The 57671-nt window shown below is 41.3% G+C and carries 57 protein-coding genes, 1 pseudogene and 1 riboswitch (1 of these 59 only partly in view); of the genes and pseudogenes, 28 read left to right on the top strand and 30 right to left on the bottom strand.

The genetic code is table 11. From position 1 onward, the window contains the following. The first annotated feature begins 105 nt into the window (after positions 1–105). From G6053_RS09350 to G6053_RS09325, 6 genes are all read left to right on the top strand, one after another. Complete coding sequence (locus G6053_RS09350; RefSeq protein WP_165306279.1) at positions 106–987, top strand: DUF5668 domain-containing protein; 882 nt, start codon at positions 106–108, stop codon at positions 985–987. A 3-nt stretch (positions 988–990) separates the two neighbouring features. Continuing rightward, complete coding sequence (locus tag G6053_RS09345) at positions 991–2037, top strand: histidine kinase (RefSeq protein WP_108632346.1); 1047 nt, start codon at positions 991–993, stop codon at positions 2035–2037. Beyond that, the gene (locus G6053_RS09340; RefSeq protein ID WP_108632347.1) at positions 2030–2770 is read left to right on the top strand and encodes a LytTR family transcriptional regulator DNA-binding domain-containing protein; all 741 of its coding nucleotides are present in this window, start codon (positions 2030–2032) and stop codon (positions 2768–2770) included. Before G6053_RS09345 ends, G6053_RS09340 begins: the two co-directional genes overlap by 8 nt. Positions 2771–2801: 31 nt before the next feature. Then, positions 2802–4244: a serine hydrolase domain-containing protein gene (locus tag G6053_RS09335; protein ID WP_165306278.1), complete on the top strand. Its 1443-nt coding sequence runs from the start codon at positions 2802–2804 to the stop codon at positions 4242–4244. A 287-nt stretch (positions 4245–4531) separates the two neighbouring features. Continuing rightward, on the top strand, positions 4532–5596 hold the full coding sequence (locus G6053_RS09330; RefSeq protein ID WP_108634995.1) for an IS110 family transposase: 1065 nt from the start codon (positions 4532–4534) through the stop codon (positions 5594–5596). Between the two features lie 183 nt (positions 5597–5779). After that, entirely contained in the window at positions 5780–6754 is a 975-nt protein-coding gene (locus tag G6053_RS09325) for a D-glycerate dehydrogenase (protein WP_165306277.1), read from the top strand. A 145-nt stretch (positions 6755–6899) separates the two neighbouring features. Here G6053_RS09325 and G6053_RS09320 read toward each other — a convergent pair whose 3' ends face one another. Continuing rightward, positions 6900–7766, bottom strand: a complete 867-nt coding sequence (locus G6053_RS09320) for a mechanosensitive ion channel family protein (RefSeq protein ID WP_165306276.1) — start codon at positions 7764–7766, stop codon at positions 6900–6902. A 147-nt stretch (positions 7767–7913) separates the two neighbouring features. Between G6053_RS09320 and G6053_RS09315 the strand changes: the two genes are divergently transcribed. The 6 genes from G6053_RS09315 (at position 7914) to G6053_RS09290 (ending at position 13560) form a co-directional block, all read left to right on the top strand. Then, a complete protein-coding gene (locus tag G6053_RS09315) occupies positions 7914–8780 on the top strand; it encodes a helix-turn-helix transcriptional regulator (protein WP_165306275.1) in 867 nt (288 codons plus the stop codon). Positions 8781–8782: 2 nt separating this feature from the next. After that, positions 8783–9208, top strand: coding sequence for a DUF983 domain-containing protein (locus G6053_RS09310; protein ID WP_108632352.1), 426 nt, complete (start codon positions 8783–8785; stop codon positions 9206–9208). Between the two features lie 26 nt (positions 9209–9234). Beyond that, the gene (locus tag G6053_RS09305) at positions 9235–10413 is read left to right on the top strand and encodes a cysteine desulfurase family protein (RefSeq protein ID WP_165306274.1); all 1179 of its coding nucleotides are present in this window, start codon (positions 9235–9237) and stop codon (positions 10411–10413) included. An 80-nt stretch (positions 10414–10493) separates the two neighbouring features. Further along, positions 10494–10820 (top strand): iron-sulfur cluster assembly accessory protein, encoded by a 327-nt coding sequence (locus G6053_RS09300; RefSeq protein WP_108632354.1) that lies wholly within the window; start codon positions 10494–10496, stop codon positions 10818–10820. A 250-nt stretch (positions 10821–11070) separates the two neighbouring features. Further along, on the top strand, positions 11071–12117 hold the full coding sequence (gene asnA / locus G6053_RS09295; protein ID WP_241254966.1) for an aspartate--ammonia ligase: 1047 nt from the start codon (positions 11071–11073) through the stop codon (positions 12115–12117). A gap of 99 nt (positions 12118–12216) precedes the next feature. Further along, positions 12217–13560, top strand: a complete 1344-nt coding sequence (locus G6053_RS09290) for a DEAD/DEAH box helicase (RefSeq protein ID WP_241254965.1) — start codon at positions 12217–12219, stop codon at positions 13558–13560. Between the two features lie 86 nt (positions 13561–13646). Here G6053_RS09290 and G6053_RS09285 read toward each other — a convergent pair whose 3' ends face one another. The 4 genes from G6053_RS09285 to G6053_RS09270 form a co-directional block, all read right to left on the bottom strand. Further along, the gene (locus G6053_RS09285) at positions 13647–14375 is read right to left on the bottom strand and encodes a menaquinone biosynthesis protein (protein WP_165306271.1); all 729 of its coding nucleotides are present in this window, start codon (positions 14373–14375) and stop codon (positions 13647–13649) included. Continuing rightward, positions 14368–14994, bottom strand: coding sequence for a histidine phosphatase family protein (locus tag G6053_RS09280; RefSeq protein ID WP_165306270.1), 627 nt, complete (start codon positions 14992–14994; stop codon positions 14368–14370). Before G6053_RS09280 ends, G6053_RS09285 begins: the two co-directional genes overlap by 8 nt. 17 nt (positions 14995–15011) lie before the next feature. After that, entirely contained in the window at positions 15012–16211 is a 1200-nt protein-coding gene (gene mqnE, locus G6053_RS09275; RefSeq protein ID WP_165306269.1) for an aminofutalosine synthase MqnE, read from the bottom strand. A 133-nt stretch (positions 16212–16344) separates the two neighbouring features. Next, positions 16345–18168, bottom strand: a complete 1824-nt coding sequence (locus G6053_RS09270; protein ID WP_165306268.1) for an ABC transporter ATP-binding protein — start codon at positions 18166–18168, stop codon at positions 16345–16347. A 270-nt stretch (positions 18169–18438) separates the two neighbouring features. On the opposite strand from G6053_RS09270, the gene G6053_RS09265 reads away from it, so the two are divergent. Then, positions 18439–19599: an aminotransferase class I/II-fold pyridoxal phosphate-dependent enzyme gene (locus G6053_RS09265; RefSeq protein WP_165306267.1), complete on the top strand. Its 1161-nt coding sequence runs from the start codon at positions 18439–18441 to the stop codon at positions 19597–19599. 148 nt (positions 19600–19747) lie between these two features. Next, positions 19748–20605 (top strand): prephenate dehydrogenase, encoded by an 858-nt coding sequence (locus G6053_RS09260; protein WP_262707654.1) that lies wholly within the window; start codon positions 19748–19750, stop codon positions 20603–20605. A gap of 205 nt (positions 20606–20810) precedes the next feature. On the opposite strand, the gene G6053_RS09255 is transcribed toward G6053_RS09260, so the two are convergent. From G6053_RS09255 to G6053_RS09245, 3 genes are all read right to left on the bottom strand, one after another. Next, positions 20811–22007, bottom strand: coding sequence for a tetratricopeptide repeat protein (locus G6053_RS09255; protein ID WP_165306266.1), 1197 nt, complete (start codon positions 22005–22007; stop codon positions 20811–20813). 71 nt (positions 22008–22078) lie between these two features. After that, positions 22079–22462, bottom strand: coding sequence for a hypothetical protein (locus G6053_RS09250; protein ID WP_165306265.1), 384 nt, complete (start codon positions 22460–22462; stop codon positions 22079–22081). Between the two features lie 103 nt (positions 22463–22565). Further along, positions 22566–25166 (bottom strand): TonB-dependent receptor, encoded by a 2601-nt coding sequence (locus G6053_RS09245; protein ID WP_165306264.1) that lies wholly within the window; start codon positions 25164–25166, stop codon positions 22566–22568. A 409-nt stretch (positions 25167–25575) separates the two neighbouring features. Between G6053_RS09245 and G6053_RS09240 the strand changes: the two genes are divergently transcribed. The 12 genes from G6053_RS09240 to G6053_RS09185 all read left to right on the top strand — a co-directional run bounded on the left by G6053_RS09240 (position 25576) and on the right by G6053_RS09185 (position 36649). Continuing rightward, on the top strand, positions 25576–26202 hold the full coding sequence (locus G6053_RS09240) for a Crp/Fnr family transcriptional regulator (protein WP_165306263.1): 627 nt from the start codon (positions 25576–25578) through the stop codon (positions 26200–26202). Between the two features lie 152 nt (positions 26203–26354). Beyond that, a complete protein-coding gene (locus G6053_RS09235; RefSeq protein ID WP_165306262.1) occupies positions 26355–27203 on the top strand; it encodes an NAD(P)-dependent oxidoreductase in 849 nt (282 codons plus the stop codon). A 169-nt stretch (positions 27204–27372) separates the two neighbouring features. Continuing rightward, positions 27373–28116: a dienelactone hydrolase family protein gene (locus G6053_RS09230; RefSeq protein ID WP_165306261.1), complete on the top strand. Its 744-nt coding sequence runs from the start codon at positions 27373–27375 to the stop codon at positions 28114–28116. 30 nt (positions 28117–28146) lie between these two features. Next, positions 28147–29412, top strand: coding sequence for a hypothetical protein (locus tag G6053_RS09225; RefSeq protein WP_165306260.1), 1266 nt, complete (start codon positions 28147–28149; stop codon positions 29410–29412). 53 nt (positions 29413–29465) lie between these two features. Beyond that, positions 29466–30308, top strand: coding sequence for a VanW family protein (locus G6053_RS09220; protein ID WP_165306259.1), 843 nt, complete (start codon positions 29466–29468; stop codon positions 30306–30308). A 229-nt stretch (positions 30309–30537) separates the two neighbouring features. Next, positions 30538–30630: riboswitch (TPP riboswitch) on the top strand. A 78-nt stretch (positions 30631–30708) separates the two neighbouring features. Then, a complete protein-coding gene (thiM, locus tag G6053_RS09215) occupies positions 30709–31512 on the top strand; it encodes a hydroxyethylthiazole kinase (protein ID WP_165306258.1) in 804 nt (267 codons plus the stop codon). Further along, complete coding sequence (thiE, locus tag G6053_RS09210; RefSeq protein ID WP_165306257.1) at positions 31502–32134, top strand: thiamine phosphate synthase; 633 nt, start codon at positions 31502–31504, stop codon at positions 32132–32134. Before thiM ends, thiE begins: the two co-directional genes overlap by 11 nt. Positions 32135–32154: 20 nt before the next feature. Beyond that, positions 32155–32973 (top strand): bifunctional hydroxymethylpyrimidine kinase/phosphomethylpyrimidine kinase, encoded by an 819-nt coding sequence (gene thiD / locus G6053_RS09205; RefSeq protein ID WP_241254964.1) that lies wholly within the window; start codon positions 32155–32157, stop codon positions 32971–32973. Further along, complete coding sequence (gene tenA / locus G6053_RS09200; protein ID WP_108632374.1) at positions 32957–33610, top strand: thiaminase II; 654 nt, start codon at positions 32957–32959, stop codon at positions 33608–33610. The genes thiD and tenA overlap by 17 nt, the downstream gene beginning before the upstream one ends. Positions 33611–33835: 225 nt before the next feature. Then, positions 33836–34579: a DUF2807 domain-containing protein gene (locus G6053_RS09195; protein ID WP_165306255.1), complete on the top strand. Its 744-nt coding sequence runs from the start codon at positions 33836–33838 to the stop codon at positions 34577–34579. Between the two features lie 226 nt (positions 34580–34805). Further along, positions 34806–35336, top strand: coding sequence for a DUF1572 domain-containing protein (locus tag G6053_RS09190; RefSeq protein WP_165306254.1), 531 nt, complete (start codon positions 34806–34808; stop codon positions 35334–35336). A 425-nt stretch (positions 35337–35761) separates the two neighbouring features. After that, a complete protein-coding gene (locus G6053_RS09185) occupies positions 35762–36649 on the top strand; it encodes a helix-turn-helix domain-containing protein (RefSeq protein ID WP_108632377.1) in 888 nt (295 codons plus the stop codon). Here G6053_RS09185 and G6053_RS09180 read toward each other — a convergent pair. From G6053_RS09180 to G6053_RS09085, 20 genes and pseudogenes are all read right to left on the bottom strand, one after another. Beyond that, positions 36646–37401, bottom strand: coding sequence for a DUF2490 domain-containing protein (locus tag G6053_RS09180; RefSeq protein ID WP_206531913.1), 756 nt, complete (start codon positions 37399–37401; stop codon positions 36646–36648). The genes G6053_RS09185 and G6053_RS09180 overlap by 4 nt on opposite strands. Positions 37402–37479: 78 nt before the next feature. Then, a complete protein-coding gene (locus G6053_RS09175) occupies positions 37480–38361 on the bottom strand; it encodes an urea transporter (protein WP_108632379.1) in 882 nt (293 codons plus the stop codon). A 42-nt stretch (positions 38362–38403) separates the two neighbouring features. Next, the gene (locus G6053_RS09170) at positions 38404–39195 is read right to left on the bottom strand and encodes an urease accessory protein UreD (protein WP_165306253.1); all 792 of its coding nucleotides are present in this window, start codon (positions 39193–39195) and stop codon (positions 38404–38406) included. Positions 39196–39197: 2 nt separating this feature from the next. After that, positions 39198–39836: an urease accessory protein UreG gene (ureG, locus tag G6053_RS09165; protein WP_165306252.1), complete on the bottom strand. Its 639-nt coding sequence runs from the start codon at positions 39834–39836 to the stop codon at positions 39198–39200. Between the two features lie 11 nt (positions 39837–39847). Then, the gene (locus G6053_RS09160) at positions 39848–40537 is read right to left on the bottom strand and encodes an urease accessory protein UreF (protein WP_108632382.1); all 690 of its coding nucleotides are present in this window, start codon (positions 40535–40537) and stop codon (positions 39848–39850) included. Positions 40538–40550: 13 nt separating this feature from the next. After that, positions 40551–41096 (bottom strand): urease accessory protein UreE, encoded by a 546-nt coding sequence (locus G6053_RS09155; protein ID WP_165306251.1) that lies wholly within the window; start codon positions 41094–41096, stop codon positions 40551–40553. Between the two features lie 9 nt (positions 41097–41105). Continuing rightward, the gene (locus G6053_RS09150; protein ID WP_165306250.1) at positions 41106–41690 is read right to left on the bottom strand and encodes a hypothetical protein; all 585 of its coding nucleotides are present in this window, start codon (positions 41688–41690) and stop codon (positions 41106–41108) included. Between the two features lie 156 nt (positions 41691–41846). Beyond that, positions 41847–43568: an urease subunit alpha gene (gene ureC, locus G6053_RS09145; protein ID WP_108632385.1), complete on the bottom strand. Its 1722-nt coding sequence runs from the start codon at positions 43566–43568 to the stop codon at positions 41847–41849. A gap of 71 nt (positions 43569–43639) precedes the next feature. Next, positions 43640–43939, bottom strand: a pseudogene (gene ureB / locus G6053_RS09140) (urease subunit beta); the annotation flags it as partial. A gap of 18 nt (positions 43940–43957) precedes the next feature. Next, positions 43958–44260: an urease subunit gamma gene (gene ureA, locus G6053_RS09135; protein WP_077435612.1), complete on the bottom strand. Its 303-nt coding sequence runs from the start codon at positions 44258–44260 to the stop codon at positions 43958–43960. A gap of 159 nt (positions 44261–44419) precedes the next feature. Further along, positions 44420–44785 carry a hypothetical protein gene (locus G6053_RS09130; protein WP_206531912.1) on the bottom strand — a complete coding sequence of 122 codons (366 nt, stop codon included), beginning with the start codon at positions 44783–44785 and terminating at the stop codon, positions 44420–44422. A 159-nt stretch (positions 44786–44944) separates the two neighbouring features. Then, complete coding sequence (locus G6053_RS09125) at positions 44945–47383, bottom strand: TonB-dependent receptor (protein ID WP_206531911.1); 2439 nt, start codon at positions 47381–47383, stop codon at positions 44945–44947. Between the two features lie 180 nt (positions 47384–47563). Next, positions 47564–48145 (bottom strand): GNAT family N-acetyltransferase, encoded by a 582-nt coding sequence (locus G6053_RS09120; RefSeq protein ID WP_241254963.1) that lies wholly within the window; start codon positions 48143–48145, stop codon positions 47564–47566. 71 nt (positions 48146–48216) lie between these two features. After that, positions 48217–49044 carry an ABC transporter ATP-binding protein gene (locus G6053_RS09115; protein ID WP_165306248.1) on the bottom strand — a complete coding sequence of 276 codons (828 nt, stop codon included), beginning with the start codon at positions 49042–49044 and terminating at the stop codon, positions 48217–48219. Further along, on the bottom strand, positions 49041–50057 hold the full coding sequence (locus tag G6053_RS09110) for an iron ABC transporter permease (protein WP_165306247.1): 1017 nt from the start codon (positions 50055–50057) through the stop codon (positions 49041–49043). The genes G6053_RS09115 and G6053_RS09110 overlap by 4 nt, the downstream gene beginning before the upstream one ends. Next, positions 50054–51055 (bottom strand): ABC transporter substrate-binding protein, encoded by a 1002-nt coding sequence (locus G6053_RS09105; protein WP_108632389.1) that lies wholly within the window; start codon positions 51053–51055, stop codon positions 50054–50056. The genes G6053_RS09110 and G6053_RS09105 overlap by 4 nt, the downstream gene beginning before the upstream one ends. After that, positions 51045–51524: an urease accessory protein UreE gene (locus tag G6053_RS09100; protein WP_165306246.1), complete on the bottom strand. Its 480-nt coding sequence runs from the start codon at positions 51522–51524 to the stop codon at positions 51045–51047. The genes G6053_RS09105 and G6053_RS09100 overlap by 11 nt, the downstream gene beginning before the upstream one ends. 76 nt (positions 51525–51600) lie before the next feature. Then, positions 51601–52329 carry a hydrogenase nickel incorporation protein HypB gene (gene hypB, locus G6053_RS09095; RefSeq protein ID WP_165306245.1) on the bottom strand — a complete coding sequence of 243 codons (729 nt, stop codon included), beginning with the start codon at positions 52327–52329 and terminating at the stop codon, positions 51601–51603. Between the two features lie 13 nt (positions 52330–52342). Beyond that, a complete protein-coding gene (locus tag G6053_RS09090; protein ID WP_165306244.1) occupies positions 52343–52687 on the bottom strand; it encodes a hydrogenase maturation nickel metallochaperone HypA in 345 nt (114 codons plus the stop codon). Positions 52688–52778: 91 nt separating this feature from the next. After that, positions 52779–53177: a hypothetical protein gene (locus tag G6053_RS09085; RefSeq protein ID WP_165306243.1), complete on the bottom strand. Its 399-nt coding sequence runs from the start codon at positions 53175–53177 to the stop codon at positions 52779–52781. Between the two features lie 204 nt (positions 53178–53381). Between G6053_RS09085 and G6053_RS09080 the strand changes: the two genes are divergently transcribed. Beyond that, complete coding sequence (locus tag G6053_RS09080; protein WP_206531910.1) at positions 53382–54122, top strand: DUF2071 domain-containing protein; 741 nt, start codon at positions 53382–53384, stop codon at positions 54120–54122. Positions 54123–54137: 15 nt separating this feature from the next. On the opposite strand, the gene G6053_RS09075 is transcribed toward G6053_RS09080, so the two are convergent. Together G6053_RS09075 and katG are read right to left on the bottom strand one after the other, a co-directional pair. After that, positions 54138–54653, bottom strand: a complete 516-nt coding sequence (locus G6053_RS09075; protein ID WP_165306242.1) for a hypothetical protein — start codon at positions 54651–54653, stop codon at positions 54138–54140. A gap of 265 nt (positions 54654–54918) precedes the next feature. Next, a complete protein-coding gene (katG, locus tag G6053_RS09070) occupies positions 54919–57198 on the bottom strand; it encodes a catalase/peroxidase HPI (protein WP_165309601.1) in 2280 nt (759 codons plus the stop codon). 266 nt (positions 57199–57464) lie between these two features. Here katG and G6053_RS09065 point away from each other — a divergent pair, with 266 nt between their 5' ends. Next, positions 57465–57671: the 5' end (the start) of a DUF4126 domain-containing protein gene (locus G6053_RS09065; protein WP_108632395.1), read on the top strand. The gene runs 375 nt beyond the window's last position; only the first 207 of its 582 coding nucleotides appear in the window; it begins with the start codon at positions 57465–57467; the stop codon falls past the right edge of the window.

Here is a 57671-nt window from a genome sequence, read left to right as displayed (position 1 = left end):
CGACGAAATCAGTACATTTACCGAAAATATAAGTTGTATTACCTAAAGCGAATATGTATAGTTTATTTGTGCCTCTATCTTTGAGTCATAAATAGTAAAAACATTATGGAAAAAGAACCTATCATACCAAACAGCAATAACAGCCGCAATATCGTGGGGGCCATTGTGATCATTGTAGGTATATTCTTATTATTGAATAACCTCAATCTAGGAAACTGGTTTCCGAACTGGTTATTTAGCTGGCCAACGATATTGATCATCATCGGCCTTGTTATCGGCGTCAATTCCCAATTTCAGAAAAAATCGGCAATCATCCTATTAATTATCGGCGGAGCCAGCCTTATTTCAAGGATGATGCGTACTGACTTTGGTTCCGTAACCGTCCCTATCATCATCATTTCGCTTGGGATTTATTTTATCATGAGTAAACGGAAACCTCCGATGGTGCCGCCTACCTTCCCCAATCCGCCGCAAAATCCATACGATTGGGATAAACGGGTCAATATATCGGCGGATAGTCCCGCTGATACAACGGCCCCGGATGCTGAAGCAAAACCTTTTAACGAACAATACGGATCAAGCCAACAAGCCTCGCCCAACGCGCAGGCTTTTGGCGACAAAGAGAACACTTCATTTCATCAGTCTTTTGAAGACAGCCTTAATCTGAACACGATTTTTGCAGGCCAAAAGAAAGTCATCTATTCCAAACATTTTAGAGGCGGCAATTTGACCAATGTCTTTGGCAGTATTGAACTGGATCTAACAAAAGCAGACATCCAGCAGGCAATCGTCATTGACACTTTTCAATTATTTGGCAGTGCGCGTATTATTATCCCACCGCATTGGACGGTATTCAGCAATGTGGCTTCTATCTTAGGATCTGTCGATGACCGAAGGTTCCAGACGATCTACAACCCGGACACAGATAAAAAGATCTACATCACCGGCACTTGTATTTTGGGTAACTTAACGATAAAAAATGCTTAATCGATGAAAAATAGGCTGACGCTCAGTATTAAAAGTCGTTTAATAGGCATTATTTGTATCTCCGTATTTATCGGATATCTTGCATTACAATATTTACTGATGCTACGCTCAGGCTTTGATTCGCAACTGGCGTTTAAAGATTCATTGATCAATAGTGCCGTGATGATGTTTTGCTGCTACGGTATGTCCTCCGCGTTAAACTTCTACACACCACAACCGCGGGAGATATGGAAAGTATTGATCATAGGCTTAATTATGGCCGCCATTAGTACTGGATTGAGTCGTTTTTTAATGAATTATTTTATCCAGCCAAATTTTATCACACTTTTGGATTTGACGCTACCTTTTCGGGGTATAGTTAACTTCCTTATCCTCACTTCGGTCGCTATTATTAATATCGTCTGGAATATTCAGGAAGATAATATTAATAATATCAAACGAAAACAAGAATCCGAAAACCTGCTTCGCGAAGCAGAACTTTATAATTTGCGGCAACAGCTGCAACCACACTTTTTATTTAACAGCTTGAATTCGATCATTGCCCTTATTGGTGCCAATCCGGATGAAGCCCGTAATATGACATTTCAACTGTCCGATTTTTTACGGGGTACGATGAGAAAGGAAAACAATCAGATTATTACACTGGAAGAAGAACTAGACCATCTGCAACTCTACCTTGACATTGAAAAAGTACGCTTTGGTCATCGTCTGAACACTTCCATTTCCTCCTCTGAGGAAATATTTACGAGTAAATTGCCCGCAATGATTATCCAGCCTTTGGTAGAAAATGCCATAAAGCATGGATTGTACAATATTACCGACCAAGTCGACATACAAATAAAATGCACCTCACATGAGGGCCAGCTTCACATCCAAATTACCAACCCTTTTGATGTAGAAGAACAATCAAAACCGAAAAAAGGAACCGGATTTGGGCTTTCCAGTATTCAACGTAGATTATATCTGCTATATGGCAGAAATGATCTTCTGGAAACTCAGATTCAGGACAATATATTTACTAGCACCCTAAAAATACCTCAATATGATTAAAGTCGTTATCATTGATGATGAACCCCTAGCACGCTCCATTATTGCGGGCTACTTAAAAAATGAAGCTGATGTGAGCGTTATGGCTGAGTGTGGAGATGGTTTTGAAGGCGTTAAAGCAATCCAGACATATGAACCGGATTTGGTTTTTTTGGATGTACAGATGCCAAAATTGACCGGTTTTGAAATGCTCGAACTGGTCGATAACCCCCCAGCTATTATTTTTACAACTGCATTTGATGAGTATGCCTTAAAAGCTTTTGAGAAGAATGCACTGGATTATCTGCTAAAACCTGTATCTCCAATGCGTTTCAAAAAAGCTTTGGAAAAGTTTAGGTCCAGCTATTCCGCTCCCGAGAAAAAGGTACAACCCAACTACGAGGTTCTCGCTGCGCAAGACGAAACAAAGATCGACCGTATCGTTGTCAAAACAGGTACACAGATCAAAATAATCCCTATTGATACAGTCAAATATTTGGAGTCTTATGATGACTACGTAAAGATTCATACCAAAGATGGCATGTACCTCAAGAATAAAACCATGGCATTTTTTGAAAAATCCCTAGACCCAAATCAGTTTGTACGTATCCATCGTTCGTTTATCATTAAGGTCGATCAGCTGGCTAAATTGGAGCCTTACGAAAAGGACTCTTATATCGCTGCATTGGTCTCCGGAGAGAAGCTCAATATCAGTAAATCAGGCTATGCCCGATTAAAACAATTGATTGGAATTTAAACATTCCGTAGATTTGTGCCTAACAATGGTTATGAAACATTTTTATACAGCAATATTGTTGGGCATCACTTCTTACTCCTTTGCCCAGACAAATCAAGCGGAACAGGTCAACAAAGGAGTTTATAACAAATTGGAATTTTTTATCAATTCCCAGATGACAGACTCTGCCTATAATCTAGCGAGCGACTCCTATAAACAGCAATACAGTCTTCCGAAATTCACACAGATGTTGCGGCAGATCTACCCTTTGGGTAGGGTAAAAAGTTCTGAAATCACTAGTTTTGAAAAAGGAGCGGCAACCTACCGCCTGGATTTTGACAGTCAGTCTTATGAGCTATTATTTGCCACAGATTCAACACTTAAGTTTAACACCTTACACTTTAGCCAGCTGAACCAACCTGCTTCAGATAAAAGCAGCCCAGAAAAAACGATAGAGACAGTCACTCCGTCAAAAACCGTGGACAAAGATGACTTTTTCATCGACTCTGTTGCAAATTCTTACCTAAAGCAACAAAATGCCCAGTCTCTTGCCATAGGCATTATTAAAAACGGGCAGTCCAAAACCTATTTCTACGGCGAGACAGCAAAAGGCAATCAAACATTACCAACAACAACCTCGCTTTACGAAATCGGCTCGCTCAGTAAAGTCTTTACAGCCATCTTATTGTCCAATCTCGTTGAAGAGGGCACAATAACGTTAGATCAACCCATATCCTTATTCCTTCCTGATACACTCCAAAAGAACGAAGATCTGGCTAAAATAACGTTTCAGATGCTAGCCAACCACACATCAGGATTTCCGAGGCTGCCAGACAACTTTGAAAAAGTAAAAGGATACAGCGGAAATGACCCTTACAAGGCATACGATAGAAAAGCACTCTATAACTATTTATCCGGTTTCAAAAATCAAAAGACACCGGGGCAGGAATACGAATACAGCAATCTTGGCTACGCGGTACTTGGGGATATCATCGCTAGCATCTACAAAAAATCGTATGATCAAATTGTCCGCGAAATAATCTGTAAACCACTTGAAATGAATAATACCTTTCAGGTATTAGATCCAAAAAGAAAAGATACTTTTAAAGTATACGATAAGAATGGGCAGGAAGTAACGGCCTGGTCTTTCGATGCTTTCAGTGCTGCCGGCGGGTTAAAATCCACCTTGGAAGATTTACTTAAATTTGCGAACGCACAGTTTAAGATGCCGCAGAGTCCACTGGAAAATGCAATGGCCAACACTAGATTGTTTACCTTCTTTCTTCCGCCCGACACTGATTTGGGGTTAGCATGGCACATGAACCTACTTGATGATCTTACTTTTTATTGGCATAACGGAGGGACAGCCGGAAGCAGTTCTTATCTGGCTTTATCTCCGGATAAAAAAAGTGCCGTAGTCGTCTTGTCCAATGTCGCACTTTCAGTCGATAACCAAGGAAAAAGCATTTTGGATTATTTGCTTCATACAAAATAAAAAAGCAAAATATCATTATCAAAGCTATATCGAAACAACGATATAGCTTTTATTTTTACTGAGAAATTAGAAAAGGTCATTATATTGTTGTTATACAAAATGTATTGGCTGTTCGTGTGAGACGAGATGTGGCTAGGTAAACAGATCGTTATACCGTAAAAAAGGAATTGTCCACACGATTTTATTCTCAGGAGTCTGAACAGTACTTAAGGCCGCTATTTCGAGCCTGGATAAAACAAAAGGATAGACGAAGGAGGATTAAGTCGATACGATTTAAATTCTTGACTATGGCTATTAGTAAACAATGCATTGGGATAGATATCTCAAAAGCGACATTCACAGCATGTCTGTGTCAGTGTTCAGATGATGGAGAATTAGTGTTCTCCAAGACAGTGGATTTCAGTAATGATAGCAAAGGGTTCAACCAGTTTCTGCGTTGGGCCAAAGGAGTCATTGCGAAAGATGCAGCACTTGTTTTTTTGATGGAGGCTACCGGTGTGTATTATGAGAACCTTGCCCACCATCTGCATAAGATTAAGAAAAGGGTTCATGTTGTTCTTCCCAATACGTCAAAGCACTATTTTTCGAGCCTCAATATCAAGACCAAAACGGATGCTGTTGATGCACGGATCCTGAGTCAATTCGGTGTAGAAAGGATCCATAAAGCATGGAGTCCTCCTCCACCAGTCTTATTGCAGCTGAGAAATCTGACCAGATACCATGTCCAGCTACAGGAGCAGAAAACGGCATTAGGTAACATCAAACATAGTAAGGACTGTTCGCATGCTATCCAGATCTTTATACTAAAAAGCAATAAAAAACTTATTTCTGAGATAGATAAGGAGATTGGCAGATGCATCGGGGAAATCAACAGGCTGGTAAAGTCAGATCTGGGGCTCCATAAAAAAATAGAGAAGCTTGCAACAATAAAAGGGATTGGAATGATCACCATGGTTACCATTCTTGCCGAAACAATGGGGTTTGAACAGTTCGGTAGCGCCAAACAACTTGTCAGCTATGCTGGATACGATGTTGTTCAGCGGGAATCTGGGACATCTGTAAAAGGAAAAACCAGGATCTCGAAAAAGGGGAACAGGTATATCAGGAATGCGCTGTATTTTCCGGCTATGGTAGCTTGTAGGCATAATTCTGTGCTAAAGGAAGCTTACACGAGAATCATCCAGAAAAAGCCGTCAAAAATGGTCGGACAGGTTGCCGTACAGAGAAAATTATTAATCTTAATGTATACACTTTGGAAAAATGATACCGTGTTTATAGAAAATTATAAAGTAAGTAGTCCCGATCCGAAAACCGAGACTACACTAGATAGTTCAGAAGCTGAACTTCTTTAGAATACAAAAATACTTTTTTGTCTAAATATTTGGAATTTAAAACAGTACCTTTTTTTGTTCTAATAAAAACGATTTGTTTTGTTGTGACCCAAATGATTAAGAGTTAACTTTGATTACAGGCCATATAAAACGGGCCCTCTTAATTTTGTTTTACAACAAGCTATAGGATAACACAACATTTACATGAAGATATTTATTACGAAACGAATTCCGCAAAAAGGTATAGATTTATTACAAGCTGCCGGACATCAGGTAACAATACATGACTCATCCATTCCGCTCTCTCCTAGCGAGCTTATTCAAGCCGGACAACAGTGCGACTATGTCCTGAATGGCGGTATGCAAAGGTTTGATGTGGATTTTTTCAAAAACTGTCCCAATCTTAAAGCGCTATCCCTAATGAGTGTTGGTTATGATAACGTTGACGTTTCTGCAGCAACTCAATACCGCATCCCCGTAAGCAACACTCCGGGCGTGCTGTCTGGAGCTACGGCCGATGTTGCCTTCCTGCTGATGCTAGCTGTTTCCAGAAAAGCTTTCTTTAACCATAACCAGATTCTTCGGGGACAATGGAAAGGCTTTGACCCAACTGCTCATTTAGGTATAGAACTTAACAATAAAACATTGGGTATCTATGGTCTCGGAAGAATTGGTTTCGAATTTGCCCGAAAAGCAAGAGCGGCGTATAACATGGAAATCATCTATTATAACCGTGGGCGCAACGCGGAAGCCGAGCAGGTCCTCGGGGCAAGATATGTCAACTTTGATGACCTGTTGACACAAAGTGACGTTCTTTCCATTCATGCCGCACTTACTGCGGAGACAGCCAATAGATTCAATCAGGAGACATTTAAACGCATGAAAAATACGGCGATTCTGGTCAACACTGCACGTGGAGGATTGGTGAAAGAAGAAGACTTAGCCAAGGCGCTGCTTGAGGGGGAGTTATGGGGAGCCGGACTCGATGTGACAAATCCCGAACCGATGGCAGCCGACAACCCTTTGTTGAATCTTGAAAATGTCTGTATTCTGCCCCATATCGGATCCGCAACCGTCGAAACCAGAGACAATATGGCCTTGATGGCGGCAAGCAATTTATTGGCAGCGATCAGAGGCGAAAAGATGCCACAAACAATTAATCCAGAAGTCTATACATGAAACGACATTTTTTTCAGTTCCTAAATAAGCTCAATAAAGCAATTCTTCCCAAATATGGGAAGAAGGATCCGCTTAAACTAAAAAAGTACCAGCAAGCCATAATAGCCTACCGGTACTTTATTCTTATTCGTGCTCTGGCAGATGATTAAACGTCGACCTTAACCGGACTTCCTTGGTCATTTGCATTAGGGACAATGCTAATCTGTGTAGGATTGGGTGCAACACTGATTTCATTCCGTTCCAGTTCCAGCATAATTTTTTCCTGCATCGAATTGCGTGCAGCCCAATAATGCTCACGCTTTGTCCATGCTCTTACCGTTAATATGATTGAATTATTTCCCAATTCTTTAACAAATACTGTTGGCTCAGGTGCAGTCAGCACAGTTTCATTAGAACGAAGCACCCTAAGAATAATGTCCTTTGCATCCTTCACATTCTTATCGTATGATATGCTCACCGTGTATTCAAACATCCGTTGAACTATTTTTGTATAGTTCTTGATCACCGAATTGGCTAACGGACCATTCGGGCTGAAGATTCGGACACCATCGTCGCCGATCAATGTCGAGTATAAAATATCAATGCGCTCTACTGTCCCCGAAGTACCGTTGGCACTTGATATATAATCCCCGACTTCAAATGGTCTAAACATCAGAATCAATACACCTCCGGCAAAATTGCTCAGGCTCCCTTGAAGTGCCATACCAACGGCCAAACCAAAAGCAGACAAGGCTGCAATAAATGAAGTGGTCTGTATGCCAATTTGGCTTGCCACGGTCAATAGCAACATTACCCACATTACGATCTTTACAATGCTGGAGATAAATGTGCGGATTGAGGGATCCACATTTCTCTTCTCAAAACGTTTGTGCAGCAATCGGTTGACCAAAGCTATAACATATTTACCGATAACCAATAAAACAATACCACCAATAATACCCGGTATCGAATCGATGACGATATCAGTCAATCGTCCAAATCTAGTTTCCAAACTATTTAAATTACTTTCCATATGAATTAAATATATTTCCACGCCTTTTGAAACAAGTATTGTTCCAACATCCTTGCCTGATGTTCAAAATATTAAAATCGTTGAAAAATACCATAAAACAACAAATTAACACCACTAAATAAAGATTATTAAAGCTAACTTTGTATTATGAATAGAAAAAATACCATTCCAATCATAGATAGTTGCAGTCTGGATCTCAACAACAAAACAACTATCCATATTGATGATTTAAGTGAATACGTCATCAAACATGATAATATGGTGTTTCCTCACAAGCATAATTTTTTTCATTTTGTACTATTCACGAAAGGTTCAGGTAATCATATTATCGATTTTAATCACTACAAAATTCAGCCATTTCAGATTTATTTCATGGCTCCCGGTCAAGTGCATACATGGAACTTTGCGGGTGATGAAGCGGGTTACGTGGTTAATTTTTCGATTGATTATTTCCAGTCCTTTTTATTACGGACAGATTATCTGGAGCGCTTTAGTTTCCTACAGGGTAAAATCGAACATCTAATTTTTGAACTGGAAGAACCTTGCCGTGCGCAGGCGACAAATATCCTTGACGAAATCTTGTCGGCCAAGTCTGTCGGATTATCAGAAGATTATATTCGTACCCTTCTGCTCCAATTTTTATTGTTTGTTTCTATTTGTTCAGAAAAAGAGCAAAAAGAGGGCAGCAACCCGTATAATCATAAAATATTCAATAGTTTTCAGCAATTGGTAGAGCAACAGTTTAAATCCACCAAATTACCGAGCATATATGCCGATCAACTGTTTATCACCCCCAATCACCTGAATGCGATCTGTAAATCCTATATCGGTCAGTCCGCGGGTGAGATCATCCGCAACCGAATTGTTCTGGAAGCGAAGCGACTCTTGATCAATCGAAATTTAAATATCACTGAAATTGCAAATGAATTGCAGTTTAAGGACAACTCTTATTTCACCAAATTTTTTAAAAAATACACTGATCTCACACCTGAGGAGTTCAGAAAACAATTATAACTATGGAAGAAGTTAAATACGAATTATCCGAATTTAAAGCGGCATGGCAAGCAAAATGTCCAAGGTGTAGAGTCGGTCATGTATATAAAGGTCCGGCCTATGGTCTAAAGGTTCAAAAAATGAACAGTCACTGCGAATATTGTGGCCTTCGTTATGAGCGTGAACCAGGCTATTTCTATGGTGCCATGTACGTCACCTATGCATTTGCCATCGCGGAGATGGTCACAGCCTGTATGGCAACTTATATCTTTACTGGAAATGATTCATCCTTCATTCTCTATGCGACTGTTGCTATATTAAGTGTTGTATTAATGTCTCCCTTCAATTACCGGTATTCACGTATCATTTTGATGTACTGGCTGACCCCGGGATTACGCTATGACCCTAATGTCAAAAAGAAGGAAGTTGATGTGAAAGCTTCTGCATAAACAGCATTATCCTTATCTTTATACTGATGAAGGATACCATATATTTGGACAACAATGCAACCACCCGAATTTTGGATGAGGTATGGCAGGAGATGACCCCTTATTTCATCCAAAATTACGCTAATGCGTCCAGTGTTTACCACCAGATGGGTAGAGCAGCAAATGCAGCGGTCCTACAGAGCAGAGCACAGGTCGCCAAGGCTTTAAATTGTACGCCAAAGGAAATTTTTTTCAATTCCGGTGCTACGGAGAGCATCAATACCGTACTGCAGGGCGTATTCGACAGATACCGGTCCCGGGGAAATCACATCATTACAGCTGCTACAGAACATAAAGCGGTATTAAGCTGCTGCGATCAGCTGACCAAACAGGGTGCCCTAGTCACCTATCTCCCTGTTGACGAACGAGGGCACATTTCGCTAGATGATCTTAAAAGTGCCATTACAACCAAAACCATACTAATCTGCCTGATGGCGGCGAATAATGAAACAGGCGTACTTTCTGAGATCGGACAGGTGGCAACCATCTCGCAAGAAGAAGATATCCTATTTTTTTGCGACGCCACACAAGCAATCGGGAAAGTTGCGATTGACCTGCAACAGCTCCCCATCGATCTCTTATGTTTAAGTGCACATAAAATTCACGGCCCAAAGGGAATCGGTGCGCTGTACATTCGACGCAAGTCAAAGCCAATTCAGCTTACACCATTAATTTTAGGCGGCGGTCAGGAGAGTGGTTTTCGGGGCGGTACCTACAATGTTCCGGCTATCGTCGGCTTTGGAATGGCGATCTCCATGCTAACTCCGCAAGTCTATGCGACCGTTCAGGAGTATCGGGATCTGCTGGAAAATGAATTGGCTGATATCCCTGAAATTACGATACATGGGCAAAATACTCCCCGACTCCCAACGACAAGCTATATCAGTTTCAAACATGTGCTCGCAAGCGAGATTATGACCGCCTGTCCTACTTTGGCCCTGTCCTCAGGCTCCGCCTGTGTAACCGGATCAAGGGAGCCCTCGCATGTACTGCTGGCCATGGGTATATCCAAAGAAGATGCGCTTTCTGCGATCAGATTTAGCTTAAGTATTTTGACTACGCGTGAAGAAATTCTACAATGTGCACAATTGATCAAAGAAGCCGTACAAAAAATAAGGGATCAATCGCCGATATGGCAACTTTATAAAGCGGGTTTGATCAGTTAATTTATGACATTCTAAAAACCTAAGAGCAGACGAAATATAGCGAGATTGTATGTATCTTTGTTGTAGACAAAGATAGAACTATGATTACAGTTACTGATAAAGCAAAGACTCGTATCGAGGAAATCATGAAGGATGAGCAATATGACAGCAATTACTTTGTGCGTGTTGCTGTAGAAAGTGGTGGTTGCTCAGGCTTAAGCTATAAACTGAATTTCGATAATGAGGAAAAAAAGGGAGACCAGTTTTTCGAAGATAAAGGAGTTAAAATCTGTTTGGATATTAAATCATTCCTCTATTTAGCGGGAACGGAACTTGACTACTCCGATGGACTGGACGGAAAGGGATTTGAATTTCATAATCCAAATGCAAGCCGCACCTGTGCCTGCGGAGAAAGTTTCTCGGTATAACCTGATCCCATCCAATAGAACAGAAAAAGCCCTGAAATAATTTCAGGGCTTTTTTTATCAGCGGCCAAGGTTAGTTGCACCGACAAATTAATAGTTTTATAATTACATATTGGCCTATTCGCTTTTTCTTGTAATATTTATATTTTTTCAAGATTTTAATGGATAAATATCAAAAATCACAACAAAACATATTAGCAAATGTTATTTTCATATTTTTGTATCAAATAACTGAATAAGAAAAAATGATGCGATGTACAACGATCCGTACATTGCTTTTCAATTGACTCATATGGAGGGAAGAAAACTTTTAAATACCGAAGTTGCTATCAGCTTCGTTAAAGATACATTTGTCCAAGAATTAAAAAACAAGCTAAATCTGATTCCAATTTCATCACCGTTGGTGGTTCTGGATGGCACAGGATTAAACGATGACCTGAATGGCATCGAGCGCCCTGTTTCCTTTCCGATCAAATCCCTAAATGAAAAGCGTGCCGTCGTGGTTCATTCGTTGGCGAAATGGAAAAGAGTTCGGCTAAAAGAGCTTGAAATGTTACCGGGTGAAGGTATTGTCACAGACATGAAAGCCCTTCGTCCTGATGAGGATTACACCCCCATACATTCCATTTATGTGGATCAATGGGACTGGGAGAAAGTGATTGGAAAGGATCAACGTAATTTGGCTCTCTTGAAAGATACTGTACTCCATATATACGAATCACTTCGATTTACAGAATTGCAGGTAGAACGTAAATACCCTCATATAAAAGCGATCCTACCGGAGACCATCACATTTATCTCCTCGGAAGAGTTACTGCAAAAGTACCCCGATTTAAGTGCCAAAGAACGAGAAAATGCCATCACAAGAGAATACGGTGCAGTATTTCTGTACGGCATTGGCGGCGCACTGAGCAATGGGGTAGCACATGACGGTCGGGCGGCAGATTACGACGATTGGAGCACCACTAACGAAGCTGGCTACAATGGTTTAAACGGCGATATTCTGGTTTGGAACCCGATTTTAAATTCAGCATTCGAACTTTCATCCATGGGTATCCGTGTCGATAAAAAAGCATTAGCCCATCAGATGGCAATCAGAAATTGCAGCGAAAAGTCCAAACTCACGTTCCACAGTATGCTTCTTAACGATGAACTGCCCGAGTCTATGGGCGGCGGTATTGGCCAGTCGCGTGTATGCATGTTTATGCTAAAAAAACAACATATCGGCGAAGTACAGGTCAGCATCTGGGAAGAGGATAAAAAACAAGCTCTACGAGAAGAAGGTATTGACATACTATAAACCGATACTTATAAAGTATTATAATTCGGATCTTAAAAAGCATTCATTTGCAATAAAGGCCAATACAAAAATCTAATAAAGGTAATCCATCTGAAAGAGGTGGATTACCTTTTCGTTTTAATTCGTACTTTTGTTGCCATGCAGCTAGAAGCTATTCTAAACAAATTAGGTATTTCATCCCTGAATGAAATGCAACAAAAGGTATTGGACGCCTATCAACAAGATAAAGATCTCATCCTACTCTCCCCTACGGGGTCAGGAAAAACATTGGCCTTTTCATTATTAATACTACAACAGCTAAAAGATATTGCCCGTGAAGTACAGGTCCTGGTTTTAGTCCCCACCCGTGAACTTGCTTTACAGATCGAGCAAGTCATCCGGAAACTGACAACAGGATACAAAGTGACTTGCGCCTATGGTGGCCATAGCACACGAATCGAAAAAAATGCTTTCAAAGATGCGCCATCTATTCTCATCGGTACTCCCGGTCGAATAAAACAGCATCTTGAAGAAGGAAATTTTGATCCGACACAGATCCATACCCTAATACTGGATGAATTTGACAAGTCATTGGAACTTGGATTTCATCAGCAAATGGATTTTATCATTCGGCATATGCCCCAAATTAAGTCGCGCGTATTGACATCTGCGACAACGATGGAAACGATTCCGGCCTTTACACAGATTCAGGATCCCATTACTGTCGATTTCCTGAAAAATGCAAACAATATCCCACGGATCACAATAAAAAAAGTAGTTGCTACCAGCCAAAAGAAACTCGAAGCACTATTAAAACTTATCTGCAAGATCGGCACAAAAAAAATGATTATTTTTTGCAACCACCGCGATGCTGTAGAGCATATCAGTGACTTATTGGATAATCGCAATATTATTCATGACATTTTTCACGGAGGCTTGGAGCAGCAGGACCGCGAACTAGCGCTGCTAAAGTTCAGAAACCACTCCAACAATGTCTTGATTACAACAGATCTTGCTGCCCGGGGGCTGGATATTCCCGAGGTAGATGCCATCATTCATTATCAACTTCCGCATAAAGAAGATGACTTTACCCATCGTAACGGACGCACGGCACGTATGCAGGCCAAAGGTGATGTGTATGTGATATTAAAACCCGAAGAAAATTATCCCTACATTTCCGCTGATACAGCTGAAGAAGAATTCCCGGATTTTTATGATCTTCCCGAAAATTCTCCCTTTGCGACACTTTATGTCAGCGCAGGAAGGAAGGATAAAATCAACAAAATTGACATTGTTGGCTTTCTATTAAATCTGGACGGAATCGAAAAAGACGATATTGGCATTATCGAAGTCAAAGACAAAGTTGCTTATGTTGCTGTTAAACGCAAACTTGCTTTAACGATCATTAATGCCGCAAATGGACAGAAGGTCAAAGGCCGAAAAGTGAAAGTTGGCAGAACTTAGAAAGCATAACGACGTGTATCTACGTGTAAAAAAAGAGGTTTGCTGGCAAACCTCTTTTTTTATTTGGCACGCTAAGCTTTACTTGATCAATCCAGATCTTTTAAATAGCCCAGATAACATTGTACAGCTTCCCGTTTTTTATCCGTTAGGTGAAAGTCAAGATGAGCCGTTAAATATTTTGTATAGTCAAATCCTTCAAATTCAGGCAGTCCCTCAATGACATCGGTCGCATGAGCTACGCCATAGGCGAGCGCATCATTGAAATCTTTCACAAACGATTCGGGCAACTTTTTATTGCTTACCCAAAGGGCAAACGCAAAAGGCAATCCAGTAAAATCAAACCATTCCTTTCCCAAGTCATAAACATAGGGTACGGTATTCTTTTTACCGAAGGTGCGGTCACCGATCAGGACATAAGCATCTGGCTCCACCCCGTCGTCAGTAATTAACTGAACATCTCTTTTCCAATAATTTTTTAGAAGCACACGGGCCAGACCATTCGATGTACGCGATTGCTTGTCCAATCTGAGGGTTTCCACCTCGGTAATGGGCTTATTGGAAAAAATAAACACCGAATCAACGGCGCCTTCGGTTCCAATACAAAAATCCGTATTGATGTAATATTCGGGGAGATTTAATAGTGCGGCCGTTGGAATAATTCCCATATCGGCCTCGTCATCTATTACTTTTTGTGCGCAGGCACTTGGATAATCGACACTGAGATCAATCTGATCCATAACCTTTGATTTACGTATTCCGTTCAAAAACGGATAAGTGTTTGTGTAAGATACGGCTGAAACTCTAATTTTATTCATTCATTAATGCTTCTAAGTGATCTGTATTGTAATGATCTATAATTTCAAATTGACCATTATCGTACAGCAATTTATATAAAGCAGTATTTGTGTGCGGAAAATCGTCCATATATCGGGCATCAATGCCAGTCATCAGGCAAAGCATAATACGTAGTGCACGACCATGCATGCAAACAAGGATATTTTCCTCATTTGTTTGGGCCAGCATATGATCCAGTGCAACTTGCTGACGGTTCATCAATGCGTTAGGAGACTCTCCATTTTCAATACTGACATCCAATTCTCCGTTACGCCATGCAGCAACCAATTGTTCAAAACCAGTCAACAACTCGGGCGTCTGCTCCTTTCCTTCGTAGATTCCCCAGCTAATTTCGTCCAATCCGACGAGCTGTTCCCAAGGCAAGTTAAGATCAATAAAACCCTTTACCGTCTGGTGGGTACGCAATAAAGTTGAAGTGTATACTTTGTCAAAAGGCACCGTATTGTACCGTTCAAAGAAAGCCTGAGCCTGAGCCATTCCGGTTTCATTTAATGGAGAATTAACCCCTCTCCCCTGCACAATGCCTTTTAAATTTAGATCAGTCTGTCCGTGTCGTATAAAATAAAATGTCTTTTTCAAAATGGGTATAGTCTAATTTATGAGTTCACAACAGGTAGTGCGTAATAACTTTTCTTTTTGGAGTCTTCGTCAAAGACAACATCTTTATAGTCTGTTACCACATTATATAATGTATCCCGTTCGATGGGATGACGTCCTACCTTCTTGATTAATTCCACGACCTCTTGCGTTGTCATCCCGGGTTTTTGCTCCTCGGCACCGGCCATGCTGTAGATTTTGGTTGTATCGTCCAAAGTGCCATCAATATCATCCACACCGAAAGCCAACGATAATTGTGCAGTGTCTCTCGAAATCATGGCCCAATACGCTTTGATATGGTCAAAATTATCCATGTAGATCCGCGCAACCGCATAGTTCCTTAAATCTTCAATAACCGAAACCTCGGGGATGTGCGACATTTGGTTTTCCTTATTCCGAAATTTCAACGGAATAAATGTTTGAAATCCGCCCGTTTTGTCTTGAAGCTGTCTCAAACGCTCCATGTGATCCACCCGGTGCCAAAACTGCTCAATGTGACCATATAACATCGTTGCGTTGGTATGCATCCCCAGACGATGCGCCTGCTCATGAATGTCCAGCCATTGTTCAGCGGTACATTTGTCGTGCGCAATCTGTTCCCTGATTTCCGGATGAAAGATTTCTGCTCCACCGCCGGGCATTGAGTCCAGGCCACAAGACTGCAAATACTTCAGGCCATCATAATGGCTCAACTTTGCTTTCTTGAAAATGTAATAATATTCTACTGGCGTGAGTCCCTTAATATGTAATTCTGGTCGATGTGCTTTACATCTTTTAAAGAAATCCGCATAAAACTCCAGATTCTGCTTCGGCACAACACCACCTGTAATATGCACTTCGGTAACGGCTTCATTGTCATATTTCCTCACAATATCCATCATGCCATCGACTTCCATTTCCCAACCTTCGGCGCGCTCTTTTATCAGCCTGGAATAGGAACAGAATTTGCAGTCATATACACAGACATTGGTGGGCTCTATGTGAAAATTGCGATTAAAAAAGGTATGGTCTCCATGACGTTTCTCACGAATGTAATTGGCTAAGACACCAAGATACCCCAATTCACCCTTTTCATATAAAAGAACTCCCTCATCAAAAGTGATACGCTCCTCTCGCAAAACTTTCTCCGCTATATTTCTTAATTCAACGTCTAAATTTTTATCATTGATCAAGAAATTTAATTTATCTAATGCGTTCATTAATGTATCTCCTATCTTAAACAAATGTACCGAAAAGGCAACAAAAGTTATAATAAAAATGTGATAACACTTATTCAGCAGTGTATCTTTTCCCTGTTATAAAGACGATGAAAACTCTGTCAAAACAATACCTTTAATCTGTAAATTGCTGCATTTCGATCAACTTCTTATATAAGCCTTCGTGTTGCAATAATTCACTATGGCTCCCTGTCTCAACAATCTTTCCTGCTTCGATCACAACGATCTTGTCCGCATTTTGAATCGTACTTAGACGGTGGGCGATGACCACTGTTGTCCGGTTGTCCATCAATTTATAGAGTGAATCCTGTACCAATTTTTCAGATTCGGTATCCAAAGCCGAAGTCGCCTCATCCAGTAGCATGATCGGTGGATTTTTCAGCACTGCCCGAGCAATACAGATCCGCTGACGTTGTCCACCGGACAATTTCCCCCCTCTGTCGCCAATATTCGTTTGGTATCCATGATCAGTCTTAAGAATAAATTCATGTGCATTGGCGATCTTCGCTGCTGCTTCAATTTCTTCCTGACTCGCAGACAGGTTGGCAAATGCGATATTATTGAAAATGGTATCGTTAAATAAAATCGACTCCTGATTGACCACACCGATCATATTACGCAACGAATCCTGATCCAGCTCTCTTAAATCCACACCGTCGAAAAGGATCTGACCATCGGTAACATCCATAAAGCGAGGAATAAGGTCGACCAATGTTGATTTCCCTCCACCAGAAGGACCAACCAAAGCCACTACTTTTCCCTTTTCAATCGTCAGGTCTATCCCCTGAAGGATTTTCTTATCCTTCGTGTAAGCAAAATTCACGTCCTTAAAAACAATATTTCGTGCAAAACTTTCAACTTTTTTTGCATTAGGCCTGTCGGTCACTTCACTCCGCTCATCGACCAGTTCCAATACCCGTTCTCCAGCCGCAAGACCATTATGAATACCACTAAAGGCATCAGTCAATGCTTTTGCAGGCCGCATAACCTGTGAAAAAATAGCAATGTAGGCGATAAAAGCGGGAGCAGTCAAACTCTGATCCCCTGAAAGCACCAGATGGCCACCATATAACAAGATGATGGCCACCATGATGACCCCCAATAACTCCGAGACAGGTGAACTCATTTGTTGCCGCTTAGCCATCGCACGCCCGATATTAGCATAGCGTTCGTTCTCGTTGTGAAATCTATTTTTGATAAAAGAAACTGCATTGAAGGCCTTGATGATTTTGACACCTGATAATGCTTCGTCCAGATAGGAAATCATGTTTCCATAGGACTCCTGTGCCGAACGCGCCTGACTTTTCAGATTCTTTACAATCCGGGCAATAAAAAATGCAGAAATAGGAATAACCAACAACGAAAAGAAGGTCAGTCTTGCTGAAATATTAAACAGCATCACGATATAAGCGATCAATTGCAAAGGTTCTTTGAATACCACTTGCAATGTACCCGTGACCGAATACTGCACAACTTGTACATCGGATGCCACCTTTGAGACGATATCTCCTTTGCGTTGCCCTGTAAAATAGCCAACGTGTAGGTCCATTACATTATCAAATACAGCTCTACGGAGCTTTAACAAGGTGTGGATCCGAAAATTCTCCATAATCCGCTGGCAGAAATAGCGGAAAAGATTGCTTATAAATACAGAAATTACAATAACAATACAAACGTACTTTAATGCGCCATAAGCACCCAATTGTTCATTTGCCATACTAGCGTAGTAATTAAACCATGCTAAAATATCGGTGTAAGTATCAGGTTTTACTGTTTCGACGGTAGCTTCCCCTGTATTAAAAAGTGTATGAAGTAATGGAGCGAGTAATGCTAGATTTAATGTGCTAAAAACAACCGTAATCAAGGTGCAGATTACATACGGAATTGCAAATTTCTCAATGGGTTTAGCAAATGATAAGAGCCTAAAATATGTTTTCATTTATTTTGAACTAAGACAAATTAATTTTATACAAAAAAGTAATTTGCCGATCTCTCCTCTTCCGTTAGGATTTCTTTTAGCGAGGAAATTGAACAAAAATAACAAATTAATCAAGAAAAGCACTCATACACTTCTTTTCAATAAAATTGTTGCACCTCAGTGATAAATACAGAGCGGCGCATTAAATTGAAAAAACGACAAAAATAGCTGCTTTTTATAGATAATTCCCTAATTTAGCTTCATTCAAATACCAAAATTATTAAAAATAAAATGCAAATAGACGTTGCCAAAAGATTGCAGCACACTGAAGAATATTATTTCTCAAAAAAATTAAGAGAAATAGATGAGTTAAATAAACAGGGTGTACGTGTAATCAATCTAGGAATTGGAAGTCCTGACTTGCCTCCTCATCCGGAGGTAATTGCGACATTGAATGAGAATGCCCAACTTCCAAATGTACATGGCTATCAAAATTATAAAGGAGCTCCAGCTCTAAGGCAAGCTGTTGCAGATTGGTATCAACGCTATTATCAAGCTACTTTTAATCCGAACACCGAGATCTTACCGCTCATTGGATCGAAAGAAGGAATCGTACACATTTGCATGACTTACCTCCAAGAAGGAGATCAAGCGCTAATTCCTAATCCCGGTTACCCGGCCTACGCTGCGGCCGTAAGATTAAGTGGAGCAGAAGCAATTACCTATAAGCTTACGCAGGAAAAAAATTGGCTGATTGACTTTAACGAACTTCGTAAACAAGATCTGTCTAAGGTCAAGTTGATGTGGATCAATTATCCGCACATGCCTACGGGTGCCTCGGCCTCGGATGCATTTTATGGTGAATTGATTGCGTTCGCAAAGGAATACAACATCCTCATCTGCCATGACAATCCCTATAGTTTTATCCTGACAGATAAACCACGTAGTATCATGAGCATAGAAGGCGCTAAGGATGTCGCGATCGAGTTAAATTCTTTAAGCAAATCATCCAATATGGCGGGCTGGAGAGTCGGAGTATTGGTTGGTAGTGAGGAGCGTATCAATCAGGTACTACGTTTTAAAAGCAATATGGATTCCGGAATGTTTCTTCCCGTTCAACTAGCCGCAGCGAAAGCCCTGCAGCTGGACGCATCCTGGTACCAGGATTTAAACAAAATTTATGCTGATAGACGTCAGAAAGTTTATGAAATCATGGACCTATTGGGCTGTTCATATCAAAAAGATCAGGTAGGCTTATTTGTCTGGGCCCAGATCCCGAACACCTATGCTGACGGTTATGCGCTGAGCGATGCGGCATTGAATAAAGCACGTGTGTTTATCACACCGGGAGGAATCTTTGGAGATGGTGGCAATCAGTATATCCGCATCAGTCTCTGTGCCACGGTTGAAGTTCTTGATGAATCCATCCAACGTATCAAAGAAAGCTTCTAGCAGCAATTTTCAATGTTAACATTTCAGTCAGATGAAATAGCTCCTGATAACGAAAAACAAAACAGCTATTTCATCTTATGCTAAAAAAGACGGGACTTCAAGAGCCCATAAAATAAATGTGAAGCATTTATACATACAATAAACACGAATTAATAATTATTCACATATGAATATTGCCATCGTAGGCGTAGGCTTAATTGGCGGCTCAGTTGCCATTCGCCTAAAGGAAACAAAATTCTGCAGTAAGATTATTGGTGTAGATAAAAGCGAGAAAAATCTTGACAAAGCGAAGCAGATCGGCTTTATCGACGAAGCAATGACCTTGGAAGAAGCAATAAAAACATGTAAGGTACTTATATTGACTATTCCTGTTGATGCTATTTTGCAGGTCGTTCCACAGATTCTTGATCAGGTCACCGATCAAGTAGTTATCGATATGGGATCCACCAAAACAAACATACTTAACAAAATCAAAGACCATTCAAACCGAGGACGCTATATTGCGGCTCACCCTATGGCAGGTACAGAATATTCTGGCCCAGAAGCTGCCGTTGCGGGTCTTTTTAAAGGAAAGATGATGGTTTATGTCGAGGCCTTCAGGACAGATGAAGACGCTTTCGAAATTACGGATGCGATCACGGATCAACTGGAGATGCGCACTTGCTTCATGAACGCTGACGAGCACGATGTGCATACAGCCTATGTTTCGCATATTTCTCATCTTACTTCATTTGCCTTAGCATTAACAGTATTGGAAAAAGAGAAATCGCAGGGACGCATATTTGAGCTTGCAGGATCAGGCTTTGAATCCACCGTGCGTTTGGCCAAAAGTTCCCCCGATATGTGGACACCCATCTTCAAACAGAATCGGGAAAATGTACTGGAAGTACTGGAGGAACATATCAAGCAACTACAGTCGTTACATGATTCCATTGCTAGCGAAGACTATGACAAATTGCACAAACTGATCAAGCGTTCAAATAAAATTAAGCGCATCATTAAATAGGGCGAGCATTCATAATAGACCACCTATCTATCGTAATGGTGTAACACAAGTCAATTGCAGCTCCAGTCAGCACTTGCCTAAAATAGAAACGGGGGCCGTCCTAACTTTGGACCGTCCCGTTTCCATTTCATTCGTCCTCCAAAAAGTCTCCACTTAACTATTCAATTCTCCAGTGGTACCTTTTATTTGAATCGCTTTCTTCTTTTTACTCGTCTTCCAATTCGTTAAACTTATCTAAATCAAACTTCGCCCCTACCGTATCACCAAGCTTTTCTTTGATAGCGGCACGATAAGAATATAAGTCCGAATAATAAGGATTCAACTCAATAGCCATTGAATAATCAGCCAACGCCCCGTGCATATCTTCCAGTCTTTCCTTAAGATCTGCCCGTAGAGAATATACATAAAAGTCCTCCGGATTCAGTTCGACCAATCGGTCGAAATCAGACAATGCTTCAGATAGACAACCTAAGCGCTCAAATAAAGAAGCCCGTTCCTCATAAACGATAGACGAGTTATTGTCATTTTCTTCAGCTTTAGCATAGTCCTGCAGCGCTTTTTCGGAATAACGGTATGATTCGAATACCTTCGCACGGAAAACATAGGCGGCAGTTTGATGGTCATCCAGTTCAATTGCCCGATTAAAATCATTCAAAGCTAGCTCAAAACAGGTGAGTTTAAGATAGAGACTTCCCCTAAAAACAAAGAGATTGCTATTATCTGCCGTATTTTTGTTGATAGCTAAGGTATACAATTCGATTGCCTTCAAATAATCATAACAGTGTACATACTCAAGTCCCAACGAATTCAACTCATCCATACTGAGATCTTTCTGCGTAGATTCTAGCTCTTGAATGACGAGGTTCTCTGCTTCAAAGTAGCTTACTTCAGCTTGGTTTTCCTGCCACTCCAAAACACTATGATAGTTAAAATCCAATCTTTTGGCAATCTGGTAATCATAAAATGCGCCTTCATCTTCTCCGATAATGCGATAGACCAGGCATCGGCTTGCATAAAAATAGGGTTCTTCCTTAAAATATTCAATTGCTGTGGAATAGACAGCTATAGCTTCATCATAAGCCTTTATTTTAAAATAATAGAGCCCAAGGTAACTGTAAGCCAACACGCTTTTCGACAAAGCAATTGCTTCTTCAAAAAGCTGCACAGGATCTTCATCACCGATGATTCCAATAGAAAAGCCTCTTAACAAAAGTTTGATATCTTCTTCCTTGATATGATCAAAGTGGTCTTGGGGTAAGGAAATGATATCCGCTGGAAAAAAAGACGAAATTGGCAAAAAAGAGAACTTAGCAAGCAATACAGGTGTCGGAATTTCAAAATCCGCTTCTGTAACAGCTTTGTCCCAAAGGGTAACAGATAGATTTGATATCAGTTGCTTCATACCCAAAACTAAGCTAAATTTCACTATAAAAGAAATTTAAAGGTCTGCACCCCCTGTTTAAGAAAATAGCTTTAATTCAGGTCTCCGGTCAAATAAAGATATTTGTACCGAACAATATCTCGTGAATTGGTAAATCTGACAAGTTTTTCATGTTTAAAGACATAATTGGAAACTTTATCCTCCATTAAACGTAGAAATTCCACAAACTCCGCAAAAAAATCCTGACGTTCACCAGCTGTAAACTGACTATTTCTTACAATCCAGAAGAACTGTTCTTCATTTACATGAAAAGACACTTCATTTTTCTTCTCTTTTCGAAAAATAAAAATCGGATCATTTTCTTGGTTAATAAACAAAGCAAAACCAGTATTTCCCCCATCCAGGTTTACCACAAAAGCAGAAAAATAGACGGTACCTATCTGTAAATTTTCCAGACAAATTAATTTATGCAACATCAGGTCGACAGTTAGATCACCTAAAAGTATTAAGTTTTTATTAAAAAACAAAAAAAAGACCCACAATAATGTGAGTCTTCTTACTACGAAATAGGATATTTTATTAGAATGTAAACTTCACAGAAGCGTTCCATGTTCTCCCAAGACCGATCAATACAGTGTTAGAAGTATTGATTCCGTTCCAATATTCATTCTTCTCGCCGGCCTTTGTGTTTTCAAAAATATTCGTCGTCGCTTCAGAAATATAGAACTTATTCAATAAGTTATTGATGTTAAATCTAAAACTTATTGCGTTTTTATCACTGATATCTATTTTATAAGAAACCCCGGCATCAACAAGTTGGTACGAAGGTAATTCTAACACTTTGCCCTGACCAGCTTGTCTTGAAGAATACAAGCGATCGTAGGATCTCCAGTCTCCATCAACAGACAGACCTTTCGTGATAAAATACTTGGCACCTAAACCATAGGTTGTTTGTGCGGCATCCCCTACTTTTCCGTTCGTTAGATCGGTTTCTTCTGTTGCCAACACAACTCGGTCTTCATTACGGACAATCGTAACAGATTTTCCATCGTATTTCCAGTCACCAATAGATGCAAAACCTTTAAGGGTAAATCCGCTGAATGGACGGGCAGCGAAGTCCAACTCGACGCCTTTGTGGTTTTGTTTTACACCGTAATTTGAGAAATAAAGATAATCACCTTCCGCTAAGATGTTCGGATCATTGGTGGGATTGTATTTTTCAACATCTGCTTTTACAGCATTTTTTGAATTACCTGTCACCCTATTTTCCCAAGTCGTTTTATAGGCATTCACATTCACATCAATGTATCTTGACACGAATTTATACCCTAATTCAAGACCTAAGATCTTCTCGTTCTCCGCATAGGGGTTCACGTCATTTCTGTAGTTCATGAAGATATTGTTCTGATAAGGCTGACGTGAATAGTATCCAGCGTTAGCAAAAAGACTATGTTTGCCCAAGGTATAGCTTACACCACCTTTGGTGTTATATCCAAAATTATTGACATTTTCCGATTTTGAGTTTTCGGGTTTCTCTAGATAATATTCTCTACGGCTATTTTGCTGTTGTGAAACCGATCCTTGGAAAAATGCGGTAAAACCATTTTTAGCATATTCTAATTGACCGAATAGACCACCGTAACGGATCATTTGCTCATAATCCCATGCTAATCTATTTTCTGTTGATTTAGGTTGGCTAGAAAATGCTTTCCATGGATTGGTTGAATAAGTCTCTGTAATAAAGACATTATTGCCCAAGTTTACGTTACCTACGTTGGCAATTGATGACTGACCCAACATATCGGTCACCTGACGATAGTGCTCACCTTTATAATCGCGTAAGTCAAATCCAACATTGAAATTTAAATTCTCATTTAATTTACGGTTATAGTTAGAAACGATACCATACCATTGATGATTGTTTACATCAGCAGACAAATAAGGGCCCTTATTGGTTTTCTCTGTTCTTTTCGACTGACCACCACCACTTGCTACAGAAGCATAAACAACGGTAGATAAAGAAGACTTATCATCGATGGTCCAGTCCCAGTTAAAATTGGCTACTGGTTTATGGTAGTAATTTTTACGGTAGTTAACTTCAGTACCATTCACTATCTCCACATTACTGTTATATCTTCGTCCATTTTTCAAGTAGTTGTCCAATGTCGACGTGAAACCTTGATTATGCCATTGTGGGGCACCAGTAACCATTAAGTTAAAGTTGTGCTTCTCGCTCGCTTTATAACCTACAGACAGGAAATAATTTTGTCCCTGCCCTTGTGTACCGTTCACATAACCATCACCGGACCAATGTGTAAACATTGCTGAAACGGCAAAACCGTTTTTCATCATTCCAGTACTATAGCCAACCGTTCCTTTCATCAGCATGTCATTACCGACTGTCGTCCGCACAAAACCGCCTTCTTTCATATCGGTGGACTTGGTTACAAAGTTAATCGTTCCCCCCACAGATGAAATCGCTAATTTGGAAGAACCCAAACCACGTTGGATCTGTACCAAAGACGCAATGTCGGTAAGACCAGACCAATTAGACCAATATACACGGCCATTATCCATTCCATTCACCGGCTGACCATTCAATAAAAATGCGGTATTGGATTGGTCAAAACCACGTGTAGTCATTGAAGATTCACCAAAACCTTTCGCCTGTCCCGTAATGTAAACAGATGGCGTATTTGCCAAAGTTGACGTAATATCTTGCGCACCTACTTTTTCTTCAATTTCAGTTTTGTGAATTGTTGAAACCGCAATAGGTGTTTTTCTACCTACAGCAATATCAATAACACCATGACCAACAACAACAACCTCATCTAAATCCGTTGAAGAGCCCTCCGAAAAAGTCGGGTTTATATTCAACGATTCGCCCGATTTCAACATAATGTTTTCAATGACAACTGGCTTTTCACCAATGTAGGTCACCTCCACTTTATAGGGACCACCCTCCTGAAGATTTGAAATTTGAAATTTTCCTTGAGCATCAGCTGAGCCGCTTACAACTTGTCCACTTGGGATGTGGGTGATTTTAATGGTTGCTCCTTTAACTGTTTGTCCAGTAGCCTCTTTTACAACTCCTGAAACCGAACTAGTATTTGCCGTTTGTGCATGAACCGCGCCATAACCAGCAAAAACAAGTGCAAAAAAAAGTAAAGACTTTTTCATGTTAGATGTGATTGTTTTGTTTTTGTGCCGCAAAATTAGGAATTGATTGTCTTTTTAACTAATTTTAACACTAGGGTCGCTATAAATACAGCTTTTATATTCCCTTCATATTTTAATCTTCCACAGGTTAAACTCGGTTTTAAAATTAAAAAGTCAATAGACAAGCGGTACCGTTAACATAACCACAACAAAAACACCTTTTTTATATCAATACATGAAAAATAATCAAAATAAAATTTTGTCTTTTTTGAATAACTCAAATAATTCTTCCCTCTCCATATTTATCGTCAACACCACTTCTCTTGCCTGCCTTGATCGGGTTTTACGATCAACACGATCATCTTTTTCAGTGGACATGGAGCTTTCAATACGATTGAAATCGTTATATTTAAATGAATAATAATAAACTATGTTGTCCATTGAGCAAGCTTACGCAGGAATACTAGAACCTGCATTAATTGAAGAAATCACACAGATTGCACAAATCAGAACATTCCATGAAGGTGATCTGATTATTGATACCGATCAGTATATCAGAGCCATGCCCCTACTACTGGAAGGTGCGATCAAAGTTGTTCGGGAAGATGAAGCAAAAGGTGAACTCCTGCTATATTATCTCGAGCAAGGACAGACTTGCACCATGTCTATTGCCTGTTGTATGGGTAATAAAAAAAGTGAAATTCGTGCGTGGGCAGAAAAAGATACTACCGTAGCGATGATCCCTAATGAACAGGTTAATAACTGGATGGGAAAGTATTCTTCATGGCGCAATTTCATTATATCGAGTTATGCGAACCGTATGAATGAAATGCTTCAGGCGGTAGATAATCTTGCCTTTTCCAACATGGAAGAACGCATAGTCAATTACTTGCAAGCGAAAGTAAATCTCAGAAATGACCGGATTCTTACCCTTACTCATCAGGATATCGCATCAGATTTGAACACATCACGTGTGGTGGTCTCGCGGATCTTGAAGAAATTGGAAAATGAAGATAAAATCGTACTGCTCAGAAATGAAATCAGGGTCTTACGTTAGATCCAAAATAAATTGGTAACACACGAATATAGCAGCGACTCCTTCGAATCTCGAAACAGTGCGGTCTTAGTGTAGCTTTGCGACTCCCGGATACAAAAACATTTGTACCTTTATTGGTAAGAGAATACTCGATTCACACCATTTAATTTAATATGACAACAGAAAACGTAGGATTTATAGGATTAGGAAATATGGGCCATCCCATGGCAAAAAACCTAGAAAAAGCAGGATTTTCCCTTTCCGTTTATAATAGAAATATCGCTAAGACAGCGGGCTTTGGAGCGCAGTCAACTGTTTATAGCGAAATAACGGATTTAATCAAGGACAATGACGTTGTTTTCACGATGCTGACAAATGACGCCGCCGTCCAGGAAGTTTATGGAAAAATTCTTGGACTGCCTATCAGCGGAAAATTATTTGTGGACATGAGTACCATTGCACAGGATGTAAGTATTGATCTCGCCCGTAAGCTAAAAGAAAAAGGGGCCACTTTTCTGGATGCACCTGTGGCCGGAAGTACCAAGCCTGCCGCAGAGGGTACACTGATCATTATGGTGGGTGGAGAACAAACAGACCTTGACCGCGCTAGACCTTACCTTGAAAAAATGGGGAAATCCATTAAACATCTCGGTAAAAATGGAAAAGGTCTCGCCGCAAAACTAGCCATAAATTATTTTCTATCTATTATTTACCAAGGTTTGGCTGAAACCATCTTATTTTCTGACCAATTGGGCATAGAACGTAGCGAAATGCTCGAAATTATTAATGATAGTGCCAGCGGTAGCGGAGCAACAAAAGTAAAGACACCGCTCCTCATCGAACAAAACTATACCGCTGCATTCGCGCTGGACCTGATGTTAAAAGATATCCGATTGGCCCAAAAGGCGGGCGCATCCTATCCATTGCTCGGAACTTTGCTCGACACCTACGAGACGGCACGTGAAAAAGGTCTGGGACAATTGGATGTGATCGGAATTATTGAATCTATAAAACAATCCTGAGTTTATAAAGGTTAATAAAACATATTAAGGTCCCGCCCTTACACCAGGCAGGTACCTTAAAGGACGATCATAAACAAATGGTTTAACCAAATCGAATAGCAGATGAATCCGCGAGAGTTAAAACTTCATTTAATCGCGAACAACATCTGTCGGATAAAAAACAGAACAGATGAAAACAGCTTTGACATTATTTCTATTAACTATTGCCACGATGAGCATGAAAGCACAGGAGTTAAAAAAGGTATCCTATAAAGACGGAACACAGCAATTGAATGGACTAATCACATCCAATACGGATAAAAAAGGTCCAGCGGTACTTATTTTGCCCGCATGGAAAGGAATTGACAATGAAGCGACACAAGCAGCCTTGCAATTACAAAAAGAGGGGTACATCGCATTCATTGCCGACATCTATGGTGAAGGTAATATTCCAGCGGACAATACAGCGGCTTCAAAAATCGCAGGTCACTACAAAACTGACTACAAAGCCTATCAGCAACGAATCTCTGCTGCCCTCGACCAATTGAAAAAAGTCGGAGCTGATCCAAAGAAAATTGCAGTAATTGGTTATTGCTTCGGTGGAACGGGAGCTCTCGAAACAGCGCGCGCTGGTTTACCTGTCGCAGGGGTGGTCAGTATTCATGGTGGACTCTCCAAATCAGCCGACAGACCTAATGCAGCGATCAATGTGAAAGTATTGGTTGAACATCCTGCAGCTGACAAAAGTGTATCAAAGGAAGATTATGATGGATTAGTCAAGGAACTGAACGAAGGAAAGGCTGACTGGCAAATAATTACCTATGCGAATTCCGGGCACACCTTTACCAACCCCGAATCACCGGAATATAACCCTGTTATGGCGAAACGTGCCTGGGCCCATACCTTATTGTTTTTAAAAGAAGTCTTAAACTAAAAAGTCAGCGTAAGCGTCCTCCTTATCCAAATGAACGGTCATCCGAAATCCAGCGTACTGCGTTATGTGATTTTCCAGCTATCGGTATTGCTTTTCTGTGTGGGTGTAGCAAAGTCTCAGGTAAAAAAATCAATTGAAATCGGGGCTCCTACCCAAGCCATTCTGTTTGTTACCAATGCTTCTGATAAATCAACGGATTTTATGATGCGTCTCCATGATCAAAAGGCAAATGAAATTATTCGACAGATTCCTTATAGCACGACTAAGCTCCTAGTGACAAAAACAGATGCCCAGCAACTTACTTTTATCGTCAACAAAAGCAAATGGACATTGGATGTAGCTACCCTCAAACAAAGAAATGCCATGATTCTGTTTGATGGCCAAAATAAGCCAAAAGTTATTTATGACAGTCAAACATACCTCCATGCGGCAAAATTCATATTAGAAAACAATAAACAAACACCTGTACAAAAAAAAGCACTTCAGTACGATGCAAAGCAGTTCTTCGATTCTATCGCTGCTATTCCATTTAAACCATCCAGACAATATGCTGAGGGCATCATTTCCCGATCCAGTCTTCCGATCTACTCTACTCAGAAAAAAGGCAAATATGACGGAACCTATATTTCGCAGACCTTTACAGGGGAGAACCTCGAAAAACCCAGCGGTATGATCACGACTGTTTATCAGCAAGGCAAGGAACTCTCCGCAAACAATTTGTCTAATGGAATCAATTTTTACACCAAATATTTTTACAACAAATGGGGATTAATCGATTCGATACAACAGCTTCAAAACAGCAAATGGTCCTCTAGTACAATTTATCAATACTTACCGCATGCTATTCTCATTACCGATCCTGAGCGACGGTCCGCCTCCATCCATCATTTAAATGATCAATATCAAGTGGTCCGGGAGGAGTCCATCCACTTCGTTTACCAACGGATGCATTGGGTCGACTACCGTTACAATGAAAATGGGCAGCTTATTGAGGAAGTTTCAGGGTTAAATGACGCCATCGAAAACCGTAGACTGTATTATTATGATAACCCAAAAGCAGACAATTTCTCTTCGTGGCAGGTATTTGACGCCACAGGGAAGCTCACTGCCGAATCCAAAATAGCTGTGCAAGGCAACGAAAGCACCTACCTGTTTTATCGTGATGGTACATTGGAATTGAAAATAGTCTCAAAAGAACAGGGCGATTATCAATATGAGAGCACTGTATTTGATAAGCAGAATAAAATCACCTCTAAAACAATACAAACAAAGAAAAGTTCCTCCAATTCTCAATAATTAAAACGCGCAAACTGAAATAGAAGGAAGCAATAAACCATCATTTGTTATTAGTGAAAAAACGGAAATTAATAAGTCAACGTCACCCTTTGCTGTATCTTCTTGCTGTCTGGGCAAGAAGAACACAAAGAAAAGCCATTTGGTTACTGGACAATAAAAAGTATACAAAAACCAAATCTACAACAGTGTTGCAATACCGCATCAAAAAACACCAGTCTGTTTTATTAAAGAAGCTGGGGGAAAACAATATGCAACTGCAGATCAACAAAGTGACGAATCTAAAGATTGCGGCAAAGCAAATCAATGGTATACTGATCCGCCCGGGTGAAACGTTTTCGTTTTGTAAACTGGTCGGCCAGCCCACACAAAAGAAAGGCTATCTTCCGGGGATGGAATTGTCTTTCGGTGAAGCACGGGCCGGTATTGGTGGTGGAATCTGCCAGATCTCCAATCTGATCCATTGGCTTGTTATCCATAGTCCGCTGACAGTCACAGAACGTTATCACCATTCTTTTGACCCTTTTCCCGATGATGGGCGAGTGCTACCTTTCGGAAGTGGTGCTACTGTATTTTACAACTATCGGGACTATCAGTTTACCAACAATACAGCCTACACGTTTCAGATCAATCTCTGGTTTACCGAAAAATGTCTTGAAGGTGAACTGAGGATCGATCAGGAACTCGATTTTGCCTATCACGTCATTGAAAAAGAGCATCAATTCCTTAAAATCGGAGATCAATTCTACCGAAAAAATGAAATCTGGCGGGAAAAGTTCCTAAAATTTCAGGGTGGAAAGGTTCTTGACACAGAACTCCTGACAAAAAATTTTGCCCGTGTCACTTATACCCCACCGGACTATTTGGAACTGCCAGCTGAAGACAATATAACGTCTTAAGTACACCGAATTCATCGTTGAGAGCAATACTATTCTTGGCAAATAGACTTGCCTGCCATTGATCATTACTTGCCTATCGCTTCCCTCGTATATGCCCAGTCTATTTTGCTCGCTCGAATGCGGCTGAAAATACACGCGCACTCCGGTCTATTGATTAACGTCTAGTTTTACTATTCCGGGACTGAATAAAACACTCGTTATAAAAAGTCCTTTTTTTTGTCTAAGTTTGATATGGCTTTGGGGGTATTCTGTATAGAATTGAGATAGTCCCTTCGAACCTGATTCGGTTTATACCGGCGTAGGGAAAAGCAACCGCTTAGGTATATTGAAATATACCCGACAGCCCATCTGTCTCATTTCTTCCTGACAAAGCCACCTGCAAATATAGAAAACAAAAGGAATGGAAGATTTAATTATCGATCTGTTAGCACAGGTCAGAAGACAAAAACCACTTGTACATAATATTACGAATTTGGTGGTGATGAATAACACCGCCAATGCGCTTCTCGCTCTTGGAGCTTCTCCGGTCATGGTTCACAGTCCATCGGAAGTACGCGAGGTTGTTGACCTTGCCCAGTCGTTGGTACTTAACATCGGCACATTGAGTGAACTTACCGCCGAGTCCATGCTTGTAGCAGCAGAACACGCCAATAACATTGGCCGGCCTTGGGTATTGGATCCTGTGGGTGCGGGAATATCCACTTTTCGCAATGACTTATTGGCAAATCTCCTGGAACTAAAACCAACCGTTATCCGGGGAAATGCATCGGAGATCATGAGCCTTTACAATTTCAACCAGGTCAATACCAAAGGCGTAGACAGCACGGCAGATAGTAAGGACGCGATTGGCTTTGGTAAAGCACTACAAGAACAATTGGGGGCTATCATCTGTATCTCCGGAAAGGTAGATTATGTCCTGTCCAAACAGCACACCGCTGAGGTGCACAATGGACACCCCTTGATGACCCAGGTTACTGGACTTGGCTGTAGCGCAACTGCACTCATTGGTGCATTTTTAGCGGTCACAGACCATCCCTTTGAAGCAGCGACCGCCGGTGTCTCCCTTTTGAGTTTAGCAGGTGAACTGGCAACAGCGCGATCTTCGGGTCCAGGCTCCTTACAGGTGAATCTCTATGATGAGCTCTATCTGCTGAATGATGAGCGTATCCGGATGCATCTCAACCTGAAACATTATGGCAATTAATCCCCTATTTCCTTACCCCTTGTATCTGGTTATCTCCGAACAGGACTGTTACCCACAATCTTGGCTCCATGTTGCCGAAGAAGCCATAATCGGCGGTGTAGATATCATTCAATTACGCGAAAAGAATGAAACGCCAGCAGGTTTTTTGGAAAAAGCAAAGAAGTTAAAACAGATTACCGATCGTTACGGAATCCCATTGATCATTAATGACGCTGTGGATATTGCAATTGAAATCGAAGCATGGGGGGTACATGTCGGACAAAGCGATCGTCAACCTTTAGAAATAAGGGAAAAATACGGACAGCGTCTTCAAATTGGCTGGTCGCTCGAAGATCGGTCACAGCTTGACAGCAAACAGATGACCGCCGTAGACCATCTTGGTGTCAGTCCAATTTTTCCAACAAAAACAAAAACAGACACCATTACAACCTGGGGAATCAGTGGACTGGGTGAGCTACGGAATTTAACCGAAAAGCCCTTGATCGCCATTGGCGGCATGAACCTGGATACCAGCGCAAGTGCCTGGCTGTCTGGCGCAGATTCCATCGCGGTCGTCTCGGCAATTTGCCAAAGTAAAAATCCAAGAGAGCGTAGCGCTCAATTAAAGGAATTATTAACATGAAAATAGTGAAACAATACACAGTGCCCACAGTTCTGAGCATAGCGGGGTTTGATGGTAGCGGCGGAGCTGGCATCCAAGCCGATACGAAAACCATATCAGCCCTGGGATGTTATGCAATGAACGTCTTAACGGCATTACCAATACAAAACACACAAGGGGTGCGGAATATTTACGAGATACCGACCCAAGCAGTGCGTGAGCAGCTGGATGCGATCTTCGACGATATTTATCCGGATGCGATCAAAATCGGGATGGTTCATAACATTGAGCTTGTCGAACTGATCAGCAGCTATTTGAAAGATTACCGTGGAACAATCGTATTTGATCCTGTGATGGTGTCGACAAGTGGTCACAAATTGATCAATGATGACACAATACAGGCATGTATGGACTTGCTTTTTCCACAAGCCACAATTATCACTCCCAACCTGGATGAAGTCAGTGTACTTGTCGGACGAACCATAGCTGAGGTCAAAGAAATGGAAAAAGCAGGCATTGAACTTCTTGAAAAAGGATGTCAGTCAGTCCTTATTAAAGGTGGACACCTCCAGACAAGCGAACTCACCTCCCTCCTCTTTCAGCAACATGCGTCACCATTGGTGTTTAAATCACAAAAAATTGACAGCAAAAATACACATGGATCCGGCTGCTCTCTTTCTTCAGCAATAGCGAGCCAGTTGGCGCAGCAATTCCCTCTTGCTGAGGCTGTCGCTACTGCTTTAGATTATGTCCACGAGGCAATCAAAGGCAGCAAGGATCTCGTGATTGGCAAAGGAAATGGGCCACTTAATCATTTCCACAACCCTTCTAAACTTATTATTCATGAAATGGAGCGATAAAGCCTGGGATGCTATAAGACCAATTTATGCTGATATCTTAGCGATGCCCTTTATTTCTGAACTGAGCAATGGCAGTCTACCGCTGGAAAAATTTCAATTCTATATGCGTCAGGATGCGTTCTATCTGGAAGAATTTGGACGTGTATTAGCTTTTATCGGTGCAAAGAGTACTGACAATCAACAAGCCCTGGATTATTTTGAATTTGGACGCAATGCGCTTATCGTCGAAAAAGCGCTCCATGAAAACTATTTTAAAGAATTTGGTCTGGATCCGGAAGACGACAACAAAATAGAACCAGTTTGCCACCATTACGTGCATTTTTTAAAAAGTGTAGCTGCCTTTGAACCTATTGAAGTCGCTATGGCTGCGACTTTACCCTGCTTTTGGATTTATAAAGAAGTTGGCGACCACATCGTTTCGATCGCCAGTGGCGACCAAAACCCCTATTCCAAATGGATCGATACCTATAGTGGTGAGGACTTCGCCGAGGGCGTGAACAAAGCCAAAAATTACGTCGATCAAATTTCTGAACAAACGACTGCAACAAATCGGGAGAAAATGCGACAAGTATTTATAACAGCTTCCCGATTGGAATATCATTTCTGGCAGGCAGCTTACGAAAAGAGCATGTGGTAACCACAAAGACAACTGTTAAATTGTTCGATAGCGAACACCAGTTGTTCAAAAATGGGCAATAGGAGAAAACGTATAAAAGTAAAAACAGCTATTTATCAGCGATTTACATGGTTTTTAAATTCTGGCACCACTATTATATCTGTAAGGGAGGAAATGAGGCTGTTTTTCGGAATTAAAATAAAAATTATTATAGCATAGAATTAAAAACTACTAATAGACAAAACCATGAAAAGAATTTTAACTATCGCCTTTATTTCTTTTTTATACGTTGCCCAGGCCCAAGAACGTGAAACCCGTAAGATTTCCGCTCCGGATGGCATTTCGGCAGCGACATCACTACGTGTTGACTACATTCACTCCAACCGCAATGAAGTTGTTGTTGAAGCGGACAATGCAGAGCATCTGTCGCTAATAGAAACAAATGTAAAAAATGGCATATTACATGTACAATATAAACGGAATTCACAGATCAGAAATGCAAGAAACAACCGTGTTACGGTATATTCAAGTAAAATTCCGACAAGTTTTTCGGCTTCTTCCAGTGGATCAATCTACAGCAACGAAACCATCAAGGCAAACAAAATAGCTGTCAATGTTTCTTCATCGGCCAGAATTACACTTAAAAAATTAATTGCCGATGATATTTCACTTTCGACAAGTTCCTCGAGTAGGTTAACGGCTGATGTAAGTGCAAAAAATCTAACGGTGAATTCCACAAGTTCGTCAAGACAGGAAATTGCAGGAAGTGCGACGAATCTGGATTTAAATGCCAACTCCTCTACTTCAGTTGACATGGCCGCTTTTACAACTACCAATGCAGAGGTCAATGCCAGCACATCCTCGGGTGTAACCCTAAGTGTTAAGGACAATCTACACGGTAAAGTTTCAACCTCGGCAAAGATCTCCTTAAAAAATCAGCCACGAAATGTCCAAGTTGACAAATCGACAAGTGGCCGAGTCGTTATGTAATTTTAGTTTAGGTCTTTAAAAAAGACTGTTTATTTATGTTTAATGTTTAGTTAGCTAAAGGTGGCGCCTTCCCCAGTGCCACCTTTTTTCCGCCCTTCCCTCATCAGCCAGAAACTGGGCCAGGCTGTTCCTCCAACAACCATTTACTGGAGTCAATTCTCCGGATATCATCGGATATTTTTGTATCTTGTGCTAAGAAACACAAGCACACATAACACTCAATCCAATGGATAATTTTTTAGCAAGTAGCCTCAAGCAATTTCGAGAATTCAAATCTTTGGGAGACAAAACCTTCGCTCAATTGAGCGATGAGCAATTGTTCTGGCAATTCAACCCATCAAGTAACAGTATTGCTCTCATAGTGAAACATCTACATGGGAACATGCTTTCGCGTTGGACTGATTTTTTGAATACTGACGGTGAAAAAGAAGGAAGAAACCGCGATATGGAATTCGAAAACACAGCGATGGAAAGAGCGGAGCTTATCGCGCTATGGAACGAAGGCTGGGATTGTTTATTCCATGCCCTTGAGTCTCTGAATGAGCAGGATCTATCAAAAACAATTTTTATCCGGGGAGAAGGGCATTCCGTATTGGCGGCAATCCACCGCCAACTTGCCCACTACCCTTATCACGTCGGTCAGATCGTTTACATCGGAAAAATGTGCCAGGATGAGCAATGGACTTCACTATCCATTCCAAAAGGAAAATCTGCAGATTTTAACCAGGAAAAATTTGATCAAAGCAAAAAAGTATAACTAGGAACTATTGGCTGTAGCTGCCCAATTGTTGATTGGGCAGTCATCCGCCTAAATTTTTCAATTGCAATCGTATCCTACAGATCCGTTTAAAACGTTACATGGATGGTGCTGTTTTAGGTATTCTTTAGCAAAGAATTGATTATATTTGTATGATCTACCATTACTCATTCCTTTACGAGTCAATCCCATGGAAATTAGCTCGTTTAGGGTTGTAAAACAAATAGCAAGTGCGGAGAGCTCATTGATCCACATGAGCGTAGACAGGTAATTTATAATTATTTACAGATGAAACCATCATGATTTATTTAATCACATTGGGGATTGAATAACCGAGCAAAACGAGCTCATGAATACCGTTTAAAACATATACTCGATGAATAAATCTGATAGCTTCATCACAATTGAAAAACAAATTTATATCGATGAAAAATTCAATTAAGATCATCAACAATTACGAATATAAAAAGTTATTCTTACCTGATGTTTCTGAGCATAATCTATTTAACGAAAGTAAAATCCAGGTTTATCGAATTGAAAATTATCTCCGGAGCATTTTAATGCCCGTCATTCCTTATCGTACTACATTTAATTTTCTAATTTTCGTAACAAAAGGTTCCCTGACACAACACCTGGAATCAGCCTCCTATACACTGACTGAACACCAAGTCATCAATATCAAGCAAGGTAATATCACCGCAACGTTGGCGATCTCCGATGATGTTGAAGGTTTTTTTGTGGTTTATGAAAACGAAATTGTCACTGATATCGAACTTGGGATCAATGACATCAAATTTTTCAATTCCCATCCCTTCACTACGTTAAAGCCGCATGTTGCCAATTGGATTCAGCAAATGCTGATTCTTTTGGAGGAAGAGCTTTTTACCGAAGGTCGCGTGATGGAGGTATGTATCTCGATGATGCAGTGCATCTTATTGAAGGTCATCAAATCGGATATCGAAACCAAGGCACCGATGAGTAGACAACTAGATATTGCATTTCGCTTTCGTGAATATGTCCAAAAGTTCCATATTGACCATAAAAATGTATTGTTTTACGCTAATCTATTGCATATCTCCGAAAACTACCTGAACAAATGTGTGAAGGAGGCAACCAATAAACCGCCCAAGCAATGGATTACAGAAATAAGTATTTTACATAGTCAGATCTTATTGCAAGATGCTACACGAGACATCGCAGGGATCGCATTTGAATTGAAATTCCAATCGCCCTCCTATTTCACCAGGCTATTTAAAAAAATCACCGGGTATTCACCCAGTGATTATCGAAAACATAAGTTTATGGCAGACTAATGTTTATGGTAAGGCAGGTTCCAAATGAGGTCAACCGCCAGATAATGTACGCCAAAATCCACTTGATCATAGCCCTTGATCAAATCATTCATGTAACCTACATCCAGTCGTAGGGGCGTCTTTGGAATATCTGTCATGTAATAAAAGCCCAAACGTGTTTCCTTGTAACCAAAGCTCGACCAAGTATCCGGTTCATTCAGTTTACTGATCGCAAAAAGCCCCTCGGCACTCAGTGCCAGTTCCTGCTTATTTTTATCGGAGATTTTAAAATTCACCTGCGATTTCAGCCGGGTTCTAAACTGAAAATTCTCTTCAGCTTTGTGAAAGTCTGCTGTAAAAAATTTCCGAAACTCCTGCCGCAGCGTATTTTTCCATTTCCAGCGTTCATTCAATTTAACCGTATATGCATAACGTCCATACAACCTGAACTCTTGCTCAACTCCTTCATTGTGATAGGGTATCTTCTCGTCATATACATTTTGACGTCTATAGCTCAACGCATAACTATACTGCTGATTAGGGGCAAATTTGTGATAAACCTCATGGTTCAACACCCAGATCGCCTGTTTATGGAAAGGATTGGAATCATCGGGCGTACTTTTTGTTCCCAGACCGATATAAGTCAGCGCTTCCTTTGTTCCGGCACTGTCCAGCTTCCGTCTGAGTCCTAACACTGACCAAGAGGCCGTTTTGGCTTTCCCCAGCCCGGGTGGGCTTACCTGCCCATAAACGGTATTAATATGAATTCCCAAAAAAAGCACTATTGGGATTAGTTTTATGAAACGAAATTTCAACATAGATAAAGTTTAAGTAAAAAAAGACCATGCAGTCTAGGCCGTTGCCGAAAACTTGACCACCAGCCAATTGTCAAGCCGCTTAACAGGCTCTATTGCCCACATCGCAACCACAAAAGGAAAAGTTAAGGTAGCCCAACCGTTATGAATCAGGAAATGGTCGAAATAAGTAGCGATAACAACGGCGATCAATACATACACACCGTCTCTGACACGTTGGCCACTCAAAGCAATTCCACATAAAACTGCGTTAAAGCTAAAGATCCCATTATTGGTCATATCGGTTGATTCATGCCCATGATGCGAAATATAAACACTAATAATGACAGCTGCAGAGGCATATAACGCCGCGATTGGCTTACTGATAAAAACACCAATGAAAAAGATTAATCCCGCGACTAAGCTCCCCTGAAAAATAACCTGACCAAAGGCATGTCCCTCGATAAGGAAATCATCCATTTCCTCAATATCTACAAAATGTTCGGGAACCGTGCGTAAGGCCAATTCAGGAATACTCAGTACATATAACGCAATCCAAGTGATCATAATAAAAGGAAACGTAAATACAGGAATATTTTTCTTCAGTGCAAAGCCCATTAAAATCGTCGTCAATGCAGAACCGATGATCAAGGCAGCCCATACCCAGATATTGGCCTGAAAATAAAAGACCAGCGCAATCCCATATAATGTGGCATTAAATCCAAAGAGCCCATCATTGATATGGTCCTCATCAAATTTCATCAATTTCGCTGTTATTACCCCGATCAGATTTGCAAGGATCCCGGCAAATCCCATGAGTGCCGAGTCATAGATGATAGCCCCTATAAACAGTACACCAGTCCAGCTATTACCCTGTAACATAATCTGTCCAAATCCTTTAAAAAAAGCTTTAACAAAAGCTAGGATATTATTTTTCATTCGAATAATTTGTTATTTAAAAATTGTATTCAGCCCCGTTATTTAATTCAGGAATAATTTTTCCCACAATGCACTTTGCATTTCTTTAAAAAGAAGATAAAGCTGCTCAGCACCATAGCCCAGTACCCGCACCATAAAACCATCATGCTGCAAGGCACTGATGCCAAAGGCAACATCCTTGGTTTCTCCATATTTCTCATAAAATGCTTCGATCCATTCATCCGGACTTAACCCGGCACTATTCAGATAGATCAGCGTTCCCTGATGCGTATATCCTTCCAGAATGCCCAGTCCCTGAATGGGCATACGGTCCGGTTGTAACAGCACATTATCTTTGACAACGAGTCGACCATTCACATAACATTCCGTCAGGTTCTGAAAATGATTGTACTGAAATTCCTCCCCCGACATTTTCCTTCCACAGGTCACGATTTCACTCAGTAGTAGATGGCAATTGGAAGCAAGATGGATAATGTTGTGACTCAAAAAATGAGAGGAATGTTGAGGTACTACCGGGTGAGGAACATAGGAAAACACGGAATCTTCGCCCAAAGTCACCTGCATTGTCTGCGAAGAATGCCCCTTCATGTGAAACAGACGCTGATAAGCCTGCGTCTGCAACTGTAATTTTGCTCCTGGCGCAATATCAATTTTGATCTGATGATCATCACCATCCAATAATCCCGGTGAGGAACTCATGATCATCAAATAAGCCGCATTGTCTTTTTGATATTGACCGACAGGGACAATGCGAAAAGGTTGAGTGACATAAGCATCCTTCATAAAGGATTTCCCTTCACGATGTGCTATTTTGACGGCTAAAGAACAAATCATAATTAACGAAGTAAATTAGGTTCTTCAATATCTTGAAGCAATGCATATTTCTTGATCCAGCCCACAATCTCTTCCAGACCGTCGCCAGTTTTCAAATTGGAGAACAAAAATGGAGCACCTTTGCGCATCATACGGGCATCATGTTCCATGACCTCCAAGCTCGCTCCCACATAAGGCGCCAAGTCTTTTTTATTGATCAATAACAGATCCGAACGTGTAATCGCCGGACCGCCTTTACGCGGCATTTTTTCACCTTCAGCGACATCAATGACGAAAATGGTGATATCTGCCAGATCTGGGCTATAGGTCGAAGTGAGGTTGTCCCCCCCGCTTTCAATCAAAATAAGTTCCAGATCGGGAAACCGGCTGGCCAGTTCGTCTACCGCTTCCAGATTCATACTCGCATCTTCACGGATCGCGGTATGTGGGCAACCACCTGTTTCAACACCGATAATACGTTCGCGGGGTAATAAGCTATTTTTTGCCATATACTCTGCATCTTCTTTGGTGTAAATATCATTTGTAATAACCCCCAGATCTAACTCATCCACCAGACGTCTGCTCAATCTTTCCAATAACGCTGTTTTGCCGGAACCCACAGGACCGCCTACACCGATCTTAACATATTTTCTATTTTCCATTTTATTTGATTTTAAGAGATATAAACCCTAGAATATAATCGTTCGTGTTGCATGCATCGGATATCAAATCCGATATTGCACAGCCCCACTAAATTTCTTTCAACTGCTAAAGTCTCGAGACAGAGCTCAAGTATATCATCGTGCAGCCCAAAAAGAACATCCTGGCCATCGAGTTGCCCGAGCGGCACGAGTTTCACGGCATTCGTCACCATGGTGATAGCTGCATTGTAGTAAAAGCCATGTAAGGCTTCTTCCAATGGAATTTCCAATAAAGAAGCCAGCATACCATACATCAAGCAATAGTGGCTATCGACTTCCTTTTTCTGAATCAATTTGCCCCAGGCAACAACAAAATCCTGTTGTTGATAACGGCTAAATATTTTGTAAATGCGTACGCCCAGTTTTTTACTGGCTTCCCGGATCTCTTTTGGACTCTTCAATGCAGTACACTCCTGATCCAAAGCGATCAATGCATTTAAATCCTCGGATGTGGTGGCCTCGTAAGCCAATTTCATCAGGGCAGCATCGTTATACTTTAGATTGTACCATAAATTATGGCGCACATAGTTGTCCGTAGTTGCTTTATCACAGACTAAACCCTGCTGCACATAGGTTTCCAGCCCATTTGAATGGGTAAATCCACCGATCGGTAGTGTTGGATCTGCAAGATGGAGCAACTTGCCCAGAAAAGTATTTTTCATTGACATAAATTATTTATTCATTATTTGTAGATGCGACCGTCGGCGCTGTCCCAGTATCCTCTTGTTCTTTAATGAACAGGGGAATATTTTTTGTCGAAAATTTCAACTTTTGGTGATGTTTCGGATCTACGTTTGCATGCAGTGGATTCAACAGCTGATGCATACAACATATAGGGTCAAATCCATTTTTGGCCAACCACTCATACATGGAGCGTTCGTAGGGCATCAGCAATTCATTTGCCTCTACGAATAGAGGCAAATGTTTGTTTCCGATTTCACTGCTGACAAAAGCAACCTCAAGGAAATCAATTGCCGTAACTTTAATGACTTCACAAGGCCTGATGGTAACCACCACTATTTTTTCTTCATCTTCATACAAGATATCGCCGTCCTGCAAGCAGGAAGTATTGCCCAATAATTTTACAGCAATATCCATCCCCTCTGCTGTACGAAGACGTTGAATACGTTTGGTGGATTCATACCATTCAATCGACAGCAGATCATGACGCTTATAGGTCTGCTCGCGATTGATATTCCTTGTGATTTCTGTGATAATCATTTTCGTTCTTTAAAAAAATAGATTTTTTGACAATCCCAATCCCACAGTTGAGCCATTGATTCCTGTAATCACTTCGTGATCATTTGGAATAACAGCATCCTTGCCATGCTTCTTCTTGTAAGAGAGCTCCGCGACTTTTGCTTTCAAAGCCCAGCCTTTTCCCAGGTTAATACCCACCAACGGGTATACTCTGAAAAGGAAACCATTGTAGCTTCCATCCACCATGCCTCCGGATGCATTAACAACATGTTGGTCGCCCCAGATGTAATGTGCATCCACTTGACCGATCAACATAAAATGTTCCCCTAACGGCCAGGTGTTGCTGTAGAATGGACCAACTTCATGGGAATGATCTGTAAAGTCAAGCGCCTTCGTATAGGCGTTGTTGAATCCATAATTTATCCCCACATTCATGTTGTCATTAAAAAAATAGCCTACGCCCACTGGTGCCGCACTAAATTGGTGGCCAGCAGCGGTTTCATGGTAATTGAGCGAACCATATAGCATGATTCCGCCTTTTTGAGCAGAAGCTGATTGTATCGAAAAGCATGCTATTGCCAGACAACATCCCAAAAATATTTTTAAATTTTTCATTGCTATATCGTTGTTTTTAAGGGCAATAAAACGATCATGAGCCTTCCTTTGCCCATTGATCATCAGCGCTATTTTTGGCTCATGACCGTTTTATTCATGTGTTTTTCATTTATAATGGCCTGATGCAAGATCAAGCCATCGTAGTCACCATTCAGCTTAAAACAAGAAATACAACTGTCCTAAAGAAACGGTATCAATCGGCTGTGAACGCAAAATTTCTCCATCCAGACTTACTTCATAGTTCTCCGGATTAACGATAATTTCGGGCGTAGCGTCGTTGTGGATCATATCTTTTTTGGAGATATTTCGACAGTTTTCTACAGGAAGTACCCCTTTTGCTAAGCCATATTCCTCTTTAATGCCGTTTTCGAATGAAATTTTGGAAACAAAGTTGAAACAGGTGTTATGAACAGCTTTTCCCAATCCGCCGAACATTGTACGTAAGATAATCGGTTGTGGTGTAGGAATGGATGCATTGGCATCCCCCATTTTGGATGCGATGATCATACCACCTTTGATAATCATTTCTGGTTTAGCACCAAACAAAGCTGGGCGCCAGATGACCATATCCGCGATTTTACCCGGCTCGATAGAACCCACGTATTTCGAGATACCATGTGCAATCGCTGGGTTGATTGTATATTTTGCGACATAACGACGTGCACGGAAGTTATCATTGTTTTTTCCTTCGTCTTCAGGTAGCGGCCCCACTTGTTTTCTCATTTTGTCCGCTGTCTGCCATGTACGTGTGATAACCTCACCTACACGACCCATTGCCTGTGAATCTGAGCTCATGATGCTGAATACACCACGATCTTGCAATACATCCTCAGCAGCGATTGTCTCCGGACGGATACGTGAATCGGCAAAAGCCACATCCTCAGGAATTTCCTTACTCAGGTGGTGACAAACCATCAACATATCCAAGTGCTCATCAATCGTATTTTTTGTAAATGGACGTGTCGGATTTGTGGAAGCTGGCAATACATTTGGATACATTGCTGATTTGATGATATCCGGAGCGTGACCACCACCAGCGCCTTCGGTATGGAAGGTATGGATTACACGACCGTTGATCGCCTGAATGGTATCTTCCAAGAAACCAGCTTCATTTAAGGTATCGGTGTGAATGGCAACCTGTACATCGTATTTATCAGCTACCGTTAATGCTCTATCAATTGTTGCAGGTGTTGCTCCCCAGTCTTCGTGAATTTTAACCCCCAAGGCTCCTGCTTCAATCTGCTCAACAATGGGTTGTTCAGTTCCCACATTTCCTTTTCCAAAGAAGCCAAAGTTCATCGGTAGATCTTCCACCGCTTGCATCATACGACGGATATTCCACTTTCCTGGTGTTACGGTGGTTGCATTTGTACCATCTGCTGGACCGGTACCACCGCCGATCATGGTGGTAATACCACTGTATAGGGCTGTTTCAACCTGTGTAGGACTGATATAGTGAATATGGGTATCTATACCGCCTGGCGTTAGGATATAGCCAGATCCACCATGCACTTCGGTAGATGCACCGATAATCATATTTGGCGTAATGTTATCCATGGTATCCGGATTTCCGGCACGGCCGACGCCGACAATCTTACCATCCTTGATACCGATATCACCTTTCACAATTCCCCAGTGGTCAATCACGATAGCGTCTGTGATCACCATGTCCAAGGTACCTTCATCACGTGTGTGAACCGAAGATTGACACATACCGTCACGGACGGTCTTACCACCGCCAAATTTTGCCTCATCGCCATAATAAGCATAATCCTTTTCGACTTCGATTATGATGTCTGTATCGCCTAAACGGATTTTATCGCCACTTGTCGGACCAAAGATGGCACTATAATTTACTTTGCTAACTTTTAAACTCATGATACTTTGTTTTTAAAGCCTTGTTCTTTCACTTTTTTCATTGCATTTTCTTTCGCGACTTCGGTTTCGGTATCACCGTTGACCAAGTCGTTGTGTCCGTAGATTCTTCTGGCACCTGCATAAGGAACCAATTCTACATCTTTGGATTCTCCCGGCTCAAAACGCACCGCTGTACTTGCAATAATATTCAATCGCTTGCCAAAAGCTTTTGCACGGTCAAATTCCATCATCTTGTTCACTTCAAAGAAGTGAAAATGTGAACCCACCTGAATTGGTCTATCTCCTGTGTTTGTTACGGTAATCGTCGTAACCTCTCTACCTTCATTACAGATGACATGGCCATCCGCTATAAAAAATTCTCCTGGAATCATAAATTCTATTTTTAACAATTATCGAATCGGATTATGAACGGTAACCAACTTGGTACCATCCGGAAAAGTCGCCTCAATCTGCACATCGTGAATCATTTCGGGTACACCTTCCATGACATCCTCTCGTGTCAATAATGTCGCGCCATACTGCATTAAATCAGCCACAGTACGGCCATCACGTGCAGCTTCCAGAAGCTCACTGCTGATCAATGCAATAGACTCCGGATAATTAAGTTTAAGTCCTCTAGCTCTACGTTTTTTCGCTAGTTCACCGGCAAGATGAAGCAATAGCTTCTCTGTCTCTCTAGGTAATAAATGCATATAAAATATTATTTAAATTGTTGTTATTTCAGTCGAAAACAAGTCAGTACAAGCCCTGACGATTTAAAAAAATCGTTCAAAAAAGCTGATAGACGAAGTCCATAGCAAATGTTTACGGCATAGCGTATCAGTTCTCAGCGTTGTAAGAAAAGGAAAGGATTATCCCTGAAATGGGATCTTTAAACTTTGGAAAAGAATGTATTTTGGTGGTAGGATCAATCGATCCATGTAAGGTGTTCTGTTATTCCGCATGTTGAGACATACAGGATAGCAAAATATAAAAAGACAAATGTACAATACGGTCCAACCGAGGAGCTTACTCCATTCATCTTTTAAGTCGACCTGTTCACTGACATCATAAAGGTCATGATCGTATACAGCGGCAACTATATTCTCCCGTTCAGGTTGATCAGCACCTTTGTCAATTTGTTTATAGGTGCTGGACAAATCCAGATAGATACCCGAGGAATTATGAATTTTAAGCTGTTCAGAAATAGTCATTCCTTTCAGGAGCAGGACGCTCAAAAGAAAAACTATAAAAACTAAACTATGCCTAATCATTGTATTCACAATCCTATTATTTGTTGTCCAAATTTACAACCAAAGCAGGCCACTTCACTAGTACAAATCTTGAATTAAATAGTCTAAATTTGTCGAAAAACCTGCTTTGATTGCTTTTTTTAGCTAAAAGGAATAACCAATTGAAACCATAATGTTTCTTGGCGCCCCGGCGAAGGCACGTGTATAGTCAAATCCCCCTAAAAAATAGTATTTATCAAATACATTGTTTAGGTTAAGCGCCATTTTCATGGCACCGATATGATAATAAGCCGCCGCATTAACTGTCGTATAAGAAGGCCATTGTCCCCAAAGGGCATTTCCTTCGCTATCCTTCCCAATACTATTGTCCATGCGTTTGCTATCAACATAATAAACACCGGTACCAAAGCCAAGTCCTTTTAAGGAAGTATTGGAGAAGACATATTTTAACCAGGCACTGGCCATATTTTTAGGTGCTCCCGGTAGCGCCTGCCCGACTTCAGAAGCAACAGAAGAGGCCTTCACTTCGGTATGGTTAAACGTATAATTTGCCATCACCTGGAATTCTTTGGTCAGCTGTCCACGAACATCCAACTCAACTCCCCGCGACAATGCTTTGCCAGATTGTCTATACTCTGGTAATCCCGAGTCATTGATTGTCCCTGTCGCGATAAGCATATTTCTACGCTCGATCTGAAACAAGGAAAGATCCATTTGCAGCTGGCCCTTAAAAAAGCCCGTTTTCAGCCCTGTTTCAATTTGAAAACTGCGTTCAGCTTCAAAAGCTTTGTCCGCACCATAGTCTTTATAGTTCTGGATAAAATTAGCGCCTACCGGTACAAAACCCCGCGAGTAGCTTGCGAAGTAATTAATCTGCTTGTTGATTCCATAAGTCAGACCAAAACGGGGCAACAAGGCATTTTGTGTAGCATGGAAGCGATTCTGTCCATCAATAGTTTCCGAAGAATAATGTTCATGCCTCAACCCCACAATTAATTTCAGACGATCCGCAATGCTGATCTGATCCTGTATGTATTTACCGGTCGTTTTATAGGGACTCAAAAAAGGATAAGCGACCTGTGTACGCCAGACGTAGTTGGTCAGATCATGTGTGGTATAGGTCGGGTTGTTCATGTCAAAAGTCAATGGCACCACTTTGCCATCCACAGTTTGCTGTCTGGCTTCCCGTAACTGATTTTCTTTGTCACCACGATACTGTGCGAAGTCGATCCCCGCAACGATATGGTGGTCAATTTTATCCCCTAGCAGATCCCATTTAATATATCCAACGACGTTGTCGGTATAATCACGACCATGGCGGTCAAAGAAACGCATATTCATAATGGTATTATGGGGGGCATCCGCAAAAGTATTTAGCGTACGGTGCTCGTTGACATCTTCCTGATAGATGGATTTCATATAGCTCAGGTTCAGGCTCACATTTTCTGCCAGTCTTTGCGCCAATCGTCCACTAAATGAAAAAGTCTTCGAGTTATAGAAATCAGAAGGCTGACTTAAAGTAAACGAACGTGGCAGGGCATAAAAGTTATTTTCCTTTATTCCCATTCCCCGATCCAGATAACCGTTGAATTGATTATAGACCACATCGATGTCTACGGTCGTCCCCGCAGCGGGCTTAAATGTAAATGAAGGCGCCAGCATCATCCGTTTTTGACGGTTCACATCACGAAAGGTTTTGGTATCTTCATAGCCTGCATTGAAACGATAGAGAATTCGTTTTGCACTATCCAAGGGACCGCCGAGATCTACTGTTGTGCGCATCGTTTCAAAACTTCCGGCAGCAAAACTGACATGACCTTTAAAATCTTCCAAAGGCTTTTTCGTCGTCATATTGATGGTACCACCGGGCACAATGTCGCCAAATAGAGAAGCTCCAGGGCCTTTCAGCACCTCAAGGTTTTCGAGATTGATGGTTAATGGGGAATTATAATAACTATTGCCGTAACCATAGCCCGAACGTAGACCGTTCACCAAACGGACTCCGGTTTCATAACCGCTTTTAAAACCACGGATCACCACATCATCATAAGATGAAGCCTCAGTGACACCCGCAAGGTCCTGCACCAGTGCTCCCGTTGTAAATGCTTGCTTATCTTCAATAAACTCCTTACTCAGTACAGCCACAGATTGTGGTAGATCTTTCAGCTTTCCAGCGAACTTACCACCCAACTCCATGTTGTTGGTCAAATAGGAATTATTACGACGGCCGGTAACCAATACTTCATCCAGGGTCCTCTTACCCTCTTCCATCATGAGTCGAATTCCTTTTTTCGGATTCCAGGTAGTCTCATCAATACGAAAAAGCTGTGATTTATAGCCGATCGCTTCGGCGCGCAATTGTACCGGAAAAGTTGTCGCTGTAGTAAAAGCAAATTCGCCATTCGTGGTAGTACTTATCTTTTGTCCCTGGTTTTCAAGTGTCAAAGTCACTCCTGGAATTGGATTTCCGTTTTCATCCTGTATCTTCCCAAAAATCATAAAGCTCTGTTGGGCGTAAACAGCCACTGGTGTGACAGCACCTGCCAATAATGCGAAAGCGAGTGCTTTCATTGTGTTTTTCATCTGTATAAATTGTTCATTAGCTAGATGGCACATACCCTGTTTAAAACTCACCTACGATGATCTTATTGAAATAAGATGCTAAACAGGGACAGTTGCTCTGGAATTATTTTTTATCTTCTATTGCTGATTTATTTTATTTCTTGCATTCAGCGCGAATTCACTTCACAAAACTGAATAGCCTTATTTTGACAATTCCAGTTCCGCTGAACATATCAGTTTACTAGGCTGCCCCAGCAGTAGCTCCATGTGAATTGTCGGAAAGCCCGATTCATCGCAGAATTCTTTGAGATAGAATCCTTGTTTTAACCAGAATTCATGGGCTCCCGCCAAAAAAGGATGGGTGTGTAAGTAAAGTCTTTCGACCGCTTTTTCCTTGGCCACCTTTGTTAATTGGCGAAAAAGTGCTGTTCCAAGTCCGGAACGACGGTAATCGGGGTCGACAAAAAGCCGCGCGACCTCGACAGTCTTCCGGGCGTCCAAATCTAGATGCGGAAAACGATAGTCATAAGCGAGCATACCGATCACACCAACCAGTTTTCCGCTCTTGTCCCTTGCCTGTAGAAATGTTCCAGTTTGTCCATCCAGATACAGCTGTTTAAAGTCCTGCAAATCCCTGGGTATCTTTTGCGGGTCAAGCATGGGAAACAGCTGTTTCCGAAATTCAATGACATAAGGTAACACCGTTTCCAGATCCTGAACAGTGACTGTACTTATTGCGATATTTCTGATTGAATCTGTCCTTTGCATGCCTATTTTATTCATACTATTTTCATTTTTAGCGTCTATACTGTCAAATGGATCTGTAACCTTTTTGGCCGATTGCTTACAATAGGTTAGAGCTTATTATGTATTCCATCCAGTTCAAGGGATTTTAGAGAAGCCCAGTCATGTGTATAAAGCATGGGTGCAAACATCCATTTCCCTTGGTTTTCCAAACTGATCAATGGCAACTCATAGGTCTGTTCCAATACTTTCCGAACCTGCTCCCTGTCCATCCCTTGTAGATCCACCAGTGTATTGTCCTGCATCAAATAAAAGTGGTCGCCAAAAAGATAGGCCATATTGGGGTCGTGCATAACACAGAGCACCGTTGTTCCCTCCTTGACCAGTTCTTTAGCAGTCTGCAAAACGGCAATCTGATAGTTCAGGTCAAGATGGTTTGTCGGTTCATCCAAAAGCAACAGATTAGGCTGTTGCACCAATACCCGACAAAGCAAGACCAGCTGCCGCTCCCCACCTGACAGGGAAGTATAAGATTTATCCTTTAAATGTGCGAGATTAAATTTCTCCAGGATTGCATCTACAGCCTCAAAATCTTCGCGGCGCGGCGAAAAGCGGGAGAACGATGCACGCCCTGTTAAAATAACATCTGCCACCTTAAAAGGGAAAGTTGTCTGATGAAACTGGTTTAAGAAACCCAGTTTAAGCGCATTTGATTTACCAACCTTCCAGTTTCTACGTTCTGTTTTACCGATTAATACCGATCCCTGATAGTGTTTCTCCAATCCGGCAATAACATTGAACAAGGTCGACTTACCACTACCATTCCGGCCCAGAATAACCGAAAGCTTTCCTTCTGGGAAGGACACATTGACGTCCCGCAAAATAGTATCCTTACCATAGGCAAAGGATAGGTTTTTGATATGGATGGATTTGCTCATGAGTTCCAGTTAATTTCGTTCCGGCGCATCAGATAGATAAAGAGTGGAGCGCCAATAATCATTGTAAATACCCCTATCGGAATTTCGAAAAGCATGACTGCACGGGAAAAATCGTCAATCAATAACAGGAATGTCCCACCGATACTGATATTCGCCCATACGACAATATTATTGTTGGGGCCAAAAATCATGCGGCTGATATGTGGAACAATGAGTCCAAATAAGCTGATCACGCCTACCGCAGCAACAGCTGATGCGGTGATCATGGTCGCAACCCCAATCATTACCAATTTCAAGAGTTTTGGATTCACCCCCACAGCAATTGCTTCCTGATCTCCCAATGCCAACAAATTCAATTTCCAACGCAATAAGATCAATATGATCAATCCGATCACTATCGGTAAAAAGGCGTTCTGCACTTTTGACCAGGAGGCGGTATGGAGATTTCCCATCGTCCACTGCACAATAGCCTGCAATTTATAAGGATCACTGATATATTGTAACAGGGTAAGCATCGCTGTAAATACCCCTGAAATAACCATTCCTGCCAAAACCATCCCAATGATGGATGTTTTTAAACCGGCATTGGATACAAAGTAAGTCAAGGCCACAGCACAGACACCAAAAAGAAATGCCGAAACATTGACGGACAAAAGTGGAAACAGCATGGCTAAGGCGGCACCGAAAGCAGCACCGGAAGATATTCCCAACGTAAATGGGTCTACTATAGGGTTTCGAAAAATAGCTTGTAAGGTCCCTCCAGATGAGGCAAGAGCGGCACCGACCATAAAGGTCAATAAAATCCGTGGCAAACGTACTTGCCACAAAATGGTATCCATGCTGCCCATCAATACCGTCGTATCATTTCCTTTATAAAGCCCTAATTCCAACCCTATACGCTGGCAGAGTTCAATAAAACCAATATGCTGACTTGAGCCGATCAATAATGAAAGCAGGAGCAGCACTAATGGCAATATAACCAACAATAAAAGCTTTTTTAATTGAAGTATCATTGCAGAAGCCCCGCTTTACCGTATAATTTGTCAAAAGCCATTGTCATATCCTGATCGAGTTGTTCCTTAGTATAACTCGGGAAACACCAATGCCGCACCTGTTTGGCAAAGAGCATAAATTTCACTGTATGTGGATCAAAAGGAAAAGACGGTGACATCACAAATACCTGTTTATTTTTTACGGCAGGCAGTGCGGCTAATTCTTTCAAATTGTAAACATCAGAACTTTTGGAATTCCATAGAATCATGAGATCGGGATTCCACTTGTAGATCGTTTCAGCCCCTACATTTGGTGCTTCCATTTCCAAGGGACAGGCATTTGCCGCCCCCGATAGACGAATAGCCATATCGATGAGGCTACCCTTCCCCGAGGTCGAAAGTACCCGTCCTTTTGACCAGGCGTAATACACTTTCTTTTGCGGCTGATCTAACGGAGTTGCCATTTTTTCAACCTCATCCCTGACAAATTTGACAATTTCCTCAGCCCGTGCTTTCTTGTCCAAAAGCGTTCCCATTCCGATTAATTCGTTAAAGATACTGGTTTCATCTTTCGATGAAAAAGTGAAGACGGGAATACCCAAATTTTCGAGTTGCGCAATATTATCCTGATCGGTATTAAATGTCAGGACAAGATCGGGATTCAGGCTTACGATGCTTTCCACATTGTTGGCCTGGCCTCCAAATGTTGGTGTAGCGATACTTTTCTGAACGATACGTGGGTCTAATTTCGATAAAAAAGCATAGGTATCTTCCATTTGATAGACTTGTTCTGGAATACCGACCAGCCGGTCACTGGCCTGTAGCATATACACCTCATCCACAAGGGAGGGATACAGGACAACAACACGTTTTGCAGGTTGCGCTAACGTAATTTCCTTGCCGCGGCTATCTAGGGCCTTCACTCCATTTTTATTTGCTTTGGACTGTTGGTTTTGGCAGCCTTGTAAACAGACCAACAAAACCAGGGACAATAGCAATGTATAGATACTAATTTTCATTGTTTCTCCTGTTCTTTAGCTGTTGGTGAATCCGATTTTCAGACAGCAATATCGCTTCTTCCAATTGGACAGACGCACCATATTTCGCCGCAATTTGTTCATAGAGTCGACCATCGTAGGGCAAACGGAGAGATTCGAGCTGATCGACCTGGAATATCGGTAGATGTCGATTACCGACGAAATAACCGAAATCTGCCAGCTGGAAAAAATCCGAGGGGTTAAACCTGATCGCCAGAGTCGGTTTGACCGTAACGATTGCCTGCAGTTCCCCATTGTGATACAGCGCATCTCCATGATGCCACTCCTGTCCCCGCTCCAGTTCCATCAGGATCGTATTGCCAGACAAGGTATTTCTGGTCAAACGGCGTTTATTAATTTCAAACCATTCGATGTGCACCCGATCTACCTGATCAATACTGGCTTGGGACTGGGGCACAATGGTATCTATCGTTACAGCCAATCTATTCATTGTTTATGGGTATATCATTCACGCTTTGTGCTTTAATCATCGTTCTAACCAATCGTTGATCACTATCGCGCATTTACTATTTCGCCGCAGCTACTTTCTGTTGTTCTTTTTTCAGTTGGACTTTCTCTTTCAACCAGTCACACCAGTTATCTAGGCCATCTCCATTCAAGGTACTGATCGTGATCACTTCCAGGTTTGGATTCACTTCACGTGCATCTTTTGTCACGGCTTCTACGGAGAAAGGTACATACGGTAACAAGTCTGCTTTTGAAACAAGCATCAATTCACTGGTCAGAAACATACGTGGGTATTTTTTGGGCTTATCATCTCCTTCGGTTGTCGCCAATAAGGTGACCCGATAGTCTTCCCCTAAATCAAAAGCGGAAGGACAAAGTAAATTTCCGACATTTTCGATAAATAACAAATCGATACCTTCGATATCGATGTGATCCAAGGCCTGCAAAATCATTTGCGCCTCGATATGGCACATACCGCCGGTAACAATCTGCAAAGCATTGATGCCAACATCACGCATGCGGATGGCATCACGTTCCGTTTCAGGGTCTCCCACTAACACGGCAATGTTTAGATCTTTGGAAAGACGCTTTCCAGTCTCTTGCATCAACGTTGTTTTACCAGACCCCGGAGAAGAACATACATTAACCACACATACATCTTTCAATCTGTCGCGGATACTTTTGGCGACAAAATCATTTGCCTTTAATAAATGTAAAGTTGTATTTTCACATTGAACCGAACCGACGCGGTTACCTAAGCTCTTAGGATTTTGAGTATTGTCTGACATGATAATTGATTTTTTAATCGTGTTTAAAAATTACTTTGGAAATATAGAGTTCATCTCCTTGAACAATTGTACTCGAAGGCTGCCCACAATCGCAGACAAATCGGTGAAAATGAACAGGAAAATTCTTCTGGCAGTGTTCACAATAGGCAATGATATCATTTACCACAACCTCCATTTCCATATTCCGGTAATGGGTGTTTTCAGTGATAAAAGCGTCAAAAGCATTTTGGATCAGCACAGGCTGCACATTGGACAATAGTCCTGCTGTCACCTGAATTTTCTGGATATCATCCACCCTAGTCTCGTAATGCGAGGTCAGGGTATCGAAGATATCCTTTACTATACTTAGCTCGTGCATGGGTATATTTTAAGAAATCAATAAAATAAATTTAGAAAAGAAATTACGACTTTTTCGTTCAGCTTCCGTCAAAACCGAAAGCCCAAAATTGTTAAAATGGGATTTTTATTTGCTCAAAAAGCAGGAACCGTGCGATGGGAATCGGTTCAATATCCAAAACATGTAGATAACGGTAGTCGTTTTGCAGCGTCGAAGGCAGTAATTCATGCCATAGTAAATCGACCATAGCCACCCAGCGATCCGTTAACCAATCCTGATTATTCTCAACATCCAGTTCTGCGATAGATTGCAGCGACGGATATAAGGGATGTAAATTCGGATTGTCTATTTTTTGAGGGGTCGAGGGTAGAAAGTTATCTTTATTCGATTCAGTTTTTAGGGAAGAAATGTTATGGTGAAAACTACCACTTTTCAGTACAACACTGTTTGCATTTAAACTTTTAAATGAAACAAACAGAACTGTAATTAGAAAAATAAAGTGCTTCCACATAACTGTAAACTAACAAAGTAACAAGTTTCCCTTTAAAAACAACACAAAGTTACTACCGATCAAACAACAAAAAGTAGCACAAATCTTGAATTTTATTTCACAAAATAGGAAAAGCCCAAAGAAAATTCCATAATTCTTCATATATTAAATTAAAATTTGGTTAAAGCTAGATTAAAATGATCTTAGAGGCATAAATTGACGATTTTGGCACAAAAAATTAAAACAGTTTTAAGCGATTATAACCATCGTCCCTGGCCTATACTAACTAGCCCTTGGCGTTACTATCAGGAATGGCTTGATTTACTTTTTTTACATTTTCAAGTCGATTATGAGCTACTCCGGCCATTAGTTCCGGCCGAATTGCAAATCGATCAGCACGAAAGTCTATGTTATGTATCTTTGGTTGCTTTCAAAATGAAAAATATCCGTCCCAGAAATTTGCCTGCATTCCCACCCATTTCGGACTTTTATGAGATCAATTTACGTACCTATATCGATCAGGATGGTAAAAAGGGTGTTTATTTTATCCATATTGAAGCAAGCAAATACTTATCCGCATTGGTCGCAAAAAAATTATCGGGTCTGCCTTACGAAAAGTCCACTATGTTGCGGGATACGCAAGGGTATCATAATCTTAACCCAGAAAGGGGCTTTAGGTTAAAAACGATCTTTGCCGTGACCGATAAGATTAAAATAAAATCCAGCCTTGATACCTGGCTTACCGAACGCTATTGCCTTTACCTGGACAAACCCGATGGAATATATTGTTTCGACATCCATCATCCGGAGTGGCCGTTGTTTTCAGTGCAATTGCAAGAATGTCAGTTGGACTATAAAACAGGAGGTATTCATCTCCATAATGAAAATATTAGACTTATACACTACTCCCCTGGCGTACAAGTACTGGCCTGGGACGCTGTAACGATCAAGCCCCACCAACCATAACAATAATACCTACATTCACGTTTTCTCGGCAAATTCATCTGCCAAAATGCAAAACCCCAGGAGAAAACTATACTTTCCCTTGGGAGAATCTTCCGTCCTCCGGGGGTGATTTGTTTTTTCCTTAAGGGAATCTTCCGTCCCCCGAGGGGAATTTGTTTTTTCCTTAAGGGAATCTTCCGTCCTCCAGGGGTGATTTGTTTTTTTCTTAAGGGAATCTTCCGTCCCCCGAGGGGAATTTGTTTTTTCCTTAAGGGAATCTTCCGCCTTCCGAGGGGAATTTGTCTTTTCCTTAGGGGAATCTTCCGCCCTCCGAGGGGAATTTGTTTTTTCCTTAAGGGAATCTTCCGTCCCCCGGGGGGAATTTGTTTTTTCCTTAAGGGAATCTTCCGCGCTCCGAGGGGAATTTGTTTTTTCCTTAAGGGAATCTTCCGTCCCCCAAGGGGAATTTGTTTTTTCCTTAAGGGAATCTTCCGTCCCCCGAGGGGAATTTGTTTTTACCCGAAATCTAGGACAGAGAAATCTGAGTAACAAACTATGGGATTAAAGACGATAGATCAAGTTTTTAGCAAAAAACAAATTGAAATTCAATAAAAAAATAGGGTAAAATTCCGCCAAAAAGTTTTTCGTGCCTCCTGAATTTTGGCGGAATTTTACCCCTACTATTATCCTTTAATTTTGTATACAACGCAAAAAAGGCCTATACGACTGATCATGTACAGGCCTTCATATTATTAATCGCTTGTCAGGCGTCGCTACTGTGCTTTGAGATTACATTAGCAAGCAGTGCTCCGTCCCGTTATCTGTGTAAATCAAAACGATCCAACTCCATCACTTTATTCCAGGCAGCGACAAAATCCTTAGCGAATTTTTCTTTCGCATCAGCACTACCGTAAACTTCAGCAACAGCTCTTAATTCAGCGTTAGAACCAAATACCAGGTCCGCGCGTCCAGCAATCCATTTCTTTGCGCCCGTTTTACGGTCTGTTCCTTCAAAGAGTTCCCTATCCTGCGAAACGGCTGTCCAGGCTGTTCCCATATCCAATAGATTCACAAAAAAATCATTGGTCAACTGTCCGGGGCGCTCGGTCATAACACCTGTTTGAGAACCGTCAAAATTAGCCTGCAATACACGCATTCCACCGATTAAAACGGTTAATTCTGGAACGGATAAGGTCAGTAATTGCGCTTTATCAATCAATAATGACTCTGTCGAAACCGTGTAAGCACCCTTTCGATAGTTTCTAAATCCGTCAGCAATAGGCTCTAGATAACCCATCGATTCTACATCAGTCTGCTCTTGGGAAGCATCCATGCGTCCAGGATTAAACGGAACTTTGAGGTCATGGCCGCCAGCTCTGGCTGCCTGTTCGATCGCTGCCACACCGGCAAGAACAATTAAATCAGCCAACGATACTTTTTTCCCTCCTTGTTGTTTACCATTAAAATCCTGTTGGATCTGCTCCAGCACTGTAAGTACCTTTTGCAATTGCGTCGGGTTATTAACCTGCCAGTATCGTTGTGGTGCCAAACGAATTCGAGCTCCATTTGCGCCACCGCGCATATCCGAACCGCGGAATGTAGATGCCGAAGCCCATGCTGTGGTCACGAGCTCCGCTGTGCTGAGACCTGACGCCAAAATAGCTGCTTTTAAATCCTCAATATCATTTGCGTCAACCAAGACATGGTCTACGGCAGGAATAGGGTCTTGCCATAGCAATTCTTCACTCGGCACTTCTGCCCCCAAATAACGTTCTCGTGGACCTAAATCACGGTGCGTTAATTTAAACCATGCACGCGAGAAAGCATCGGCAAAAGCATCCTGATCTTCATAGAATTTACGGGAAATCTTTTCGTAAACGGGATCAAAGCGCAAAGACAAATCCGTTGTCAACATCGTCGGCCTACGTTTTTTATTCGGATCAAAAGGATCAGGAACAGTAGCTTCCACTCCCTTGGCTACCCATTGATGAGCGCCTGCAGGACTTTTTGTAAGCTCCCATTCATTTTCAAAAAGGTTTTTAAAAAAGAGGTTTGTCCATTCTGTGGGTTTTTGGGTCCAGATCACTTCCAGGCCACTGGTAATCGCATCAGTACCTACTCCGGTACCATAGCTGCTTTTCCATCCGAGCCCTTGTTGTTCGATACCAGCAGCCTCTGGTTCCTTGCCGACATTGTCCGCAGGTCCGGCACCATGCGTCTTCCCAAAAGTATGTCCTCCGGCAATTAGGGCAACAGTTTCCTCATCATTCATTGCCATACGCCCGAAAGTATCTCTGATATCCTTTGCAGCTGCAATTGGGTCTGGATTTCCATCCGGCCCTTCCGGATTGACATAAATCAGCCCCATCTGTACCGCTGCCAAAGGTTTCTCAAGATTGCGGGAATGTTGTTTGCCATCTGCATCATCGTCCGCTGATAAAACACCATGCGACTCAACCACACCTTCAGAGCCATGCGCATAACGGACATCACCACCTAACCAGGTCTTTTCAGATCCCCAGTACACATCCTGTTCCGGTTCAAAAGCATCCACACGACCTCCTGAAAAGCCAAAGGTTTTAAATCCCATTGATTCCAACGCAACATTTCCCGTTAAGATCAATAAATCTGCCCACGAAATATGCTTACCATATTTTTGTTTGATCGGCCACAACAGTCGACGGGCCTTATCCAAGCTAACATTGTCCGGCCAACTATTTAAAGGAGCAAAGCGCTGCTGTCCGGATCCTGCACCGCCGCGGCCATCACTTACACGATAGGTTCCTGCACTATGCCAGGCCATCCGAATAAATAAGGGACCATAATGTCCAAAATCTGCTGGCCACCAATCCTGTGAATCTGTCATTAATGCATGTAAATCTCTTTTAACGGCCTCCAGATCCAACTGTTTGAAAGCTTCAGCATAATCAAAGCCTTCGTCCATAGGATTTGATTTTGTCGCATGCTGTCTCAAGAGATCAACACGAAGTCTATTTGGCCACCAATCTTGATTCTGAGTTCCCCCTCCCGCAACGGCGTTGCGCATCGTTCCATTGTGAAATGGGCATTTGCTAATGTCTTTTTCGTTGTTGTCCATATTAAAAGAAAGTTTAATTATATAATATCCTAAATGATCAAATTGTTTGATTCTTACTTTCATAAAATTAAACATATATGCGATCCCGAGCTCATCGAATGATTCGATATAATATAATCAAAATCTATAAATAGGATTACACACTATAAACAATCCCCAGTACAACTACCTTGATGTAATATTTACCTCCATCGTTCGCAACAATTAAAAAACAAAAAACACTCTTTTTTTATTCTATGAATAGAAAGAACTAATATTCATTTGTCATGGGGGAGTTATCCACATACCTAATCAGTGCATTTATCGGTATAAGTCTGGCCGCGGCAACCGGCTTCCGAATTTTTATGCCACTATTTTTATTAAGTTTAGGCTGTCGTCTCGAATTGTTTCAGGTGGGCAATGAATGGGCTTGGGCGGGTTCTAATTTGGTCCTGATTACGACAAGTATAGCAATGATTGTTGAAATTGCTGCT

This window comes from Sphingobacterium sp. DR205, from assembly GCF_011064245.1.
GTDB classification, from domain to species: Bacteria; Bacteroidota; Bacteroidia; order Sphingobacteriales; family Sphingobacteriaceae; genus Sphingobacterium; species Sphingobacterium athyrii.
The sequence above is the reverse complement of the archived record's forward strand: the minus strand, read 5'-3'. Positions and strand labels throughout refer to the sequence as shown.

Excerpts from the sequence above, each read along its gene's own strand:
- G6053_RS09100 (WP_165306246.1), bottom strand. The coding sequence starts at position 51,524 with ATGAATAGATTGGCTGTAACGATAGATACCATTGTGCCCCAGTCCCAA.
- G6053_RS09190 (WP_165306254.1), top strand. The coding sequence starts at position 34,806 with ATGGATAATTTTTTAGCAAGTAGCCTCAAGCAATTTCGAGAATTCAAA.
- G6053_RS09115 (WP_165306248.1), bottom strand. The coding sequence starts at position 49,044 with ATGAGCAAATCCATCCATATCAAAAACCTATCCTTTGCCTATGGTAAG.
- G6053_RS09250 (WP_165306265.1), bottom strand. The coding sequence starts at position 22,462 with ATGTTGCATAAATTAATTTGTCTGGAAAATTTACAGATAGGTACCGTC.
- G6053_RS09285 (WP_165306271.1), bottom strand. The coding sequence starts at position 14,375 with ATGAATAAAATTAGAGTTTCAGCCGTATCTTACACAAACACTTATCCG.
- G6053_RS09330 (WP_108634995.1), top strand. The coding sequence starts at position 4,532 with ATGGCTATTAGTAAACAATGCATTGGGATAGATATCTCAAAAGCGACA.
- G6053_RS09240 (WP_165306263.1), top strand. The coding sequence starts at position 25,576 with ATGTTGTCCATTGAGCAAGCTTACGCAGGAATACTAGAACCTGCATTA.
- G6053_RS09305 (WP_165306274.1), top strand. The coding sequence starts at position 9,235 with ATGAAGGATACCATATATTTGGACAACAATGCAACCACCCGAATTTTG.
- G6053_RS09235 (WP_165306262.1), top strand. The coding sequence starts at position 26,355 with ATGACAACAGAAAACGTAGGATTTATAGGATTAGGAAATATGGGCCAT.
- G6053_RS09160 (WP_108632382.1), bottom strand. The coding sequence starts at position 40,537 with ATGAAAAATACTTTTCTGGGCAAGTTGCTCCATCTTGCAGATCCAACA.
- G6053_RS09350 (WP_165306279.1), top strand. The coding sequence starts at position 106 with ATGGAAAAAGAACCTATCATACCAAACAGCAATAACAGCCGCAATATC.
- G6053_RS09155 (WP_165306251.1), bottom strand. The coding sequence starts at position 41,096 with ATGATTATCACAGAAATCACAAGGAATATCAATCGCGAGCAGACCTAT.
- ureA (WP_077435612.1), bottom strand. The coding sequence starts at position 44,260 with ATGCATTTATTACCTAGAGAGACAGAGAAGCTATTGCTTCATCTTGCC.
- G6053_RS09125 (WP_206531911.1), bottom strand. The coding sequence starts at position 47,383 with ATGAAAAACACAATGAAAGCACTCGCTTTCGCATTATTGGCAGGTGCT.
- G6053_RS09335 (WP_165306278.1), top strand. The coding sequence starts at position 2,802 with ATGAAACATTTTTATACAGCAATATTGTTGGGCATCACTTCTTACTCC.
- G6053_RS09320 (WP_165306276.1), bottom strand. The coding sequence starts at position 7,766 with ATGGAAAGTAATTTAAATAGTTTGGAAACTAGATTTGGACGATTGACT.
- G6053_RS09245 (WP_165306264.1), bottom strand. The coding sequence starts at position 25,166 with ATGAAAAAGTCTTTACTTTTTTTTGCACTTGTTTTTGCTGGTTATGGC.
- G6053_RS09175 (WP_108632379.1), bottom strand. The coding sequence starts at position 38,361 with ATGAAAAATAATATCCTAGCTTTTGTTAAAGCTTTTTTTAAAGGATTT.
- G6053_RS09090 (WP_165306244.1), bottom strand. The coding sequence starts at position 52,687 with ATGCACGAGCTAAGTATAGTAAAGGATATCTTCGATACCCTGACCTCG.
- G6053_RS09300 (WP_108632354.1), top strand. The coding sequence starts at position 10,494 with ATGATTACAGTTACTGATAAAGCAAAGACTCGTATCGAGGAAATCATG.
- G6053_RS09345 (WP_108632346.1), top strand. The coding sequence starts at position 991 with ATGAAAAATAGGCTGACGCTCAGTATTAAAAGTCGTTTAATAGGCATT.
- G6053_RS09105 (WP_108632389.1), bottom strand. The coding sequence starts at position 51,055 with ATGAAAATTAGTATCTATACATTGCTATTGTCCCTGGTTTTGTTGGTC.
- G6053_RS09230 (WP_165306261.1), top strand. The coding sequence starts at position 27,373 with ATGAAAACAGCTTTGACATTATTTCTATTAACTATTGCCACGATGAGC.
- G6053_RS09270 (WP_165306268.1), bottom strand. The coding sequence starts at position 18,168 with ATGAAAACATATTTTAGGCTCTTATCATTTGCTAAACCCATTGAGAAA.
- G6053_RS09255 (WP_165306266.1), bottom strand. The coding sequence starts at position 22,007 with ATGAAGCAACTGATATCAAATCTATCTGTTACCCTTTGGGACAAAGCT.
- thiE (WP_165306257.1), top strand. The coding sequence starts at position 31,502 with ATGGCAATTAATCCCCTATTTCCTTACCCCTTGTATCTGGTTATCTCC.
- G6053_RS09085 (WP_165306243.1), bottom strand. The coding sequence starts at position 53,177 with ATGTGGAAGCACTTTATTTTTCTAATTACAGTTCTGTTTGTTTCATTT.
- tenA (WP_108632374.1), top strand. The coding sequence starts at position 32,957 with ATGAAATGGAGCGATAAAGCCTGGGATGCTATAAGACCAATTTATGCT.
- thiM (WP_165306258.1), top strand. The coding sequence starts at position 30,709 with ATGGAAGATTTAATTATCGATCTGTTAGCACAGGTCAGAAGACAAAAA.
- G6053_RS09265 (WP_165306267.1), top strand. The coding sequence starts at position 18,439 with ATGCAAATAGACGTTGCCAAAAGATTGCAGCACACTGAAGAATATTAT.
- G6053_RS09150 (WP_165306250.1), bottom strand. The coding sequence starts at position 41,690 with ATGAAAAATTTAAAAATATTTTTGGGATGTTGTCTGGCAATAGCATGC.
- asnA (WP_241254966.1), top strand. The coding sequence starts at position 11,071 with ATGTACAACGATCCGTACATTGCTTTTCAATTGACTCATATGGAGGGA.
- mqnE (WP_165306269.1), bottom strand. The coding sequence starts at position 16,211 with ATGAACGCATTAGATAAATTAAATTTCTTGATCAATGATAAAAATTTA.
- hypB (WP_165306245.1), bottom strand. The coding sequence starts at position 52,329 with ATGTCAGACAATACTCAAAATCCTAAGAGCTTAGGTAACCGCGTCGGT.
- G6053_RS09325 (WP_165306277.1), top strand. The coding sequence starts at position 5,780 with ATGAAGATATTTATTACGAAACGAATTCCGCAAAAAGGTATAGATTTA.
- ureC (WP_108632385.1), bottom strand. The coding sequence starts at position 43,568 with ATGAGTTTAAAAGTTAGCAAAGTAAATTATAGTGCCATCTTTGGTCCG.
- G6053_RS09185 (WP_108632377.1), top strand. The coding sequence starts at position 35,762 with ATGAAAAATTCAATTAAGATCATCAACAATTACGAATATAAAAAGTTA.
- G6053_RS09120 (WP_241254963.1), bottom strand. The coding sequence starts at position 48,145 with ATGAATAAAATAGGCATGCAAAGGACAGATTCAATCAGAAATATCGCA.
- G6053_RS09170 (WP_165306253.1), bottom strand. The coding sequence starts at position 39,195 with ATGATTTGTTCTTTAGCCGTCAAAATAGCACATCGTGAAGGGAAATCC.
- ureG (WP_165306252.1), bottom strand. The coding sequence starts at position 39,836 with ATGGAAAATAGAAAATATGTTAAGATCGGTGTAGGCGGTCCTGTGGGT.
- G6053_RS09315 (WP_165306275.1), top strand. The coding sequence starts at position 7,914 with ATGAATAGAAAAAATACCATTCCAATCATAGATAGTTGCAGTCTGGAT.
- G6053_RS09110 (WP_165306247.1), bottom strand. The coding sequence starts at position 50,057 with ATGATACTTCAATTAAAAAAGCTTTTATTGTTGGTTATATTGCCATTA.
- katG (WP_165309601.1), bottom strand. The coding sequence starts at position 57,198 with ATGGACAACAACGAAAAAGACATTAGCAAATGCCCATTTCACAATGGA.
- G6053_RS09225 (WP_165306260.1), top strand. The coding sequence starts at position 28,147 with ATGAACGGTCATCCGAAATCCAGCGTACTGCGTTATGTGATTTTCCAG.
- G6053_RS09195 (WP_165306255.1), top strand. The coding sequence starts at position 33,836 with ATGAAAAGAATTTTAACTATCGCCTTTATTTCTTTTTTATACGTTGCC.
- G6053_RS09310 (WP_108632352.1), top strand. The coding sequence starts at position 8,783 with ATGGAAGAAGTTAAATACGAATTATCCGAATTTAAAGCGGCATGGCAA.
- G6053_RS09340 (WP_108632347.1), top strand. The coding sequence starts at position 2,030 with ATGATTAAAGTCGTTATCATTGATGATGAACCCCTAGCACGCTCCATT.